General features: G+C 71.4%; 45 protein-coding genes and 1 riboswitch. Of the genes, 16 read left to right on the top strand and 29 right to left on the bottom strand.

The genetic code is table 11. From position 1 onward, the window contains the following. Positions 1–136: 136 nt before the first annotated feature. Complete coding sequence (locus ACFQ6X_RS15945; RefSeq protein WP_329208178.1) at positions 137–550, bottom strand: cobalamin B12-binding domain-containing protein; 414 nt, start codon at positions 548–550, stop codon at positions 137–139. 346 nt (positions 551–896) lie between these two features. On the opposite strand from ACFQ6X_RS15945, the gene ACFQ6X_RS15940 reads away from it, so the two are divergent. Together ACFQ6X_RS15940 and ACFQ6X_RS15935 are read left to right on the top strand one after the other, a co-directional pair. Then, entirely contained in the window at positions 897–1,883 is a 987-nt protein-coding gene (locus tag ACFQ6X_RS15940) for an esterase/lipase family protein (RefSeq protein WP_383181780.1), read from the top strand. A gap of 206 nt (positions 1,884–2,089) precedes the next feature. Further along, positions 2,090–3,796 (top strand): peptidoglycan DD-metalloendopeptidase family protein, encoded by a 1,707-nt coding sequence (locus ACFQ6X_RS15935; protein WP_383181777.1) that lies wholly within the window; start codon positions 2,090–2,092, stop codon positions 3,794–3,796. Here ACFQ6X_RS15935 and pcrA read toward each other — a convergent pair whose 3' ends face one another. Next, positions 3,797–6,235, bottom strand: a complete 2,439-nt coding sequence (gene pcrA, locus ACFQ6X_RS15930) for a DNA helicase PcrA (protein WP_329208182.1) — start codon at positions 6,233–6,235, stop codon at positions 3,797–3,799. 256 nt (positions 6,236–6,491) lie between these two features. After that, positions 6,492–6,652, top strand: a riboswitch (cyclic di-AMP (ydaO/yuaA leader). Between pcrA and ACFQ6X_RS15925 the strand changes: the two genes are divergently transcribed. Then, on the top strand, positions 6,651–7,802 hold the full coding sequence (locus tag ACFQ6X_RS15925; RefSeq protein ID WP_383181774.1) for an NlpC/P60 family protein: 1,152 nt from the start codon (positions 6,651–6,653) through the stop codon (positions 7,800–7,802). (Overlaps the previous riboswitch by 2 nt.) A 73-nt stretch (positions 7,803–7,875) precedes the next feature. On the opposite strand, the gene ACFQ6X_RS15920 is transcribed toward ACFQ6X_RS15925, so the two are convergent. Continuing rightward, a complete protein-coding gene (locus tag ACFQ6X_RS15920; protein ID WP_383181771.1) occupies positions 7,876–8,229 on the bottom strand; it encodes a hypothetical protein in 354 nt (117 codons plus the stop codon). Between the two features lie 354 nt (positions 8,230–8,583). On the opposite strand from ACFQ6X_RS15920, the gene ACFQ6X_RS15915 reads away from it, so the two are divergent. Together ACFQ6X_RS15915 and ACFQ6X_RS15910 are read left to right on the top strand one after the other, a co-directional pair. Beyond that, positions 8,584–9,654: an NlpC/P60 family protein gene (locus ACFQ6X_RS15915; protein ID WP_383181768.1), complete on the top strand. Its 1,071-nt coding sequence runs from the start codon at positions 8,584–8,586 to the stop codon at positions 9,652–9,654. Between the two features lie 47 nt (positions 9,655–9,701). Then, entirely contained in the window at positions 9,702–10,463 is a 762-nt protein-coding gene (locus ACFQ6X_RS15910; RefSeq protein WP_383181834.1) for a GNAT family N-acetyltransferase, read from the top strand. Positions 10,464–10,479: 16 nt separating this feature from the next. Here the strand turns inward: ACFQ6X_RS15910 and ACFQ6X_RS15905 are convergent, their stop codons facing one another. Together ACFQ6X_RS15905 and ACFQ6X_RS15900 are read right to left on the bottom strand one after the other, a co-directional pair. Beyond that, the gene (locus ACFQ6X_RS15905; RefSeq protein ID WP_073744370.1) at positions 10,480–11,175 is read right to left on the bottom strand and encodes a response regulator transcription factor; all 696 of its coding nucleotides are present in this window, start codon (positions 11,173–11,175) and stop codon (positions 10,480–10,482) included. Next, positions 11,172–12,458 (bottom strand): PspC domain-containing protein, encoded by a 1,287-nt coding sequence (locus tag ACFQ6X_RS15900; RefSeq protein WP_383181765.1) that lies wholly within the window; start codon positions 12,456–12,458, stop codon positions 11,172–11,174. Before ACFQ6X_RS15900 ends, ACFQ6X_RS15905 begins: the two co-directional genes overlap by 4 nt. A gap of 183 nt (positions 12,459–12,641) precedes the next feature. On the opposite strand from ACFQ6X_RS15900, the gene ACFQ6X_RS15895 reads away from it, so the two are divergent. After that, entirely contained in the window at positions 12,642–13,979 is a 1,338-nt protein-coding gene (locus ACFQ6X_RS15895) for a PspC domain-containing protein (RefSeq protein WP_383181762.1), read from the top strand. 156 nt (positions 13,980–14,135) lie between these two features. Here the strand turns inward: ACFQ6X_RS15895 and ACFQ6X_RS15890 are convergent, their stop codons facing one another. The 4 genes from ACFQ6X_RS15890 to guaA all read right to left on the bottom strand — a co-directional run bounded on the left by ACFQ6X_RS15890 (position 14,136) and on the right by guaA (position 18,645). Beyond that, the gene (locus tag ACFQ6X_RS15890; protein ID WP_383181759.1) at positions 14,136–14,645 is read right to left on the bottom strand and encodes a DoxX family protein; all 510 of its coding nucleotides are present in this window, start codon (positions 14,643–14,645) and stop codon (positions 14,136–14,138) included. A 76-nt stretch (positions 14,646–14,721) separates the two neighbouring features. After that, positions 14,722–15,990 carry a hypothetical protein gene (locus tag ACFQ6X_RS15885; RefSeq protein WP_383181756.1) on the bottom strand — a complete coding sequence of 423 codons (1,269 nt, stop codon included), beginning with the start codon at positions 15,988–15,990 and terminating at the stop codon, positions 14,722–14,724. 129 nt (positions 15,991–16,119) lie between these two features. After that, positions 16,120–16,875, bottom strand: a complete 756-nt coding sequence (locus ACFQ6X_RS15880) for an SAM-dependent methyltransferase (RefSeq protein ID WP_383181753.1) — start codon at positions 16,873–16,875, stop codon at positions 16,120–16,122. 183 nt (positions 16,876–17,058) lie between these two features. Beyond that, positions 17,059–18,645, bottom strand: coding sequence for a glutamine-hydrolyzing GMP synthase (gene guaA, locus ACFQ6X_RS15875; protein ID WP_383181750.1), 1,587 nt, complete (start codon positions 18,643–18,645; stop codon positions 17,059–17,061). Between the two features lie 314 nt (positions 18,646–18,959). Between guaA and ACFQ6X_RS15870 the strand changes: the two genes are divergently transcribed. Continuing rightward, positions 18,960–19,262, top strand: a complete 303-nt coding sequence (locus tag ACFQ6X_RS15870) for a chorismate mutase (protein WP_383181748.1) — start codon at positions 18,960–18,962, stop codon at positions 19,260–19,262. Positions 19,263–19,573: 311 nt separating this feature from the next. Here the strand turns inward: ACFQ6X_RS15870 and ACFQ6X_RS15865 are convergent, their stop codons facing one another. Continuing rightward, positions 19,574–21,307: a peptidase gene (locus ACFQ6X_RS15865; RefSeq protein ID WP_383181745.1), complete on the bottom strand. Its 1,734-nt coding sequence runs from the start codon at positions 21,305–21,307 to the stop codon at positions 19,574–19,576. Positions 21,308–21,605: 298 nt separating this feature from the next. Between ACFQ6X_RS15865 and ACFQ6X_RS15860 the strand changes: the two genes are divergently transcribed. Next, complete coding sequence (locus tag ACFQ6X_RS15860) at positions 21,606–22,595, top strand: LAETG motif-containing sortase-dependent surface protein (RefSeq protein WP_383181742.1); 990 nt, start codon at positions 21,606–21,608, stop codon at positions 22,593–22,595. An 84-nt stretch (positions 22,596–22,679) separates the two neighbouring features. Here ACFQ6X_RS15860 and ACFQ6X_RS15855 read toward each other — a convergent pair whose 3' ends face one another. From ACFQ6X_RS15855 to ACFQ6X_RS15830, 6 genes are all read right to left on the bottom strand, one after another. Next, entirely contained in the window at positions 22,680–24,518 is a 1,839-nt protein-coding gene (locus ACFQ6X_RS15855) for a GMC oxidoreductase (RefSeq protein WP_383181739.1), read from the bottom strand. Positions 24,519–24,568: 50 nt separating this feature from the next. After that, positions 24,569–26,206, bottom strand: coding sequence for a succinic semialdehyde dehydrogenase (locus ACFQ6X_RS15850; RefSeq protein WP_383181736.1), 1,638 nt, complete (start codon positions 26,204–26,206; stop codon positions 24,569–24,571). Positions 26,207–26,357: 151 nt separating this feature from the next. Beyond that, positions 26,358–28,043 carry a serine/threonine-protein kinase gene (locus ACFQ6X_RS15845; protein WP_383181733.1) on the bottom strand — a complete coding sequence of 562 codons (1,686 nt, stop codon included), beginning with the start codon at positions 28,041–28,043 and terminating at the stop codon, positions 26,358–26,360. 92 nt (positions 28,044–28,135) lie between these two features. Beyond that, positions 28,136–29,815 (bottom strand): protein kinase, encoded by a 1,680-nt coding sequence (locus ACFQ6X_RS15840; RefSeq protein ID WP_383181731.1) that lies wholly within the window; start codon positions 29,813–29,815, stop codon positions 28,136–28,138. 115 nt (positions 29,816–29,930) lie between these two features. Next, a complete protein-coding gene (locus ACFQ6X_RS15835; protein ID WP_383181728.1) occupies positions 29,931–32,681 on the bottom strand; it encodes a protein kinase in 2,751 nt (916 codons plus the stop codon). A 188-nt stretch (positions 32,682–32,869) separates the two neighbouring features. Beyond that, entirely contained in the window at positions 32,870–34,915 is a 2,046-nt protein-coding gene (locus ACFQ6X_RS15830) for a serine/threonine-protein kinase (protein WP_383181725.1), read from the bottom strand. A gap of 119 nt (positions 34,916–35,034) precedes the next feature. On the opposite strand from ACFQ6X_RS15830, the gene ACFQ6X_RS15825 reads away from it, so the two are divergent. Beyond that, the gene (locus ACFQ6X_RS15825) at positions 35,035–36,156 is read left to right on the top strand and encodes a serine hydrolase domain-containing protein (protein ID WP_383181722.1); all 1,122 of its coding nucleotides are present in this window, start codon (positions 35,035–35,037) and stop codon (positions 36,154–36,156) included. 16 nt (positions 36,157–36,172) lie between these two features. Here the strand turns inward: ACFQ6X_RS15825 and ACFQ6X_RS15820 are convergent, their stop codons facing one another. Further along, on the bottom strand, positions 36,173–37,879 hold the full coding sequence (locus ACFQ6X_RS15820) for a glycerol-3-phosphate dehydrogenase/oxidase (protein ID WP_383181720.1): 1,707 nt from the start codon (positions 37,877–37,879) through the stop codon (positions 36,173–36,175). A 248-nt stretch (positions 37,880–38,127) separates the two neighbouring features. Between ACFQ6X_RS15820 and ACFQ6X_RS15815 the strand changes: the two genes are divergently transcribed. Both ACFQ6X_RS15815 and ACFQ6X_RS15810 read left to right on the top strand, forming a co-directional pair. Then, on the top strand, positions 38,128–39,390 hold the full coding sequence (locus tag ACFQ6X_RS15815; protein WP_329208220.1) for a nucleotide sugar dehydrogenase: 1,263 nt from the start codon (positions 38,128–38,130) through the stop codon (positions 39,388–39,390). Positions 39,391–39,511: 121 nt separating this feature from the next. Beyond that, entirely contained in the window at positions 39,512–40,126 is a 615-nt protein-coding gene (locus tag ACFQ6X_RS15810) for a hypothetical protein (protein ID WP_383181717.1), read from the top strand. A gap of 76 nt (positions 40,127–40,202) precedes the next feature. Here ACFQ6X_RS15810 and ACFQ6X_RS15805 read toward each other — a convergent pair whose 3' ends face one another. From ACFQ6X_RS15805 to ACFQ6X_RS15790, 4 genes are all read right to left on the bottom strand, one after another. Further along, entirely contained in the window at positions 40,203–41,327 is a 1,125-nt protein-coding gene (locus ACFQ6X_RS15805) for a GuaB3 family IMP dehydrogenase-related protein (protein WP_329208224.1), read from the bottom strand. Between the two features lie 104 nt (positions 41,328–41,431). Further along, positions 41,432–42,937: an IMP dehydrogenase gene (guaB, locus tag ACFQ6X_RS15800; protein ID WP_383181714.1), complete on the bottom strand. Its 1,506-nt coding sequence runs from the start codon at positions 42,935–42,937 to the stop codon at positions 41,432–41,434. Between the two features lie 139 nt (positions 42,938–43,076). Further along, the gene (locus ACFQ6X_RS15795) at positions 43,077–43,652 is read right to left on the bottom strand and encodes a sigma-70 family RNA polymerase sigma factor (RefSeq protein ID WP_056796454.1); all 576 of its coding nucleotides are present in this window, start codon (positions 43,650–43,652) and stop codon (positions 43,077–43,079) included. A gap of 278 nt (positions 43,653–43,930) precedes the next feature. Next, positions 43,931–44,542 carry a response regulator transcription factor gene (locus ACFQ6X_RS15790; protein WP_003948568.1) on the bottom strand — a complete coding sequence of 204 codons (612 nt, stop codon included), beginning with the start codon at positions 44,540–44,542 and terminating at the stop codon, positions 43,931–43,933. 423 nt (positions 44,543–44,965) lie between these two features. Here ACFQ6X_RS15790 and ACFQ6X_RS15785 point away from each other — a divergent pair, with 423 nt between their 5' ends. After that, positions 44,966–45,295: a WhiB family transcriptional regulator gene (locus ACFQ6X_RS15785; RefSeq protein WP_329208227.1), complete on the top strand. Its 330-nt coding sequence runs from the start codon at positions 44,966–44,968 to the stop codon at positions 45,293–45,295. A gap of 112 nt (positions 45,296–45,407) precedes the next feature. On the opposite strand, the gene ACFQ6X_RS15780 is transcribed toward ACFQ6X_RS15785, so the two are convergent. Then, complete coding sequence (locus tag ACFQ6X_RS15780) at positions 45,408–46,298, bottom strand: LysR family transcriptional regulator (RefSeq protein ID WP_383181709.1); 891 nt, start codon at positions 46,296–46,298, stop codon at positions 45,408–45,410. 80 nt (positions 46,299–46,378) lie between these two features. On the opposite strand from ACFQ6X_RS15780, the gene ACFQ6X_RS15775 reads away from it, so the two are divergent. Both ACFQ6X_RS15775 and ACFQ6X_RS15770 read left to right on the top strand, forming a co-directional pair. Continuing rightward, a complete protein-coding gene (locus ACFQ6X_RS15775) occupies positions 46,379–47,047 on the top strand; it encodes an MOSC domain-containing protein (RefSeq protein WP_383181706.1) in 669 nt (222 codons plus the stop codon). 54 nt (positions 47,048–47,101) lie between these two features. After that, entirely contained in the window at positions 47,102–47,875 is a 774-nt protein-coding gene (locus ACFQ6X_RS15770) for an SDR family NAD(P)-dependent oxidoreductase (protein ID WP_383181703.1), read from the top strand. 102 nt (positions 47,876–47,977) lie between these two features. Here ACFQ6X_RS15770 and groL read toward each other — a convergent pair whose 3' ends face one another. From groL to ACFQ6X_RS15755, 3 genes are all read right to left on the bottom strand, one after another. Then, a complete protein-coding gene (groL, locus tag ACFQ6X_RS15765; RefSeq protein ID WP_383181700.1) occupies positions 47,978–49,600 on the bottom strand; it encodes a chaperonin GroEL in 1,623 nt (540 codons plus the stop codon). A gap of 98 nt (positions 49,601–49,698) precedes the next feature. Beyond that, complete coding sequence (gene groES / locus ACFQ6X_RS15760) at positions 49,699–50,007, bottom strand: co-chaperone GroES (protein ID WP_028439209.1); 309 nt, start codon at positions 50,005–50,007, stop codon at positions 49,699–49,701. A gap of 376 nt (positions 50,008–50,383) precedes the next feature. Next, the gene (locus ACFQ6X_RS15755; RefSeq protein WP_383181696.1) at positions 50,384–51,322 is read right to left on the bottom strand and encodes a polysaccharide deacetylase family protein; all 939 of its coding nucleotides are present in this window, start codon (positions 51,320–51,322) and stop codon (positions 50,384–50,386) included. A 198-nt stretch (positions 51,323–51,520) separates the two neighbouring features. On the opposite strand from ACFQ6X_RS15755, the gene ACFQ6X_RS15750 reads away from it, so the two are divergent. Beyond that, positions 51,521–52,684, top strand: coding sequence for a methyltransferase domain-containing protein (locus ACFQ6X_RS15750; RefSeq protein ID WP_383181832.1), 1,164 nt, complete (start codon positions 51,521–51,523; stop codon positions 52,682–52,684). On the opposite strand, the gene ACFQ6X_RS15745 is transcribed toward ACFQ6X_RS15750, so the two are convergent. Further along, positions 52,685–53,347 carry a hypothetical protein gene (locus ACFQ6X_RS15745; RefSeq protein ID WP_383181693.1) on the bottom strand — a complete coding sequence of 221 codons (663 nt, stop codon included), beginning with the start codon at positions 53,345–53,347 and terminating at the stop codon, positions 52,685–52,687. 180 nt (positions 53,348–53,527) lie between these two features. Here ACFQ6X_RS15745 and ACFQ6X_RS15740 point away from each other — a divergent pair, with 180 nt between their 5' ends. Beyond that, positions 53,528–55,375, top strand: a complete 1,848-nt coding sequence (locus ACFQ6X_RS15740) for a protein kinase (RefSeq protein WP_383181690.1) — start codon at positions 53,528–53,530, stop codon at positions 55,373–55,375. A 24-nt stretch (positions 55,376–55,399) separates the two neighbouring features. Here the strand turns inward: ACFQ6X_RS15740 and ACFQ6X_RS15735 are convergent, their stop codons facing one another. From ACFQ6X_RS15735 to ACFQ6X_RS15725, 3 genes are all read right to left on the bottom strand, one after another. After that, positions 55,400–55,672 (bottom strand): DUF1876 domain-containing protein, encoded by a 273-nt coding sequence (locus ACFQ6X_RS15735; RefSeq protein WP_329208240.1) that lies wholly within the window; start codon positions 55,670–55,672, stop codon positions 55,400–55,402. 88 nt (positions 55,673–55,760) lie between these two features. Then, a complete protein-coding gene (locus tag ACFQ6X_RS15730) occupies positions 55,761–56,225 on the bottom strand; it encodes a VOC family protein (RefSeq protein WP_383181687.1) in 465 nt (154 codons plus the stop codon). 69 nt (positions 56,226–56,294) lie between these two features. Beyond that, positions 56,295–57,536 carry an RNA polymerase sigma factor gene (locus tag ACFQ6X_RS15725; RefSeq protein ID WP_383181684.1) on the bottom strand — a complete coding sequence of 414 codons (1,242 nt, stop codon included), beginning with the start codon at positions 57,534–57,536 and terminating at the stop codon, positions 56,295–56,297. Between the last annotated feature and the right edge of the window lie 135 nt (positions 57,537–57,671).

The raw sequence follows: 57,671 nt of genomic DNA, 5'->3' as shown, positions 1-57,671 counted from the left end.
TCGGGCTCCCTGCTCCGGGCCCGGACACCCAGCTCGCGCTCCGGGCTCCGGCTGAGAGCCCGCTCAGCCGCGGCCCGGCTCCGGAAGAGGGCGTGCCCGGACCTCCGAGAGCCGGCACCGGGAGAAGACGGCCTGCTCAGGCCCCGGCGGGCTGGCGGACGTTTGCGTTCACCCAGGCGACGATCGAAGCCGTCGTCGCACCCGGCGTGAAGATCTCCGCCACGCCCTGCTCCTTCAGCGGCGCGATGTCCGCCTCGGGAATGATGCCGCCGCCGAACACCTTGATGTCCTCCGCCTCGCGCTCCTTCAACAGCACGATGACCTTCGCGAAGAGCGTGTTGTGCGCACCGGAGAGAATCGACAGCCCGATCGCGTCGGCATCCTCCTGGATCGCCGTGTCCACGATCTGCTCGGGGGTCTGGTGGAGCCCGGTATAGATGACCTCCATACCCGCATCCCGCAGCGCCCGCGCGATCACCTTGGCCCCGCGGTCGTGGCCGTCGAGGCCCGGCTTCGCCACCACCACTCGGATCGGACCGGTCACACCCATCACTGCCTCCACATGCGTCTCCCGTGCCTGAAGGGCCGGGGATGTGAACGAACGTTATCCACAGCATCCCGCACGGCGTCGTTTCGCGGTGGACGGGGAGGGGGAAATCACACATTGGGACATGTTCGCCAAGCGTCGCTCCCCGCATCACACGGCCCACCGCCGCGCAGGGACCGTCGTACAGGGGAGCCGCAACGAGGTCGTCGTACCACCGCGCCGTCAGCCGCACGGCACGGTGGTACGACCCCCGGCCGACCAGGGCCGTCGCCACCTCCGCAGCGACACCCCGTGAGGGCATATGGGGCAGGGAGCCGCCTCCCCCGCATGCCAGTGCAGGAGGTCGGCCATGAAGGTCCTGTCCTTCCTTCCCCTACTGCTGCGCCAGTCGTGTCTGTATCCGAGCCGGATGACATCGGCGCTGGTCAGAGCCACCGCGCTGGAGCTGGTGATCCTCGCGGGACACCTCCTCATCTACCCCACCGGCTTCACCCCCGAGCGCCGGCTCCCCACCGTCCCTCCCTGCCCGGGACACGAAGCAGACTCGGAAACCGACCCGGAGAACGGCCACGAACCCGGCCCCGAATCCGCCGGTGACCGGCAGAGCCCCGGTCACCCGGACAGCCCTGGTCACCCGGACACCCCCCACGCCACTCTTTCGGCGGCCGGAACCACCACCGCCCTCCCGGCCCGGCCCCTCGACCGGCCGCCCGTCGTCCTCCTGCACGGCTTCATCGACAACCGCTCGGTCTTCGTCCTCCTCCGCCGCTCCCTGGCCCGGCACGGCTGGCGCCATCTCGAGTCGCTGAACTACTCGCCCCTGACCTGCGACATCCGCACGGCGGCAGAGCTCCTGGACCGGCATGTCGAGGAGATCTGCGTACGCACGGGACACACCGAGGTCGACATCGTCGGGCACAGCCTGGGCGGCCTGATCGCGCGCTACTACGTACAGCGACTGGGCGGTGACCGGCGGGTACGCACCCTGGTCACCCTCGGCACGCCGCACAGCGGCACGGCCGCCGCCCCGCTGGCCGGTGCGCACCCGATCGTGCGCCAGATGCGCAGCGGCTCCCCCCTGATCGAGGAGCTGCGCCGGCCGGCTCCGGGCTGCCGGACCCGGTTCATCAGTTTCTGGAGCGAACTGGACCGGGTCATGCTCCCCGTCGAGACGGCCTGCGTCGACCACCCCGACCTCGACGCGCAGAACGTGCGCGTGACCGGAATCGGCCATCTCGCACTGCCGGTGCATCCCGCCGTCGCGGCCGCGATCCGTCAGGCGCTCGAGTCCGACGACGCCGTCATCGGCACCCAAGGGGCAGCTTCAGTCGCCTGACGAATAGAACAAACTTCGAACATAGGGCCAAGGCTGCTTCTTCAGTCCACCGAAAGGCGGCCGATTGCCCGTTTCCTGAGCGGACAGAACCTGCCGAAGATTGTCGTCGTCGCGTACCGCCGGGTACAGTCGCGGCCACTGCTCACCCTGGGTTCCCCCCACCGGACCCCGGAACAGGTCCTGCTGCCGAGGCGAGAGAGAAGTTGGTGAACGACCAGCACCCCCACGCCGGGTACGTCGGATACGACGGTCACTCCACCGGCAGCTTCGACACCGACCCGCTCTTCGGGACCCTCCCCGGTCATCACGACGGCAGTCACGAGACGTACGACGGCAGTTACACGGCTGCGTACGACAGCACCTACGGCGGCTACGGAAACGCGTATCCCGCAGAGCCGCAGAGCCACAGCGTCCCGTACGACCCCACCCAGTGGGACACCGGCGGACACCAGCAGGCTCAGCAGGCCCCGTACGACGCGTACGACGCGCAGGCCCATCCGGCGCAGCAGACGTACGACACCACCGCCACCTGGCTGCCCGACGGCGGGATCCCCCCGCAGGCCGGCGCCCCGGAGGCGACGGGCCAGTGGGACACCACCGGCTGGGACCACACGGGCCAGGCCGACCAGTGGGCAACGAGCGACACCGGCGCCTTCCCCACCACCACGTTCAGCGACACGTCCTACGCCACGGGCACCTACGCGGCCCCGGTCTTCGAGACCCCCGGCTACGGGACCGGCACCTACGAAACCGTCGACACCGGCGCGTACGACGCCACCGCCTGGAACACCGGCGCCACGCCCGAGAACACGGCGTACGCACCCGAACAGACGTCGTACCCCTCGTACGAACACCAGTCGGCGCCCTACGAGTCCTACGAGACGGCCGAGTTCAGCTCCCACGACGCCGGAACCGAGACCACGGAGTACGCCGAGACCGCGGACTACGCGGACACCCACGGATACGCCGACACCGCCGACTACGCGGAGACCGGCACCGACGGGGCCCCGGAAACCGACGAGCCCGACCCGGCCGCCGAGGCCACCCGCACCGCGCACCCCTCCGACTCCCACGCCGACTCCGACGCCGACACCGACATCCCCGCGGCCCGCACCTCCACCGCCCAGCGCCCCGTGGGCCGTTCGGCCCCGCGCGGCGGTGGCGGCAGCCGAGGCCGGCGCCGCACCCCTGCCAAGCGTTCCGCCCTCCTCACCGTCGCCGTCCCCTCCGCCTGCGTCATGAGCGTCGCCGGCATCGCCGCCGCCTCCGTGAGCGGTGTCGGTGGCGCCGACGAGCAGAGGGACGACACCACGACCGTGGCTGCCGCCGACCCGGGCAGCGTCAAGCCCGTCGCGGCCAACAACAAGCTGGACACCCAGCTCGCCAACCTCAGCGCCGACGCGGAGAACTTCGCGGACCGCGCCAGCCGCACCCAGGAGCGCATCGACCTGAAGGAGCGGCAGGCCGCCGAGAAGAAGAAGCGCGAGGAAGAAGCGGCCCGCCGCGAGGCCGCGCGCCCCAAGTTCGTCCTGCCGGTCAAGCAGCACGGACTCAGCGCGTACTACGGGCAGGCCGGAGTGAACTGGATGTCCGTCCACACGGGCATCGACTTCCCCGTCGCGTACGGCACTCCGGTGATGGCGGCGACCGACGGCACCGTGCGCACCCAGTGGAACAGCGCCTACGGGAACATGGCCATCGTCACCGCGGCCGACGGCACCGAGACCTGGTACTGCCACCTCAGCACCACGAAGATCCGGTCGGGCTCGGTCAAGGCCGGCGACGTCATCGCGTTCTCCGGGAACTCCGGCAACTCCACCGGCCCGCACCTGCACTTCGAGGTACGGCCCGGCGGCGGCTCGGCGATCGACCCGATGCCGTGGCTCCGCAGCCACGGCATCAACCCCAACTGATCAGAGCTTCTCGACCGGCGCGTACCGCAGGAGGAGCTTCTTCGGCCGCTCGTCGCCGAAGTCGACCGTCGCCTTCGCCTGGTCGCCGAACCCCTCGACCGCCGTCACCGTGCCCAGTCCGAACTGGTCGTGCGTGACGCGGTCCCCGACCACCAGGGTGACCACCGGCTTGTCCGAGGTGCGCCGGGTCGCGAAGCCCGAGGGCCCCGACTTGGAGCGCGACGAGGACAGCGACGACGTGATCCCCGACGTCGGTCCCGCCGGGGCCGCCATCGGCCCCTTGCGCTTCCAGTCCAGGTGCTGGTCCGGGATCTCCTCCAGGAACCGCGACGGCGGGTTGTACGAGGGCTGACCCCACGCACTGCGCATCGCGGCCCGGGTCAGGTACAGCCGCTCACGGGCACGCGTGATGCCCACATAGGCGAGCCGGCGCTCCTCCTCGAGCTCCTTGACCTGTCCCAGCGCGCGCATGTGCGGGAAGACGCCGTCCTCCATGCCGGTCAGGAACACCACCGGGAACTCGAGGCCCTTGGCGGTGTGCAGCGTCATCAGGGTGACGACACCGGAGCCGTCCTCGTCCTCGTCGGGGATCTGGTCGGCGTCGGCGACGAGCGCGACCTTCTCCAGGAACTCGGCGAGGGTGCCCGCGCCCTCCTCCTCCGCCCGCTCCTGCTCGAACTCGAGGGCGACGGCTGCGAGCTCCTGGAGGTTCTCGATGCGGGTCTCGTCCTGCGGGTCGGTGGACGCCTGCAGTTCGGCGAGATAGCCGGTCCGCTCCATGACGGCCTCCAGCACGACCGCCGGTCCGGCGCCGGACTCCACGATCGTGCGGAGCTCCTCCATCAGCGTGTTGAACCGCTTCACCGCGTTGGACGAGCGGGCCGCCATGCCGTACGCCTCGTCGACGCGGCGCAGCGCCTGCGGGAAGGAGATCTTCTCCCGCATCGACAGGGCGTCGATCATCGCCTCGGCACGGTCGCCGATACCCCGCTTCGGCACGTTGAGGATGCGGCGCAGAGGAACGGTGTCCTCGGGGTTGGAGAGGACCCGCAGGTAGGCCAGGACGTCCCTGACCTCCTTGCGCTCGTAGAAGCGCACTCCGCCGACGACCTTGTAGGGCAGCCCGACACGGATGAAGATCTCTTCGAAGACACGGGACTGGGCGTTCGTACGGTAGAAGACGGCGACGTCGCCCGCCTTCGCGTCCCCGGCGTCCGTCAGCCGGTCGATCTCGTCGGCGACGAACTGCGCCTCGTCGTGCTCGGTGTCGGCGACGTAGCCGGTGATCCGGGTGCCGGCGCCCGCGTTCGTCCACAGGTTCTTGGGGCGGCGGCTCTCGTTGCGCTCGATGACGGCGTTGGCCGCGGACAGGATCGTCTGCGTGGAGCGGTAGTTCTGCTCCAGCATGATCGTCTTCGCGTCCGGGTAGTCCTCCTCGAACTGGAGGATGTTGCGGATGGTCGCGCCGCGGAAGGCGTAGATCGACTGGTCCGCGTCACCGACGACGCACAGCTCGCCCGGAGCGTCGGCCTCGCCCGCCGGGCCCACCAGCTCGCGTACGAGGGTGTACTGCGCGTGGTTGGTGTCCTGGTACTCGTCGACCATCACGTGCCGGAAGCGGCGGCGGTAGTGCTCGGCGACATCGGGGAACGCCTGGAGCAGGTGCACCGTCGTCATGATGATGTCGTCGAAGTCCAGCGCGTTGGCCTCGCGCAGCCGCGCCTGGTAGAGCGCGTAGGCCTGCGCCAGCGTCTTCTCGAAGCCGTCCGCGGCCTGGCCCGCGAAGGTCTCCTCGTCGATCAGCTCGTTCTTCAGGTTCGAGACCTTCGCCGTGAACGACTTCGGCGGGTAGCGCTTCGGGTCGAGGTCCAGATCGCGGCAGACCAGCGCCATCAGCCGCTTGGAGTCGGCGGCGTCGTAGATCGAGAACGACGAGGTGAAGCCGAGGCGCTTCGACTCGCGGCGCAGGATCCGCACGCACGCGCTGTGGAAGGTCATGACCCACATGGCGTTGGCGCGCGGTCCGACGAGCTGCTCGACGCGCTCCTTCATCTCGCCCGCGGCCTTGTTGGTGAACGTGATCGCGAGGATCTGCCCCGGGTGCACCCCGCGCTCGGCCAGCAGGTGGGCGATCCGGTGCGTCAGCACCCGGGTCTTGCCCGAGCCGGCTCCGGCGACGATGAGCAGCGGGGAACCCGCGTGCACGACGGCGGCGCGCTGCTCGGTGTTCAGCCCGTCGAGCAGCGCGGCGGAGTCGACGACGGGGCGCGGGGCACCGTCGCGGTAGTAGGCCTCGCGCGGCGGCGGGGGACCGTCGAAGACGCCCCCGAAGAGGTCCTCCGGCACCGCTTCGGGTGCGTGGTCCTCGGGGGGTGGCGGGGGGCCCTCGTCCGCTTGCTGGAGGCCGGTCAGGAAACTGTCGTCAAAGAGGCTGCTCATCGCCTGACGAGTCTAGGCGGCCGCACCGACACCCCGGGGCCGCATTGCGTACGAGGGCCCGATCCGTGCGCGCACCGAGACGGATCACCCACAGTGCGTAGGGATTCGGAGGTACTTCCCGCCACGGGGCCGGTCAATCCAGAAAGGTCACGGAAATGTATCGGGCATATCGACCATCAACCTTCACAGGGGCACACGGGTTGGCTAGCGTGCTCCGACGGGTGACCGTTACCCCCTTGAGGCGAACCACGCCGCGCGGGCACCCTCGCCGAATCCGTCACTCCCGCACAGGAGTCCGGAACCGGGGACCCACACGCAGCACCGGGGTGAATCGGTCCGTCCCGCTGGACCGTAGGGCAGCCTTCCGTTCCGCCCGAACCCGACAGCTAACCCGGTAGGCGGTCCACGGAAGGAGATGCCGGCCTTGGCGTCGCATCGCAAACCGCGCACCCGTGTGCGCACCAGCTCCCCCGCCGTCGGTCTCACGACGGCGGCGCTCGCGTCCGTCACCCTGCTCTCCACACAGAGCGCGACGGCCGCCCCGGCGGAGCCCAAGCCCAGCATCGAGGAAGTGCAGAAGAAGGTAGACGATCTCTACCGCCAGGCGGGAACGGCGACCCAGGAGTACAACAAGGCGAAGGCGGCCTCCACCCAGCAGCGCTCCAAGGTCGACGCGCTCCTCGAGGCCGCGGCCAAGCGCGCCGACAAGCTGAACGAGACGCGCCGGGAACTGGGCAACTACGCGGCCGCGCAGTACCGCAGCGGAGCGATAGCCCCCACGGCCACGTTCTTCCTCGCGGACGACCCCCAGTCGTACTTCGACCAGGACCAGCTGATGGCCCGGATGACCAGCCAGCAGCAGAAGGCGGTCGCCGACTTCCGTACGCAGCAGAGCGAGGCGGCGACCAAGCGGGTCGAGGCGACGAAGAGCCTGCAGACGCTCACGGAATCGCAGACCACACTGCGCACCAGCAAGCAGCAGGTGCAGAACAAGCTGGCCGAGGCGCGCACCCTGCTGTCGGAGCTGACCGCCGAGGAGAAGGCGCGGCTCGCGGAGCTGGAGCGCAAGAAGGAGGCGGAGGCCAGGCGCAAGGCGGAGGAGCTCGCGCGCCAGCAGGCCGCCGCCGCGAAGGCGGAGGCGGACCGGGCGGCCGCGGAGGAGGCCTCGAAGGGGGAGGCGGACACCGGAACCGGCACGGGCTCCGACAGCAGCTACGCGTCGAAGGCGGACAAGGTCCTGGCCTTCGCACGGGACCAGATCGGCAAGCCGTACGTCTGGGGGGCGACGGGCCCGTCCTCGTACGACTGCTCCGGGCTGACGCAGGCCGCGTGGAAGGCGGCGGGCGTCGACCTGCCCCGCACCACCTGGGACCAGGTCGAGGTGGGCACCCGGGTGGCCACCGCCGATCTGAAGCCCGGGGACCTGGTCTTCTTCTACGACGACATCAGCCACGTCGGCATCTACAAGGGCGACGGGATGATGATCCACGCACCGAAGCCGGGCGCGAACGTGCGCGAGGAGTCGATCTACTACATGCCGATCTACGGCAGCGTGCGCCCGGCGTAACAGCACGGAGCGCACGAAGAAGGACGGAACCGCCTGCGGGCCCGGCATGCGCCGGGCCCGCAGGGCTGCCCGGTCAGGTCCAGATTGTGGCGATGAAGATGTTGGCGACCGTCAGCCCGCCGACCGCCATGAACGCGCCCTTGTCGACCTTCTCCTCATCGCGCTTCACATAGACGAGCGCCAGGATCACGACCAGGATCAGCAGCTTGATGCCGATCTTGACGTTGTTCACCGGCTGGTCGTCCGCCTGGTTGAGCCCGACCAGGGCGACACCCGTGACGAGCATCGTCAGCGCGCCGTGCAGCATCGCCGGCCCGAAGCGCGCGTTGCCCTCCCCCACGGCCTTCATCTGAGTGAGGAATCCGCCCAGCAGGGAGGCGATCCCGATGATGTGCAGGGCCACGAAGACATTGATGAGTACGTCCATGGCCGCAGCGTAGCCGCGGCCATATCACCACTCTTCGGCCAGGTACTACTTCCTTACGAGTTCGCTCTCGACCCGTGCGAATTGCCCGACTACAGCTGGTTTTTCCGGTCACTTGCAGAGATCGAAACGTCACATTGAGGCAATAGCTGTCATTACGACTCTTCACCGTGCCTCGGGTTTAGCGTCCCTCCCAGGTGACCGACTCTTCACCGCCGTCCCCGTACCGGGCGGCACCCCGGTCACCCCGCCAGGTTCCGGTGGCGGGCCACTCCCCCCTGTGGTGGCCCGGCACCGGTACCGGCGGGCCCGCCGGTACCCCCCGTCGGGCAGTCGAACGGAAGGACCCGCGCCCCCGTGGCCGCCCAACGCAAAGCCGCTCACCGCAAGCCCAAGCAGCGTCCGTTCACCGGGCCTGCTGCCCGCACCGCAGCCACTCTGGCCTTCGCCGGGGCGGCTACCGCGACCGCCTTCGAGGGCGCCGCCCAGGCCGAGCCCCAGCTCACCCCGGCCCAGGTGAAGTCCAAGGTCGACCGGCTGTACCACGACGCCGAGGTCGCCACCGAGCAGTACAACGGCGCGAAGGAGAAGGCGACCGCCACCGCCAAGTCCCTGGACGCCCTGCGCGACGAGGCCGCCCGCAGGACGGAGCGCCTCAACTCCGCGCGCAACGCCCTCGGCTCGTTCGCCGCCGCGCAGTACCGCAGCGGCGGCCTCGACCCCGCCGTCCAGCTGGCCCTCTCCTCCGACCCCGACCAGTACCTGGAGCGCGCCTCCTACCTGGACCGGGCCGGGGACCGGCAGGCCGGCGCGGTCAACGGCGTACGCAGGCAGCTCACCGAGGTCGCCCAACTGCGCGCCCGGGCCGACGAGGAGCTGGCCGCACTCGCGGACCGCCAGGCCGAGCTCAAGAAGCACCGGACCGCGGTCCGCACCAAACTGGCCGACGCCCGCAAGCTCCTGGCCACCCTCACGGCCGCCCAGCGCGCCGACTACGAGCGCTCCGCCGACGCCCAGCACGGCGGCAGCGGCGTCCGGGCCGACCGCAGCACCCCGCGCGGCTCCGTCAGCGCCCCCAACGCCCGTGCCGCGCAGGCCGTCGACTTCGCGTACGGGGCACTCGGCAAGCCGTACGTCTGGGGCGCCACCGGCCCGTCCTCCTTCGACTGCTCCGGCCTCACGCAGGCCGCCTGGCGCGCCGCGGGTGTCTCGCTGCCCCGCACCACCTACACGCAGATCAACGCGGGCAGCCGCGTCTCCCGCTCCGAACTGGCCCCGGGCGACCTGGTCTTCTTCTACTCGGGCGTCACCCATGTCGGGCTGTACATCGGCGGCGGACAGATGATCCACGCCCCGCGCCCCGGCGCGCCGGTCCGCATCGCGCCGATCAGCGAAATGCCTTTCGCGGGAGCGACCCGGGTGGCATAGGCTCCGCGCCGACCGGCCCAGCGAGAGAGAGAAGGCTCCCCGTGCCGATGGACACCGACGTCCAGAACTACGCGCGAACGCTCACCCTCCGCTCCCCCGACCACTACCGGGTGGGCCCCTTCACGGTGCGCCACAACCCGGGCTGGGAACTGAAGTACGCCAACTACGCCATCCCCGACCAGGGCGCCGAGCCCACCGCCGGGGACATCGACGACCTCGTCGTGGCATTCCGCGAGCGGAACCGGCTGCCGCGCCTGGAGTTCCTGCCCTCCTGGGCCCCAGCCGTCGAACCGGCCCTGCTGGCCGCCGGCTTCACCGTGGAGCTGCACGCCCCGGTACTGGCCTGTACCCCGGCGGGTCTCCTGCCGCCGAAGCCGGTGGACGGGCTCCGCGTGTCCGAACCCGTCACCGATGCGGAGTTCACCGCGGCCGCCGCGGTCCAGCACACGGGCTTCGGCGGCGAAGGCGGCCCCGACGAGGGCGAGATCGCCTGGCTGCGCGGTGCGGTGGCCGGCAACGGCGTCGCGGCGCTGGCCCTGCTCGGCGACGAGCCCGCCGGGGCGGGCGGCTGCTCGGTCCCCGTCGACGGCATCAGCGAACTGGCCGGCCTCGCCGTGGCCGACGCCTTCCGCCGCCGGGGCATCGGCGCCGCGCTCTCCGCCTGGCTGACCACGACGGCCTTCGAGCGCGGCTGCTCCACCGTCTGGCTGGAGCCGGGGAGCCCCGAGGTCGAGCGGATCTACGCGGGCATCGGCTACCGCAGGATCGGCGAGAAGACCAACATCTCGCTCACGGCGGAAGCCCCCTGACCGAGACCGGCCGGTCTCAGACCAGCCGCCGCGCCGTCGCCCACCGCGTCAGCTCGTGCCGGTTGGACAGCTGGAGCTTCCGCAGTACCGCCGAGACGTGCGACTCGACTGTCTTCACCGAGATGAACAGTTGCTTGGCGATCTCCTTGTACGCGTACCCGCGCGCGATCAGCCGGAGCACCTCGCGCTCGCGCTGCGTCAGCCGGTCCAGGTCCTCGTCCACCGGCGGCGCGTCCGTCGAGGCGAAGGCGTCGAGGACGAAGCCGGCCAGCCGCGGTGAGAACACCGCGTCGCCGTCCTGCACCCGGAAGACCGAGTCGACCAGGTCGGCGCCGGTGATGGTCTTGGTGACGTAGCCGCGGGCGCCGCCTCGGATGACTCCGATGACGTCCTCCGCGGCGTCCGAGACCGACAGTGCCAGGAAGCGCACCGGGTTCTCCACGGCACCCATCATCGGTGCGCAGCGCCGCAGCACCTCGACCCCGCCGCCGCCCGGAAGGTGGACGTCCAGGAGGACGACCTCGGGGCGGGTCGCGGTGATCACGGTGACTGCCTGGTCGACGTCAGCGGCCTCGCCGACGACCTCGACCCCGGTCTCCTCGGTGCGCCCGATCTCGGCCTGGACCCCGGTGCGGAACATCCGGTGGTCGTCGACGAGCACGACCCGTACCCGGCGCTCCGGGCCCCCGGCAGCTTCGGTGTTCTCGGTCATTGGCTCGCCCTTTCCATCTCCAGCTCGACTTCCGTGCCCCCGCCGGGCACCGAACGCAGTCGCGCCGTACCGCCGTTGCGCTGCATCCGGCCGATGATTGATTCTCGTACGCCCATCCTGTCGCCCGGGACGGAATCCAGGTCGAATCCCGGTCCCCGGTCCCGTACGGAGACGAAGACCGTGCGGCCCTCGACCTCCGCGAAGACCTGGACGGCGCCGCCCTCGCCACCGTACTTGGCGGCGTTGACCATTGCCTCGCGTGCGGCCTGCATCTGGGCCGCCAGCTTCTCGTCGAGCGGGCAGTCGCCGACGACGACGACCTCCAGCGGGACCCCGTGCTTGTCCTCGACCTCGGCGGCGGCACGCTTGACCGCCTCGGCGAGCGTCTCGGGTTCGTCGTCCTCGTCCTTGCCGGTGCCCTCCGGGTTGTACAGCCAGTTGCGCAGCTCGCGCTCCTGGGCGCGGGCGAGCCTGCGGACCTCGCCGCCGTCGTCCGCGTTGCGCTGGATCAGGGTGAGGGTGTGCAGGACGGAGTCGTGGACGTGGGCCGCGACCTCGGCGCGTTCCTGGGCCCGGATGCGCATCAGGCGTTCCTCGGAGAGGTCCTGCGTCATCCGCGCCAGATAGGGGCCCGCGAGCAGTGCGATGCCGGTCAGTACGGCTATGGCGGCGGTCAGCACGTTGCCGAGCTGGGCCGCCGAGCCGCGGACCACCATGAACACGGCGAGACCGAGCCCGACGAGGGCGACGCCCGCGAGGCCCCGGGCCAGGTGCAGCACCCGGCGGCGGCGGCCGACCTCGATCCAGCGGGCCCGGCGCGCGTTGTCGGCCTGGCGCCACACCAGGACGGAGCCCGCGCCGATCAGGAGCGTCGGCCAGATGTAGCGGTCGGCCTTGCTGCCCATGTCGACGTTGCCGACGAAGATCATGGCGCCGATGAGCAGCGCGACGAGGGCGAAGACCTGGCCCTTGTCGGGCTTGCGGAGTCTGCGCCGCCCGTCCGGGGCCGTCTCGAACACGGAACGCGACGCCTCGACCCCGCCGATGCCGAGCGGGACGACGATCCAGAAGACGGCGTACAGCAGGGCGCCGAGACCGTTCGCGAAGAACAGCCCGAGGAAGACGAATCTGACCCAGGCGACGGGCAGCCCCAGATGACCGGCGAGCCCGCGCGCGACGCCACCGAGCAGGCGCCCGTCGGCGCTGCGGTACAGCTTGCGCGCCGGCGGCTCCTCCGGATCCTGGGCGTGGGAGCTTGCGGCTCGGGTCGTGGCGGCTGGCATGGACCGATGGTCACACGGCCGGGCCGGTTGTGGCATCAGGGTCGGCCCCGGAGGCGACCCTGATGCCCGCACTTCCCGATCCCGCTCCGGGAAGCTCCCTGAGGGGTGCCCGGGAGCAATATCAGGGATCGGCCAGGGTCGTCGCGGGTCCCACGAGGGCGTACGGACCGTCACCATGGAGCCATGACCGTTCCCCAGGACGCCGCCCCCGGCGTCGCGCCGCCACCCGGGCCGAAACCGCAGCTGCGGCGCAGCCCGCGGCAGAAAGTGGTGGCCGGGGTGTGCGGCGGGCTCGGCCGGTACTGCGACGTGGACCCGGTGATCTTCCGGATCGTGCTCGGTGTCCTCGCGGTGACCGGCGGCATCGGGCTCATCTTCTACGGCTTCGCCTGGCTCCTGCTCCCCGTGGAGGGCGAGGAGGAGAACGAGGCGCGCAGGCTGCTGTCGGGCCGGGTCGAGGGTGCGTCACTGATAGCGCTGCTGCTGGCCCTGGTGGGCTGCGGGCTGCTCCTGTCGATGCTGCACAACGGCGGGATGCTGGCGTTCGCCGCGATGCTGTCGCTGGCCGTCATCGGCTTCTCCGTGTGGACACAGCACCGCAGGACGGCGGCGCCGGAGGATCCGCCGGGCGCGGCCGCTGCGCAGACGCCGGGAAGCGCGGCGCACACCGCCGGGCACGGGGCACCACCCGAGGTGAAGGCGCCGCCGACACCGGGCACCCCGTCGTGGTGGCGGGACCCGATCGTCAAGGACGGCACTTCGGGGCCGGTCGGTCCCGGCTATCTGTGGGGTCCGGCGGACGCGGTGCTCGACCCGGCCGACCGCGGCAGGCGCAGGGCGACCGCGGACGCGCCGTACCGCGCCCCCTACCGTCCGCCGGGGACCCGGGGCCCGCGGTCGATCGGCGGTCTCGTCTTCCTGCTGGCGCTGGTCGCGGGCGGTCTGGGAACGGGGCTGAGCTGGGAGACCCAGCCGCTGGGGACGAGCCTGCAGTTCGGGCTCGCCGCCGCGCTCGCGGTGTTCGGGCTCGGGCTGCTGGTCGCCTCGGTCCTCGGCCGGACCGGCTTCGGCACGATCATGCTGGCGATGGTGACGGCGGGGCTCCTGGCGGGTGCGGCGGCCCTCCCGAAGGACATCAGCACCGAATGGGTCCGTCAGCAGTGGCGTCCGGCCACGGTGGCGGCGGTCCAGCCACGGTACGAGCTGGGCACCGGGGTCGCGCGGCTCGACCTCTCGCGGATCGTCGTCCCCGAGGGCGATGTCCTGCGCACCGGTATCGGGGTGGGGGCGGGCCGTGCGCTCGTCGTCGTACCGAAGGGGATGACGGTGAAGTTGCACGCCGAGGCCGGCCTCGGGGACATCCAGCTGCCCTCCGAATCACGTGAGGACGTGGACGTCGCCCCGAGCAGGCAGACGAGGCAGACCCTCGGACCGGTCAAGGGCAGCAAGCCGGCCGGCACCCTCGAACTGAGCATGGAAGTCGGCATCGGACAGCTGGAGGTCACCCGTGCTGCGTCATGAGATCCGGCCCGGCCGCGCGGTGGCGGGCGTCGTCATGCTCGCCCTGGCCGGCGCCTACACGGCGGATGCGTCGGGGGCGTGGGCGGTCCCGTGGGTGTTCTTCTTCCCGGTGTTCTTCGGGGGCCTGTGGCTGGCCGCGACCGTGACGTGGGTGAGCTACCGGTTGCGTCGCCGCCGGGACGTGAGGAAGGCGTCGGCGGAGAACTCGGCCGCGCCCGCGAGCAGCAGCGGCAGCCAGGCCATGAGGTAGATCAGGTCGTTGCCGTAGTAGTACGGCTCGGTCTGCCAGCTCACGGTGAGCCACAGGCTCAGCGAGATCAGCGCACCGCCGAGGGCCGCGAGCCGGGCCCACAGCCCCACGAGGGTGCCGAGGCCGACGGCGAGCTCGCCGATCGCGATGGCGTAGCCGAAGCCTTCGGGGCTCTTCAGCGCCAGGTCGACGAGGGCCGGGATCGCGGAGGTGTCGCGCACCCCTTCCATCAGCTGTCCGATGGAACCGTCGCCGCTGGCCGACATGAAGGCGCTGTCGGTGAGCTTGTCGAGCCCCGCGTAGATGAAGGTGACCCCGAGGAAGATCCGCAGGGGCAGCAGCGCGTACTGCCTCGCCCGCTCCCGGAGGCTCCTCGGCTCGTCCAGACCGTATGAACCGCCGCCGTAGCCATGCATGACCGCTCCGCCTTCCGTTGGCCCGTCAACCAGACCATACGTACGCCGTGAACGGGCTGCTCACCAGGGTTGCGACTCAGTCCGTGACATCGATCGGGCAGGGGTTGGTCTCCACACCCGCCGCGGTGACGACCTGGACGTCCACGACGCCCGGTTCGACCTCCACCGGCACCGGCACGGTGAGCACCGTGTCGGACGGGTTGGCGAAGCCTCCTGCGACCGGGATCAGCGGCACATGGACGTGCACCCGGCCGATCCTGACGACCACGCGCGCGAGCCGGTCCGGGCTCCCCGACCCGGGCGGTACGAAGCCCGCGCCGCGGATCTCGATGTCGTCGCCGGTACGGATCGGGGCGTCCAGGTCTCCGGCTTCCCGGGCCCTCACGACCGACAGGATGACCGGCCGGCCGCCCTCCGCGTACTTCCCGGAGAAGTACGTCGCCGCGGAGACGGCCACCAGGATCGCCAGGCCCCACGGCAGGTCGGGCAGTTGCTCCGGGCGGCGGGCGAGGCGGACCGCGGCGAAGAGCACGGCGACGGCGCTGACGAGCACGTACTGCACATCGGTGAAGCTGCCGCGGCCGGAGTCGTCGGTGAGCAGATCGGCGGCCCGCGGCCGGTCGGCGCGCAGCTTCTGCAGCCGCTGCCCCAGGACGCGTACGGTCACCACCCGGCGTACGAGGACGGCGACGGCGCACACCAGCGCGAGCACGGTCAGCACTCCGGCGGAGCGCACCAGGTCCAGGCCCTCGATCAGCTCGTCGCGGTCGCCGTGGTCGGACGCGCCGGCCAGCTGGAGGGCGAGGACGAGCACGGCGAAGGCGGCGAGCAGCACCCAGGACGCGGCGACCGTGCGCGAGGTGGAGAGCCGGTTGTCCTCGCCGATCAGCGGGGCGAGGAGGCCGCCGCGGGACCGGTGGAGCCGGGCGGCGGCGGTCAGCAGGCCCGCGGTGACCAGTCCGGCGACCAGGCCGGCGGTGCGGGCGGTGGACCAGCCGGCGCCGATGGCGGTGACGGCCTCACCGATGACCAGCAGCGCGACCCCGCCCCAGACGGCGACCAGGGTGCGCTGCCAGACCACGTGGAGCCAGGCGTCACCGGCCTCGCGGCTGCGTTCGGCGACCGTGCGCGCGGACTGGGTCAGCTCGTCCGACACCCACTGCCGGGATGCCGACGCGGACTGCGCGACCCCGGCGGGCAGGCCCTTGCCGGCCGCCAGCTCATCGCGTTTGGCGAGGAAGGCCGCCACCGCGCGCCGGTGTCCCTCGCGTGCTCCGTGCGGGCAGTCGCCGCACGTACAGCCACCGCCGTGCGTGCTGCTCGTCCTCGCCTCGTCCAACGCCACGGGGAACGCCGCCCTTTCCTGCACCGGTACAACCAACTCGCCTGTGATTTCTGCGAATTGTGCCGTACAGGGCGGGCCCGTCCCGCATCGGGGCGGGCTGCGAGGACATGTCGTCCGCATGTACGAATGTCAGGTGCTGAGTACAAGGTACGCAAGGCCCAGCGTTCCGCGGTATCCGCCGTAGTAATCGGTGCGGCGGGCGTCGACGGCCGCGGTCACCTCCGCGTGCAGGGGATGCCCGGGGTTGGCCAGCGCCCACCGCTCGCCCCGTCCGATATTGGCGGTGGACTCGAAGAGGTCCCATTCACGCTGATCGGCGACGGTGACCTGCAACGGCCGCAGACCGGCGGCCTCCGCCTGCCGGACCAGGCCGAGGAGCGAGCCGAAGTCGCCCGGCTCGGCGCCCAGCCCCTCCAGTGCGGCCGCCGAGGGCTCCCGCTCCCAGAACCCGTCCCCGAACAGCACCCGTCCGCCCGGCCGCACGGCGGCCCGCAGCGCCTTGAGCGCCTCGGGGGTACCGCCGGGCCAGGCGTGCGAGGAGCCGATGCAGACGGCCAGGTCGTAACCGTCCCCCGGGTACTCGGCCGCGGACACCTCGTGGAACCGCACCCGGCCGGTGAGCCCCCGCTCTCCCGCCAGGCGCTGTCCGCGCGCCACGGCGTCCGGGTCGTTCTCGACGCCGTCCCCGGTGGCGCCGGGCGCCGCCGCCACGAGACGCATCAGCAACTCGCCCCAGCCACTGCCGAAGTCCGCGATCCGCGCCCCCGGGCCGGGGGCGCACGCGGCTATCAGCCGGGAGGCGTGCTCCTCGGACAGCGGGGTGTTCCAGGTGAGCCGGTCGTTTCCCGGAGCGGACATGAGGGCACGGACTTCGTCGGCAGACATAGGGGCGGATCCTGCCACGGCTGCGGCGTGCCCTGCCACCGGTTTCCGCCGGAAAACGGCGACGCCGCCGCCCCTCGGGGGCAGCGGCGTCGACGCGGGGTCCGGTCGGCCCGGATCATCCGGGTCGTCCGGGTCGTCCGGGTCGTCCGGGTCGTCCGGGTCGTCCGGGTCGTCCAGGTGGGACTACTCCCACTCGATCGTCCCCGGGGGCTTGCTCGTCACATCGAGGACGACACGGTTCACGTCGGCGACCTCGTTGGTGATGCGGGTGGAGATCTTCGCCAGCGTCTCGTACGGCAGACGCGACCAGTCGGCCGTCATGGCGTCCTCGGAGGACACCGGGCGCAGCACGATCGGGTGGCCGTAGGTGCGGCCGTCACCCTGGACGCCGACACTGCGGACGTCCGCGAGGAGGACCACCGGGCACTGCCAGATGTCGCGGTCCAGGCCGGCCGCGGTCAGCTCCTCGCGGGCGATGGCGTCGGCCTCGCGCAGCAGGTCGAGCCGCTCCTTGGTGACGTCGCCGACGATGCGGATCCCGAGGCCGGGGCCCGGGAACGGCTGCCGCTGGACGATCTCCTCCGGCAGGCCGAGCTCCTGGCCCACCATCCGGACCTCGTCCTTGAACAGCTGGCGCAGCGGCTCGACGAGCTGGAACTCGATGTCGTCGGGGAGGCCGCCCACGTTGTGGTGGGACTTGATGTTGGCGGTGCCGGTGCCGCCGCCGGACTCGACGACGTCCGGGTAGAGGGTGCCCTGCACGAGGAAGGCGACCTCGGGGCCGTCCTCCTGGAGGATCTCCAGCTGGGCCTGCTCGAAGACCCGGATGAACTCGCGGCCGATGATCTTCCGCTTCTGCTCCGGGTCGGACACACCGGCCAGGGCGTCGAGGAAGCGCTTCTCCGCGTCGACGACCTTCAGCTTCGCGCCGGTCGCGGCGACGAAGTCCTTCTCGACCTGCTCGGTCTCGCCCTTGCGCATCAGGCCGTGGTCCACGTACACGCACGTGAGCTGCGAGCCGATGGCCTTCTGCACGAGGGCCGCGGCGACCGCGGAGTCCACGCCGCCGGAGAGGCCGCAGATGGCGCGCTTGTCGCCGACCTGCTCGCGGATCAGGGCGATCTGCTCCTCGACGACGTTGGTGGTCGTCCAGGTCGGCTCGATGCCGGCGCCCCGGTAGAGGAAGTGCTCCAGGACCTGCTGGCCGAAGGTCGAGTGCATGACCTCCGGGTGGTACTGGACGCCGTACAGCTTCTTCTCGTCGTTCTCGAAGGCGGCGACCGGTACGACGTCCGTGGACGCGGTGACGGTGAAGCCCTCGGGGGCGGCGGAGCAGGCGTCGCCGTGCGACATCCACACCGACTGCTCCGTGGGCGTGCCCTCGAAGAGGGTGGAGCCGGCCTTGGAGACGGCGAGCTGGGTGCGGCCGTACTCGCGGGCGCCGTTGTCGTCGACCGTGCCGCCGAGCGTGGTGGCCATCAGCTGGAAGCCGTAGCACATGCCGAAGACCGGGACCCCGGCCTCGAACAGCGCACGGTCGAGGCTGGGCGCGCCCTCCGCGTACACCGAGGACGGACCGCCGGACAGGATGATCGCGCGGGGGTTCCTGGCCAGCATCTCGGCCACCGGCATCGTGGACGGGACGATCTCGCTGTAGACCCGGGCCTCACGGACGCGGCGGGCGATGAGCTGGGCGTACTGGGCGCCGAAGTCGACAACCAGAACCACGTCGGTGGTGGTGTCGGGGGCGGCGGGGGGCGCTGCTGGCACGGGGCGGCCTTCCGGCGGTGGAGAGGGGGTCGGTCCTCCCAATTCTACCGGCCGTGGGACCACGCCCTGCCGGGCTCCCGTCTCACCATCCGGGCCCGGCGTGGACCCGGCCCGCGGACGGGGTCCATACTTGCCCCCATGCGTCAGCACACGACCTTCGTCTTTACCTATGGCACCCGGCCCGCCGGCTGCCATGGTCGTGCTGCTTGAGCAACTGACAAGCAACGTTCCAGGCGCCCCGGGCCGACAGGCCCGGGGCGTTCTGGCGTTCCGGGCCTGTCGCTCCGGGGGGCCGCACCCCACCAGGAGTCACGATGAACACCACCGCACCCACGAAGACGGCCGCCGAGCGGACCGGCGCGCACACCGACGAGGCCGCCTCCCTGATCGGTGGCGCCCGGACCCGCATCGACGCCCTGGACGACCGGATCATCGGTCTCGTCCAGGAACGGATGGCCGTCTCCGCGGTCATCCAGGAGGCCCGGATCACCTCCGGGGGCCGCCGGGTGAACCTCTCCCGCGAGATGGACGTCCTCAGCCACTACAGCGACGCGCTGGGCAAGCCGGGGACGGCGCTCGCCATGACGCTGCTGGAGCTGTGCCGCGGCCGGGTGTGAGGCCGCCCGGGAAGGCTGTACGGCCGTATCTGCGTTCGGGCCCGGTCTCACCCGTACGGCGCGTGACCGGGCCCCGTGCCGCTTCGTTGGTCCGTGTGTCCGTGCCAGCCAGGGGCGGCAGCGGTAGGAAACCACGCGTGGCTCCGCCGGGATGTGTGACGTACTGCAGGTACGTCGTGGGACCACACCCCGGCGCGCGTGACCGGTCGGCAGGGGACAGCAGCCCGGTCACCCCAATTGCGGCCGGGCCCGGGGACGCCCGGGACCGGCCGCCCTCGGGCCGGCAGCCGTGCCGGTCCGGAAGGAAGACCCTAGCCCCGCTCGGCGCGGCGCCGGGACGTCGCGTACAGCACTCCGCCGGCGGCCAGGGCGACTGCTGCCGCTCCCGAAGCCATCAGCGCGACGGAACCGGTGGAGGCGAGACCGCCGCCGTCGTCCGCCGACGCGGCGCCGGACGTTCCGGTGGAACCCGAGGCCGACGAGGTGGACGAGCCGCCTGTCGTACCGGACGTGGAACCGGTCGTTCCGCCGGTGGTGCCCTCCGTGGAGCCGCCTGTCGCGGTGGCGCCGTCCGTCGTGCCGCCGGTGTCCTCGGAGCCGGAGTCCTCGCCGTTCAGAACCAGCTGCGCGGTGTTGTTGCCCGGGGCCGGGTCGAAGGGCAGGTCGGGGTTGCTGAGCCATGTGTTGCGGACGTCGACCTTGCCGGCAGACCCCGGGATCACCTCAGTGATCTTCAGGTCGAAGGGCAGTGCGATCTCGGCCCCGTCGCGGACGGTCATCGCGGTGTCGCAGACGTAGCGCGGCGCGCCGAGCTGCTCCTCGCGGTACTTGCCCGCGGCCGTCACTCCCTGGCAGGAGTCCGGCTTCCCGGTGACCTCGGCGCCCCGGGGGACGGTGAAGTCGACCGTGGCGACGGGCTCGCCGGAACGGATGTTGCCGATCCAGGCAGGTCCCTCGTTACGGAAGCCGATCCTGGCCGCGACGGTCTCACCCACGGAGCCCGCGCCCTTGTCGCCGGTCGCCACGAAGTCGGCGGTGTTCTCCGTGCGGAAGTCGGCTTCCTGCTGGTTGTCCCAGGGGTTGAGGTCTCCGCTGCGGGCGGAGGACGTGACCTTCTTCAGGGCCAGCTCCGGTCCGGTGCCCCGGGTGAACGTCGCGCCCGCGCGCTGCGCGGAGCGCTGTGCGGCGCTGTCCTCGTTGATGCGGTAGATGAAGGTGTCGTAGTACGCGCGCTCGGTCGCCTTGACGGACAGCGGGACCGCAAGCGTGTACGTGGCGCCCGGCTCGTAGGAGCCCTCGACCGAGCACAGTGCGGTGGACCAGGCGAAACCGTCCTGCGGCTCCTGTCCGGCCTCCCCGTTGTACTCGCAGTTGGCGTAGCGCTCGGGGAGCTCCAGGCCGCGCGAGTACATCAGGGTCAGCAGGACGCCGTCGGCGGCCGCCGTGCCCCGGTTGGCGAACGTGATCGGGGCCGGCTGCGCCTCACCCGGCTTGAGCTGCTGCTTGAAGGGGAGCTGCTTCATGACGAGGTCGGGGCCGCCGATCGTCACCTTCGTGGAGAACGGGACGAAGGTGACCCCGTCCGCCGAGCCGGTCACCTCGATGGTGCCCGACGCACCGTCCTTGCCGCCCTCGGCAGCGGTGAGGTCGAAGTCGGCGATGGTGCTGAGCCCCGCGTACACGCCGTGGTCGTGGCAGACGGCCGTGGCGCCGGTGATCTCGCAGTCCGCGCCGGTGTCCTCGGCGATGTCGATGTCGGCGACGCCCGCGATCCCGCTGAGGTCGAGGGTGTAGGTCACCTCTCCCTGGTAGCCCTCCTCGTCCTGGACCGGGTTGCTGACGGTGAAGCCGAGGGAGGTCTTCTGCGGCGACCCGGTCGCCGGGTACGGGTGCAGAGCCGTTTCGGCCGGACCGCCGAGCGTGAACGCGGGATCGGCGGCCTGCGCGGGTGCGCCGGCGGCGAGCGACCCGGCTGCGAGCAGCCCGGCGGCGGCGAGGCTGCCTGCGGTGCGGCGCAGCGCTGTTCTCGGGGAAAGGCGTGTCATCGCGGACCTCTGGGATGGGATCGACAGGTGCTGTGCAACTGCTGTGGGGCAGCACGAGTTCGACCGCGCAGCCGTACGAAGAGTTGCGCTGGACAAGATCACGGATTGGGCACGAGGGGCGCATGTGGCGAGCGCCACATAAAGATTCTGTGAGACGGGGGACAACCATCGGGCCGCATCGCAGGTCATGCATGGCGAACACCTGGTCTATTTCCGTGCCCCACAACGGCAGGCCCGTTCTCCTAATTCCTTTTCCGTACCGCAGTCCGCGCGGTACAACGGACTTGCTGAGGCCTTCATGAAGCTTCGCCGCACCCTGGCACTCGCTGCCGCCACCGCTGTCATCGCACCGGTCGTCGTGCTCTCCGCACCGGCCGCTTTCGCCACGGACACGACGCCGACCCCGAGCGCGACCGAGTCGGTGTCCACCGCGCCGTCCGAGACCGCGTCGGCCGGGACCACCGAGTCCGCTTCCCCGTCCGCGACGACGTCTCCCGACGCCACCGAGACGGCCACGACCTCCCCGAGCCCCTCCGTGTCGGAGACGACCTCGGCGACCCCGTCGGCCACCCCGACTCCGACCGCCTCGAAGACCGAGGACACGGAGGAGCCGGACGAGGACGGCTACTGCAACCCGCGCCCGCTGAAGCTCTCCATCAACGGTCTCGCCGGCAAGATCGCCCGGGGCAGCGGCTGGGACACCTTCAAGTTCAACGTCTACAACAACTCGAAGAAGACCGTGAAGAACGTGTGGTTCTTCGCGGGCGCGTCGTCCGACAAGGCCGGCGACCACCTCTTCACCACCAAGCAGGTCCACCTCCAGGCCCTCAACGAGGACACGGGCACGTGGGAGGACCTGAACGAGGAGGGCGTCTCGACCGGCTACGTCGGCGAGACCGACGAGATCAAGCCCGGGTACGAGGTCGACATATCCCTGCGCATCAAGGTGCAGGCGACTGCCCCGGTCGGCGCCGGCTTCAGCCTCGGCGGCGGGCTCGTCTTCGGCGAGGAAGAGGACCTGCCCTGCTTCACGGACGTCGCGTACAAGTTCCAGATCGTGAAGGCCGGTGACGAGGACGGCACGAAGCCCCAGGAGGGCGGCAAGGTTCCGGTCCCGTCCGAGAAGCCTGCCGACGCGGACGCCGGCCAGGTCACGGGCAGCCTCGCCGAGACCGGTTCCTCGTCCTCCACGCCGATGTTCGCCCTCGCGGGCGGCGCGGCCGTAGTGCTCGGTGCAGGCGCGATGTTCGTCGTGCGGCGCAGTAAGAACGGTGACGCCGCCGCGTAAGCGCGTCACCGGTCGAACGTGAGGGGCTGCACTCGGAGGGGGGTGCAGCCCCTTGGCGTTCCCGGACCGGCGCTTCGAAGGCGCTCAGGCCTCGGACGCGGTCGCCTTCGGCGGCACCACGGGAATCCCCAGGAACGGGAGCTTCAGCGCGCCGAACGCCTCCTCGGGCACCGCGGGCGCCTGCGGCTCGACCGCCGACAGCCGCGTGTACGCCTCGCCCTGTGCCGGCCGCGGGTCCGTCTCGCCCTTGTTGGGCCAGAAGGACATGGCGCGCTCGGCCTGCGCGGTGATGGTCAGCGACGGGTTGACGCCCAGGTTGGCGGAGACCGCAGAACCGTCGACGACCGAGATGCCCGGGTGTCCGTACACCCGGTGGTACGGGTCGATGACGCCCTCCTCGGCGCTCGCCCCGATCGCGCAGCCGCCCAGGAAGTGCGCGGTGAGCGGAGTGCCCATCAGCTCCCCGATGTTCGATCCGGGGAAGCCGTTGATCTCCTCGGCCAGCAGTGTGGCGCCCTGTGTCGCCTCGGCGATCTGCGTCGGGTTGGGCGCGCCGTGTCCCTGCCGGGCGGTGAGCAGGCCCTTTCCGATGCCGCCGGGCTTGCGGTACGCGGTCAGCGAGTTGTCCAGCGACTGCATGACGAGACCGATGATGGTCCGTTCCGACCAGCGCCGGTTGGAGAGCGAACGCGCCGCCAGCGTCGGGTGCTTGACCATGTTGCCGAGCCAGCCCAGCACCCGGTGGGTGCTGTAGGGGACCTGGAGGATGGTCAGCGCGCCCATCGCGTTGGAGCCCTTGCCGTAGCGGACCGGCTCGATGTGCGTGTTCTCGTCGGGGTGGATCGACGAGGTGATGGCGACACCCTTGCTGAAGTCGGCCTTCGCGATGCCGTGCTTCTTGCGGTAGCGGCGGTCGCTGGTCTGCGCGCCCACCAGGCCCTCGGAGTTGGTCCGGGTCAGCTCGCCGAGCTTCGACGAGAGCCGCGGCAGCAGCCCCTGGTCCTTCATGGTGTGCAGCAGCGTCTGCGTTCCGTACGTGCCGGCGGCGACGACGACCTTCCGGGCCCGCAGCACGGTGGGCTTCGCCTTCCTGCGGCGGTCCGTGGGGACGGTCGACACCCGGTAGCCGCCCTCCGGATCGTCCGTGACCGCGACGACGGACGTCATGGGGTGGATGACGGCACCGGCCTTCTCGGCGAGGTACAGGTAGTTCTCGTTGAGGGTGTTCTTCGCACCGTGGCGGCAGCCGGTCATGCACTCGCCGCACTCGGAACAGGCCTTGCGGGCGGGACCCGCGCCGCCGAAGTAGGGGTCGGCGACCTCTTCGCCGGGCTTCGCCTTCGACGTACCGTCGGCGTCCACGCCGTCGCCGAAGAAGACTCCGACGGGGGCGAAGTGGAAGCTGTCGCCGACGCCCATGGCCTCGGCGGCCGCCTTGAGGTGGACATCGGCCGGGGTCATGGTCGGATTGAGCCTGACCCCCAGCATCCGCTTCGCCTGGTCGTAGTACGGCGCCAGCTCGTCCTGCCAGTCGGTGATGCCGGCCCACTGGCGGTCCTCGAAGAACGGGGCGGGCGGCACGTACAGCGTGTTGGCGTAGTTGAGGGAACCGCCGCCGACGCCCGCGCCGGCCAGCACCATCACCTTGCCGAGCAGGTGCACGCGCTGGATGCCGAACAGCCCGAGGGCCGGGGCCCACAGGTAGTTCTTGATGTCCCAGGAGTTCTTGGGGAGGGTGGCCGGTGTGAAGCGGCGCCCCGCCTCCAGGACGCCGACCCGGTAGCCCTTCTCGCTCAGCCGCAGGGCCGAGACCGCGCCGCCGAAGCCCGATCCGACGACGAGCACGTCGTAGTCGTACGCGGCGTCGTCGTCCGGCCCGTCGGAGCGCGGGGTCTGATTCTGGGCAGCGCTGTCCTGGGACATGGCTCTCCTCGGTGCGGAAGGGAGGGAAGGGCAGGAGTGGGGCGCCCGCGTCAGCGCAGCCGGAAGGCCTTCATCGCCTTGAGGCCGAAGCTCATGAGGGCGGCGTACTTCTCGTCGTCCATGCCGAAGGACGGCGCGAGCGGCATCAGCCGCTGCTGGGCGACGGTCTGGGCCTCGGTGTACTTGAGGATCCCCTCCGAGCCGTGCCGTCGTCCGAGGCCGGAGTCCTTCATGCCGCCCATCGGGGACTGGGCACTGCCGTAGGCGGGTGCGTACCCCTCGTTGATGTTGACCGTGCCGGCCCGCAGCCGGGCGGCGATCCGGTGGCCGCGCCGGCCGTCCTTGGTCCAGACGCTGGCGTTGAGGCCGTACGACGTGGCGTTGGCGAGGGAGACCGCGTCGTCCTCGTCGGTGAAGCGGTAGACCGATACGACGGGGCCGAAGGTCTCCTGGGCGCAGACGGCCATCGGTTCCTGGACGTCGGCGAGGATGGTCGGCTCGTAGAAGAGCGGGCCGATGTCGGGGCGCGCGACGCCGCCCGCGACGAGCGTGGCGCCCTTCTCCACGGCTTCGGCGACGTGCTGGGTGACGGTCTCCAGCTGCCGCTCGCCGACCAGGGAGCCCATCTCGGCACCGTAGGCGAGGGAGTTGCCGAGCCGCATCGCCTTCGTACGGGCGGCGAAGCGCTCCAGGAAGGCGTCCGCGACGGCCTCGTGGACGTACAGCCGCTCGATGGAGATGCACAGCTGCCCCGCGGAGGAGAAGCAGGCACGGACGGCGCCCGCGGCGGCCTTCTCCACGTCCGCGTCCTCGAGGACCAGCATGGGGTTCTTTCCGCCGAGCTCCAGCGAGACCCCGACGAGCCGGGCCGCGGCGCCCTGGGCGACCTCGCGTCCGGTGCGGGTCGAGCCGGTGAAGGAGACGTAGTCGGCGCGGCTGACGACCTCGGGGCCGACGACGGGGCCCTCCCCGAGCACGACCTGGAACACCTCGGCGGGCAGTCCGGCCTCGATCAGCAGGTCACGGGCCCACAGAGCGGTCAGCGCGGTCTCCGTGTCGGGCTTCATCACGACGGCGTTGCCGGCGACGAAGGCCGGCAGCGCGTCGCCGACGGAGAGTTCGAGCGGGTAGTTCCAGGGAGCGATCTGGCCGATGACCCCGCGCGGCTGGCGCAGCTCGGTGACCTTCGTGAGGGTCGGGACGACGCCGGTGTGCCGCTTCGGCTTCAGGTAGGAGGTGGCCATGCGCCCGTAGTGGCGGGCCGAGACGGCGACGGCCAGCACCTCTTCGTGGGCGTGCAGCCGTGCCTTGCCGGTCTCCAGCTGGATGAGGTCGAGGACCTCGGCCTGGCGCTGGAGGACGAGGTCGTGGAAGCGGAGCAGTACCGCCGCCCTGGCACGGACGGACATCGCCGCCCAGGCCGGCTGGGCGGCGCGGGCCCGCTCGAAGGCGGTCGCCACGTCCTCGGGGGTGGACTCGGGCAGGTCGGCCAGCTTCTCCCCGGTGAAGGGGCTGTGGTTGGCCGTGCGGCCGGAGCCGACGACGCCGCGCGTCAGCTGGGCGATCACCTCGGGTGTGACCACGTCGGCGGCGGTGCGAACGCCTGCGGGGGCCGCTGCCACCGGGTTGGTGCCGACACGGGTGCCGGGGGCGGCGGAGGTGGTCGTGGAGGCCTGCGAGTCCGTCATGAGGGCGAGAGTATGTCCACCCGCCCACTTTGGGTACCCGTCGGTAACAGGTTTTCACAGACCCCACAACACCGCTGTCGCCGCACCCGGCGAACCAGCCAGTGATCACTGGCGAAATAACCGCTGATCAGGGGCTATCTTCCCGGCAGGCTCAGGAATCGTGAATCTTCAGCCGCTCGGCGACCTCGGTGTAAATCTTTTCCCCGTCCGTCGCCGCCTGACCGGCCGCGGGCATCTTGACCCGGACGTGCCAGTACGGATCGTCCGCCGTCCGCCCCGGGATCAGGAGCTCGTGGTAGCGGTAGCGCAGCGCGTCGTCCTCGGTCGAGGAGTACGGGGTGTACTCGGTGACCATGTCGTACGCCGTGCGGCCCTGGTGTTCGGTCTTCTTGAAGGAGACGGTGGCGTCCCTCATCTCCAGGGTGTTCGCCCCGCCCTTCTCGTAGTACGTCTTGCGGGCCTCCGGGTCGGCGCCCGCGGACTTCTCCGCCGCCGTGTCGTCCTTCTTGACCGCCTTGTGCCAGAAGTCGATCTCGAAGACCCCGCTCGGGTCCGCGTACCAGACGACGTCCCCGGTGTCCTCCTGGATGCGCTTGTAGTCCTCGGGCACGGCCACGTCCGCCGAGAGCACCTCGTTCTCCGGCCTGACCTGCCAGCCGCCCGGCAGCTCGTCCCCGCCGAACGGGTCGGCCAGCACCAGGACGAGCGCGAGAGCCACCGCCAGTACCACGGCGCCGAGCCCGGTCTGCGCCTTCCGGTTGCGGTGCAGCACCGGGGGCACCCACCGGCCGCCGCCGGACGCGCCGTTCCCGTACGGCTGGGTGAGCGCCCGGGAGACCGACGGGACCGACGCCACCGACTCCAGGGCGGATCGGATCTCGGCGGGTCCCGGCCGTGCCGCCGGGTCCTTGCGGAGCAGCTGCATGACGAGTGTGCCGAAGGCGCCCTTGCCCCGGGCCGGCATCTGCGGCTCCGCCGAGAGGATGGCCTGCAGGGTGGCCGGGGTGTGGGAGCGGCGGTACGGGGACATGCCCTCCACCGCCGCGTACAGCACGACACCCAGTGACCAGAGGTCGGACTCCGGGCCGGGCAGCTGTCCCAGCACCCGCTCCGGGGAGATGTACTCGGGCGACCCGACGAAGGCGCCGGTCTCGGTGAGCCGCTGCTCGCCCTCGACCTGCGCGATGCCGAAGTCGGTGAGGACGACCCGGTCGTCCCGCCCGAGCAGGACGTTGTCCGGCTTGACGTCGCGGTGGAGTACACCCGCACCGTGGGCGGCGTTCAGCGCGCCGAGGACGGCGAGGCCGATCCTGGCCGCCTCGCGCGGGTCGAGGGTCCCCTCCTGAAGACGGTCGCCGAGCGACTGGCCGCTGACCAGTTCCATGACGATCCACGGCTTGCCGTCCTCGACGACCACATCGTGCACGGTGACGACGCTGGGGTGCTCGATGCGGGCGGCGGCACGCGCCTCGCGCTGCATGCGCAGATAGACGACGGCCCGCTCGCGTTCCCCGAGGTGGTCCGGCACCCGCGGTTCCTTGACGGCCACGTCACGGTCCACGATGTCGTCGTGGGCCCGCCAGACCGTGCCCATGCCACCGTGCCCGAGGCGCCCGACGAGCCGGTAGCGGCCCCCGACGACCCGGTTCGGCGCACCCTCGGGAGCCCGCTCGGTGACGGTCGGGGTGGGCGCGGGCGCGCCGGGAGGTTCCGGGAAGGCGGACTGTTCGGGGAGACCCGGCTGTCCGCGTACGGGACCCGGCGGCTCCTGCGGAGCGTGCGGCGGCCGGAGCCCGTAGCTCGTGGGCTCGTTCGCCCGTCCCCCATCATTGGTCATGTCCTCATCCTGTAGGAAGCGCACAGGGTGTGACCACCGGGTCGGAACAGAGGGTGCAGAGCCGTGACAGTCGCCGCGGGGGTGACCGGTCGTCAGTCCGTGGACTCCGGGGGCTTCCAGCTGCGCAGCATCGTCTCGAAGCGGTCCCGGCTCTCGGCCCAGTCCTCCTCGGGCCCCGTCATGTAGATCGCGTACTCCGGGCCGCCCGTCTCACCGAAGTACATCTGGTCGATCCCGTGGCGCGGCCCCGGATGGTCCTTGGACTCGAGCCAGGTGAACTCCCAGAGGGAGCCCGGCCGGTCCCTGAAGGTGTTCGAGTGCAGGGTCAGCCGGTCGTAGCCCGGCAGCCGCTCGGAGAGGTCCTTCTCGATGCTCAGCATGTGCATGTACGAGTTGTCGAAGTCGGGCTTCGGATCGAGGCTGATCCGGATGCGGTGCGCCCCGTTGTCCGGGGTGTAGTCGATCTGGTTGCCGTCCGTCTGCCGCGTCCAGCCCTCGGGCACGGCGAGAGTGAAGCCCTCGGGGTCGTGGACCCGTGTCCAGCCGTCGGGTATGTCCTTCGGGCCGGGCTGCGCATCCTCGGACGGCGTCGACGGGCCGGGCGACGACGGACCGGCGGTTGTCCCGGTGCCGGAGCTGCCGTTCCCCTTCCTGCCTTCGTCGCCCGCGTACTTCATGGCCACCAGGCCCGCGGCCCCGCCGATCAGCGCGGCGACGGCGATGACCAGCAGCGCCGTACGCCACCTGCCCCGGCTGCGGCGGACCGCGGGCGCGGGGGTGTACGGCTGCGCGAGGACGTGCGGCTGCGCGGCCTCCGGCCCGGCCGGGGGCTGTGCGGGCTGCGCGAGACGGGCCGTCGACCCGTCAGGGACGAAGGCGCGCAAGTCGTCCTCGGACACCCGCTGGGTCGGCACGTACGCCTGCGCCGTGAGGGACTTGCGTCCCTCCATCGCCTCCAGCAGCATCCGTTCCGTCTCGGCGGCCGTCGGCCGGTCCGCGGGGTCCTTCCGCAGCAGTGCCGTGATCACGGGCGCCAGCGCCCCGCCGCGCTCCGGCGGGGGTGGTTCCTCCGTGACCACGGCCTGCATCGTGGAGATCGGGGACGTACGGCGGAACGGTGAGCGCCCTTCCACAGCGGTGTAGAGCGTGGCGCCCAGCGACCAGAGGTCGGAGGCCGGGCCGGGGTCGCCGCCGCGTACCCGTTCGGGCGCCAGGTAGTCGATGGAGCCCACCAGTTCACCGGTCCTGGTGATGGTGGAGTCGCCCTCGATCGCGGCGATCCCGAAGTCGGTCAGCAGCACCTGTCCGTCCCGGGCGAGCAGGACGTTGCCCGGCTTGACGTCCCGGTGCAGCACCCCGGCGCTGTGTGCGGCCCGCAGCGCGCTCAGTACGTGGAGACCGATCCTGGCCGCCTCGCGCGGCTCGAGCTCACCGGTCTCCTTCGTCGCGTCGGCGAGCGAGGGCCCGTCGACGTACTGCATGACGATCCAGGGGCGCTTGTCGTACTCGATGACGTCGTGGACCGTGACGACCCCGGGATGGGTGATGCGGGCGGCAGCGCGCGCTTCCTTCTGCGTGCGGGCGTGCAGCACGGCCCGGTCCGCCTCGGCGGCGTACAGCCCGGCGGTCAACTCCTTGACGGCGACGGTCCGGTGGAGCACCTCGTCATGGGCGCGCCACACCTTGCCCATACCGCCGCGGCCCAGGACGTCGCCGAGCCGGTACCGTCCCGCCAGTACGATTCCCGAGTCCGTGCCCTGCGCATGTTCCACGTGTGTCCCCGCCCCATTCCTTCGAATGACAGGTTACGGAGGGGAGGCAGCGCCACGGAACCTCGCACCGCGGCACGAGACCGCACTGTGATGCTTGTCGCGCTCTGCCGCGGGGTCAGGAACCCACGCGGTAGGAGGAGATGGCCTGCTCGTAGACGTCGGAGACCTTGTCGCGCTCGTTCGACGGGCCGATGACCTGGATGATGTGGTACCTGCCGCTCACGATCATGACGAGGTTGCGGACGTAGACCTCGCGGCCACCGCTCTCCTGCCAGGTGAACTGCCCCTCGGCCATGGCCTGCCGGCCCACATCGACCCGGCGCATGCCCGTGGACGTCGCCCAGCTGGACTCCCGGAAGGGCTGCAGCTCCGGTTCCCTGCTGCGCTGATAGTCCAGCGGATCACTGCCGTTGGCCTTGACGGTGTCGCGGCCGGGCACGATCAGCACGCTGAACCCGTCGCTGCCGTACCGGATCTGCCGGTCGGCGTTGGCCGGGCTGCGCTGCCAGTCCTTGGGCACACCGATCTCGAAGCCTTCGGCGTCCTTGCGCAGCGCATAGCCCGGAGCGAGCGCGACGGCCGAACGGCTGCTCTGCGGCTTCTCCGAGCCGGAGGACGCGGAGGGCGCCGACTCCCCGGCCGAGGCACTCGGTTCGGGTTCCGGCTCCGCGGGCGCAGCGGAGCCGGAGGGCTGTCCCTGCGACCCCGTGTCCGTACCGCCGTCGGACCCGGCCTTGGGCATGAACATCACGGCGTAGGCCACCGCGGCGGCCATCGCCAGCAGGATCAGGACCAGCAGCAGCCGTCCCAGCCGCCTCGGCGGCCTGCCACCGGGCCGCCGGCCGGGCTGCGGCTCGCGCAGCACCCTGGGGCCCTTGGGTTCGCGCGGTGGGCGCGGCGGCTTCTTCGCGTATTCCGGCTCGTGGACGGGCTGCTTCTCGTACCGCTGCGGCTTGCCCTGGCGGTGGCGGCCGTGCGCCGACCCGCGGCCCCGGCGCCTGCGCACCAGCTCACCCCGTCGGCGTACGACGGGGAGGCGGGTGGCGTCCGCCGGCGGCAGCGGCACGACGTCGTTGCCCGCCTCGGGCTCGGGCGCCGACCGCACGAGGGAGCGCAGCCAGCCGCGCAGCTCCTCGAAGTCGGGCCGCTCCGTGGGGTCCTGACGCAGCAGTGACTCGACGACGGGGCGGAGCGGGCCGCACTCCTCCGCGAAGGCGGGCGGCTCGCCGCAGACCATCTGGACGAGCTCGGCCGCGTTCTCCTCGGGGTACGGGGCGTGGCCCTGTACGGCGCGGTAGAGCAGGGCGCCCAGAGCCCACAGGTCGGTGGACGGGCCGATGGGCGGGGCCAGCTGCCAGTTGTCGTGGACGGGGCCCGCCTGCTCCGGCGCCCATCGCTCGGTGACGGCGCCGACGACGGCGATACGGGCCTGCCGGGCGCGTTCGGCTGCGAGGGGGGTGGCGGGGCCGCGGTAGGCGGGGGTGCTGCCGCCGCCCGCGACGACCTCGTCCCAGCCGCCAAAGGACGCCTGTGCGGCCACCGGCTGCGGCAGACGGTCCTGCCGGGCTGCGGGAACGGCGGGGCCGCTGCCCAGGCGCCGCGAGTCGGCGCGCAGCGCGTCCTCCCCGGATCCGCCCGAACCGCCTGCGGGAACCGGGCGGCCCGCGCCGGGTCCGTCGCCCCAGGTGCCGGCGAGGTGGACCCGCCGGGGACCGCCGGCGTAACCACCGGGACCCTCGTCGTCCTCGTCGTCCTCGTCGTCGTACGGGTCGTAGGTGTCGTCGGCCGCCCGGCCCCAGGTGCCGGCCGGCTGCGGAGGGCCGATGGCGGGAGGAACAGCCGTCTCCCCACCGCCTGCGCCCGCCTCGTCACGGCCGCGCTGCTGGTCCTCGTTGACCCGGGCCGCGGCGCGGGCGCCCGCCCGGTAGGCGGCGATGGCCCCGGCACGGGCGGCGCGCAGCTGCGCGGCGCTTCCGGCGCCGGGTTCCGCCACGGGCACGGCGGGACGGGCCGGCCGCGGGACGAGCTCCTGCCCGTGCCGGTCCGCGCCCAGGTCCGCTTCCCCGGCCGGCGGAGCCGCCGCCTCGATCTCCGCGGGGCCGCGCGAGGCCGGCACCCCGGCGGCGGACGGCCCTTCCGGGGAGGGCGGGGAGGGCGGAGCGAACTCGGAGGGCGGGGCGAACTGCTGGGGCGGGGCGAACTCGGAGGGCGGCTCGTACGGGCCGGTGGGGCCCGACTCGACCGCCGGTGCCCCGTAGGTGTTCTCGTCGTCGGGCTGCGGTGCGGGGACGTACCCGCACAGCGCCTCCTCGGCCGCGCCCGCGGCCAGCCCCGTCAGCACGACACGGCCGTCGTCGCAGACCAGTACCGTGCGCACGGTGATGTTGCGGTGGGTCCAGCCGTGGGCGTGCAGCACCCGCAGCGCCGTCAGCACATCGGAGCCGATCTCGGCGGCCCGGTACGGGTTGAGGGGCCGCTCGGCGAGAAGGGCCGCGAGCGGGCGCGCGGCGACCAGTTCACTCACTATCCAGAGGGAACCCGCCTCGGCGAACACGTCGAAGACCTGGTCCAGGCGCGGATGGTCGGGCACCTGGGCCGCCGCCTGGGCGGCCTCGATCGCCCTGCGGACCGCGGGGTCCGTGGAGCGCCGCACCGTACGCCCGGTGGCGCGCCTGGCCGCCGAGGGCAGCCCGTCGGCGTCGAGCACTTCCGCGTCCACGACCTCCGGCAACGGCACCTGCCGGACCAGGACTTCCTGCCCGCTGTACGTGTCGAACGCCCGGGTCTCGACCAGTTCGTACGCATCGGACGGGGGCAGCGGAAGGCGGTAGCGGTCGGCAAGTACCCGACCCGCATAGTCGTCCACGACGCCTCCCCAGAGCGCGCTGTCCCCCGGTCACGGAGACCGCATAATCAGTCAATTGCGGTCACTTGCTGTGCAATTGACCCATGATCCCGGCTGCGTACGGTCCACGGCCTCTCACGATACGTGGCAACGCGCGGCGGTGCGGCCGGGTCGGGGCAACCCGGCCGTTCCGTTCGGCGGCGGACCGGTCAGTCGGTGGGCTTGAACGTGGCGAACGCCGTCTCCCGCAGCGCGGTGCACTCCGCGCCGTCCCACTCGCTCTCCTTGCAGCTGATCATGATCGAGTAGCCGTGGGTGGCGTCGGCCTTGAACCCGCGGTTGAGCACCCGGACCCGCATGCCCTGCTGGGTACGCACGAACTCCCAGTCCGCGACGGTCGGGTAGCCGTTGAACTCGACCTTCTTTATGCCGATGTGCTTGTAGCCCTTGCTGAGGGCCTTGGTGGTGGCCACGGCCGCCGTCCAGGCAGCTGCCGCGTCGTCCTTCGGGGAGGCGTTGTAGTCGACCTGGACACGCGGGAAGCCGCCGTCGGCGTTGTAGATGCGGCCCGAGTTCCTTCCCGCTATGACGTCGCGCTTGAAGCTCTCGGGCATCGCCATGCTGAAGTGGAACTGCCGGTCGGTGACCTGCTTGAAGCCTGCGGGCACGGCGTCCGGGGCCGGTGCGCCGGTCTCCGGATCGGGCGACGGTTCGGCCGTCGCCTCGCCCTGCCCCTCCTTCTGGCCCTCGTCGTCCTTACCGCTGCCCTTGCCCTTGCCCGAGTCGGTGGCGCTGTCACCACCGGCGGCGGCACCGGCCGACGCGGCCTTGTCGCCGCCGCCGCCCGTGCCACTGCCCTTGTTGTCCTTGTCGCCGTCGCCCAGGGTGAGCGCGAGGACCGTGCCGAGGACGGCGAGCACGACGACACCGGCGATGACCGCCAGGGTGCGACGCGGCACGACGTCCGTGATCGAGGCACGGGCCGGTGCGGCGGACGGGCCTCCGGGGCGGTGCGGCGGTACGGCGGGCCCGGAGGCCGACGCCGTGGCGGTACCCCCCGCGGACGGAACGGACGGCGCCTGCGTGGGCGCCGGAGGAACAGCCGTGCCCGCGGCCGCTGCCGCCGCCGGAGCCTTCGCGTTCCGTACGGACCTCAGCGCACCGCGCAGCCGGTCCCGCGCACTCTCTCCCGGACCGCTCGCGGTCGTGGCCGCGTCACCGGCCGGGGGCGCCGTACCGGTGGAACCGCCCGACGCCGTGCCTGCTGCCGTGCCCGCTGCCGCCGCGGACGCCGCTGCCGCGCCGGACGCCTTCTTGCTTCCGCTCTTCGTGCCGACGATTCCGGGCAGCGCCATGACCTGCGTGGAATCGGCCGGCGGGGGCACCGGACGCTCCGGCTGCTCCGGAGCATTGATCACATCGGTGAGCAGGGCTCGCGCCCCGGCGTCGTCGAGCCGCTGCTCGGGGTCCCTGGCCAGCAGGCCGTAGATGACCTCCTCCAGCGGGCCCGCGTTCTTGGGCGGGTCGAGCGGTTCCGTCATCACCGCCGTGAGCGTGGCGATGGCCGAGCCCTTGTCGTACGGAGGGCAGCCCTCGACGCTCGCGTACAGCAGTCCGCCGAGCGACCACAGGTCGGCGGGCGGGCCGGGCTTGTGCCCGCGGGCACGCTCCGGCGAGATGTACGAGGGAGCACCGACGAGCATGCCCGTCGAGGTGACGGAAGGGTCGCCCTCGACCTGGGCGATGCCGAAGTCGGTGAGCACGACCCGGCCGTCGTCGGAGATCAGCACGTTGGACGGCTTCACATCGCGGTGCAGGATGCCCTCGCGATGCGCCGACCGCAGCACGTCGAGGATGGCCAGACCGACCTCCGCGGCGCGCCTCGGCGTCAGCGTCCCGTCCTCACGGATGGCCTCGGCGAGCGACTTGCCCTCGATGAGCTCCATGACGATCCACGGCCGGTCGTCCTCGTCGACCACGTCGTAGACGGTCACGGCACTGTTGTTGCGAATCCTTGCGATCGCCTTCGCCTCACGCAGGGTGCGCGTGATCAGACGGCGCTTCTCGTCGTCGTCGATGGCCGAGGGGAACCGCAGTTCCTTGACCGCGACCGTGCGGCCCAGCGTCTCGTCGGCAGCACGCCAGACCGTGCCCATGCCGCCCCGGCCGAGCACCGCCCCGAGCCGGTACCGCCCCGCGAGAAGACGTCCGTCCTTGTCCCCTTGGGGCTCCCGTGACTGCTCCGCCTCCGACATGCGTCCCCTCTGCGATCAACCCGCCCTGGCAGAGCGTTCATTGTCCCTCACCCCGGGACCGGCCATGGTGCCGGGTCCTTGGTCAGCCATGATGTGGCCGGAGGAAGGAGCCCCCTGCCATGCCGACACTCAGGGAGATACTCGCCGCCCCGGTGGTGCTGACCCTGCTCGCCCTGGGAACGTCGAGCCTGCCCAGCGAACCACACCTCACGCCCGCATCCTCCTACCTTCCCCGGCTCGTCGTCGAGGGCGACGCCCCCGCGGTGGCCTTTCTGTCCCGTCGCGACTCCCCCGCGCCACGGGACACCTACCGCTCCGCCGGACCCGGAATCCGGCCCGGCGACCGCTTCCGGGCAGGCAGCGTCACGAAGACGTTCGTCGCGACGGTGGTCCTCCAACTCGCCGGGGAAGGCGCGCTGCAGCTGTCGGACACCGTGGACACGCATCTGCCGGGCCTGATACGCGGGCACGGCAACGACGGACGCCGCATCACCCTGCGCGCCCTGCTGACCCACACCAGCGGTCTCTACGACTACACCGAGGCGCTGCCCGCCACCGACCCCGCCGTCACCGGCGCGGCCGGTCCGTCCGCGCAGCCCCTCACACCGGGCAACGCGGTCCGCACCGCCCTGACCCGCCCCCCGGTGTCGGCGCCCGGCACGTACGCGTACTCCAACACCAATTACGTGCTGCTCGGCCTGGTCGTTCAGCGCGTCACCGGGCACCCGTACTCCACCGAGATACAGCGCCGCGTCCTCACCCCCCTGCGGCTGACCGGCACCTCGTTCCCCGGGGCCCGGGGAACCCTCCCCTCCCCGCACTCCCGCGGCTACCACCGCTCCCCCGGTGACGGCACGCTGCGCGATGTCACCCGGGCCGGCCCGCGGACGGCGGGCGCGGCCGGGGAGATGGTCTCCACGCTCGCCGACCTGACCCGCTTCCACGCGGCCCTGCTGGGCGGCCGCCTGCTGCCGCCCGCCCAGCTGGCCACGCTGCTCAACACCCGTACGGCACACGGCGTGTACGCCATGGGCATCTATCCGCAGAAGCTCTCGTGCGGCACCACCGTCTGGGGGCACAACGGGCACATCACCGGAAGCTACGTACGGGCCGCCGCGACGCGCGACGGCCGGCACGTCTTCGTCTTCCGGGCGAACACGGACATGCTGTCCGATCCGGACCTCGAACCTGCCCTGCTGGAGGCCGAGTTCTGCCGGGTCCGGACCGGCGGCCCCGCGTGACCCCGACAAGGGGGTCCTAGATCGGGACGATGTCCGGCGCCCCCAGCCGAGCCGCGTCCGCGGTCAGGTCGTCCGGCTGGCGCTGCGACTCCCGTTCCGCTTCCACCCGCTTGCGGTAGTGCTCCACCTCCCGCTCGACCTGGTCCGTGTCCCAGCCCAGCACCGGCGCCATCAGGTCCGCGCACTCGCGCGCACAGCGGGTGCCCCGGTCGAACGTCTCGATGGAGATCCGGGTGCGCCGCGTCAGTACGTCGTCGAGGTGGCGGGCGCCCTCGTGCGAGGCGGCGTAGACGACCTCGGCCCGCAGGTAGTCCTCGGCGCCGGCCAGCGGTTCCCCCAGCGACGCGTCGTCCGCGACCAGGTCGAGCAGTTCCTCGGCCATCGAGCCGTAGCGGTTGAGCAGGTGTTCCACCCGGGCGACATGGAGGCCGGTCCGGGCGGCGATCCTCGCCCGCGCGTTCCACAGGGCCCGGTAGCCCTCGGCTCCCAGCAGCGGGATGTCCTCCGTGACGCATTCGGCGACCCGCTGGTCCAGCCCGTGCACCGCCTCGTCCACCGCGTCCTTCGCCATCACCCGGTAGGTCGTGTACTTGCCTCCTGCGACGACGACGAGCCCCGGCACCGGGTGCGCCACCGTGTGCTCGCGCGACAGCTTGCTCGTCGCATCGGACTCACCGGCCAGCAGGGGCCGCAGCCCCGCATAGACACCCTGGACGTCGTCCCTGGTCAAAGGGGTGTTCAGGACGGAATTGACGTGTTCGAGCAGATAGTCGATGTCGGCGCTGGACGCGGCCGGGTGCGCCTTGTCCAGGTCCCAGTCGGTGTCCGTCGTGCCGATGATCCAGTGCCGCCCCCACGGGATCACGAACAGCACGGACTTCTCGGTCCGCAGGATCAGCCCGGTCGAGGAGTGGATGCGGTCCTTGGGTACGACCAGATGGATGCCCTTCGACGCCCGGACGTGGAACTGTCCGCGCTCACCGATGAGCGCCTGGGTGTCGTCCGTCCACACACCGGTCGCGTTGACCACCTGTTTGGCCCTGACCTCGTACTCCCCGCCGCCCTCGACGTCCTGCACCCGGGCGCCGACCACCCGCTCGCCCTCGCGGAGGAAGCCGATCACCCGCGCCCTGTTCGCCACGTGCGACCCGTAGCCCGCGGCGGTGCGCACGAGCGTCGCCACGAAGCGGGCGTCGTCCATCTGGGCGTCGTAGTACTGCAGGGCGCCGACGAGAGCGTCCTTCTTCAGGGCGGGCGCGACCCGCAGGGCACGACGGCGCGAGAGATGCCGGTGCACGGGCAGGCCCCTGCCGTGCCCGGAGGACACCGACATCGCGTCGTAGAGCGCGACGCCCGAGCCGGCGTACAGCCGCTCCCACCCCTTGTGCTGCAACGGATAGAGGAACGGAACGGGCTTCACCAGGTGCGGGGCCAGCCGCTCCAGGAGCAGACCGCGCTCCTTCAGCGCCTCCCGTACGAGCGCGAAGTCCAGCATCTCCAGATAACGCAGCCCGCCGTGGATCAGCTTGCTCGACCTGCTGGAGGTCCCGGACGCCCAGTCGCGCGCTTCGACGAGCCCGGTCGAGAGTCCTCTGGTGGCCGCGTCCAGCACGGTCCCGGCGCCGACCACGCCCGCTCCCACGACCAGTACGTCCAGTTCGCGCTCGGCCATCGCGGCGAGCGCCGCGGTGCGCTCCGCGGGTCCCAGTGTCGCTGTCCTCACTGCTGCCTCCCGGTAGATCGGGGTGGTCCGGCACGGGAGCGGGGACCGGCCGCCAGGCCGGGCACCCGTGCCCACCACTCGATTCTGTCCGCGGTCCACGACTTCAGCCACCGCCTGTGGACAACACCCGGTCGACGAGAGTCACAGAATGCGACATATAGGTCATATTTACGCCTAGTCTGACATTGCGCTGTCCCCAGCAGTTGCACTTTCTGTCTTCTTGGTCTTAGGGAAGGACGGCCCTCGACATGCCCGCCGACCTCGCTGTCATCGGACTCGGTCACCTAGGCCTGCCCCTCGCCCAAGCAGCCGTCGCCGCCGGGATCCACACCGTCGGCTACGACACCGATCCCCGCCCCTACGCCGAACTCTCCGCGGGCCGTACACCGGTCGAGGGATCCCTCAGCGCCTCCGACATCCGGCGGATGCTCTCGGGTGGATTCCGGCCCACCGCCGACCCGGCCGAGCTGGGCCGGGTCCGTACCGCCGCGATCTGCGCCCCCACACCGCTGGGTCCCGACCGCACCCTCGACCTCGGCGCCGTGACCGACGCGGCCCGCGCCCTCGCCGCCCGGCTGCGCCCGCACACCACCGTGCTGCTGGAATCGGCCGTGCCCCCCGGGACCACCGAGAACGTCGTGCGGCCGCTCCTGGAGGAGGGATCGGGCCTGCGCGCCGGACGCGATTTCCACCTGGCACACTCCCCCGGCCGTCTCGACCCCGGCAACCGGACCCATGTCTTCGCCAACACCCCCAAGGTCATCGGCGGCCTCACCCCCGCCTGCACGGAGTCCGCCGCCGCCTTCTACGGACGGCTCACCGACAAGGTCGTCCGGGCCCGCGGGCCGCGCGAGGCCGAGATGACGAAGGTCCTCGAGACCAACTTCCGGCACGTCAACATCGCCCTGGTCAACGAGATGGCGGTGCTCTGCCACGATCTCGGAGTCGACCTCTGGGACGTCATCCGGTGCGCCGAGACGAAGCCCTTCGGCTTCCAGCCGTTCCGCCCCGGCCCCGGCGTCGGCGGCCACGGCGCCCCCGTGGACCCCGGCTACCTCCCGTACAACAGCCGCACCCCGGGCCACCCGCTGCGCATGGTCTCGCTCGCCCAGGAGATCAACGACCGGATGCCGAGTTACGTGATCCAGCGCTGCGCCACCCTGCTGAACGAGCACGGCAAGTCCGTCCGGGGCGCGCGGGTGCTGCTGCTCGGCGTCACGTACAAGCCGGACCTCGCCGACCAGGAGGCCTCCCCCGCCCGGGAGATCGCGACCCGGCTGATGGACATGGGTGCCCAGATCGGCTACCACGACCCGCACGTCCTGGACTGGCGCGTGCGCGAACTGCCTGTTCCGCGCGCCGACTCGCTGTACGAGGCCGCCGCGGGCGCCGATCTGACGGTGCTGCTCCAGCACCACCGCACGTACGACCTCCAGGGCCTCGCCGTGAAGGCCCAACTCCTCCTGGACACCCGGGGAGCCACCCCGGCAGGAGCCGCACACCGGCTCTAGGAAATGGTCCACCGGCCAGTCCCCGCAAAGGATTCCGGTGGGCCATGTCGGTGCGGACTGCTAGCCTGCGGCGTCACATCTCGCACAGTCGTGCGCATCCGTCCCAGGGGGAACAACCATCATGAGCCAGCCCGTGCAGCCGCCGAACCCGCCGCAGCAGCCCTACGGCGGCCAGCCTGCCGACGGCAACCCGTACGCGGCGCAGCAGCAGCCCGGCGCCCCGACCGGCAACCCGTACGCGGGCCAGCAGCCCGGGGCCCCGACCGGCAACCCGTTCGGGGGCCAGCAGCCCGGCCAGTTCGGCGGCGGCGCCCCGTTCGCTCCCGTCGCGCCGCTCCGCAACAACGTCGGCCTCGGCGTGCTGGCCGCCCTCGGCACCGCGATCGTCGCCGCGATCCTCTACGGCGTGATCGCCGGCGCCATCGAGCGCGAGGTCGGTTACGCGGCTGTCGGTGTCGGCTTCCTCGTCGGCTTCGCGGCGAGCAAGGTCGGCGGGTCCAACCCGGGTGTCCTCGTCTCCAGCGCGGCCTTCTCCCTCGGCGGCGTCTTCCTCGGCCAGCTCATCGGGATGTCCGTGGTCCTGGCGGACGCTCTCGGCGTGGGCTTCTCCGAGGTCTTCTTCGAGCACTTCAGCGATGTGCTGGACATCTGGAAGGAGGAGGCCGACTTCATGACGTACCTCTTCCTCGCCCTGGGTCCGGTCGCCGCCTTCGGTGGCGCCAGGAAGGCCGGCTGACCAGCGGCACGGCATACGGGAGGGCCCGGACCACCGAGGTGGTCCGGGCCCTCCCGTATGCGTACCCGAAGGGGCGTCAGCGGCGGTGCTGCGAGTCCGCCACCGTCACCTCGACGCGCTGGAACTCCTTGAGGTCGCTGTAGCCCGTGGTGGCCATCGCCCGGCGCAGCGCGCCGAAGATGTTCATCGAGCCGTCGGGGTTGTGCGAGGGTCCGGTCAGGACCTCCTCCGTCGTGCCGACGGAGCCCAGGTCGACCAGCTTGCCGCGCGGCACGTCCTCGTGGACGGCCTCCATGCCCCAGTGCCGGCCGCGGCCGGGCGCGTCCGTCGCACGGGCCAGCGGGGAGCCCATCATCACGGCGTCCGCACCGCAGGCGATCGCCTTGGGCAGGTCGCCGGACCAGCCGACACCGCCGTCGGCGATCACGTGCACGTACCGGCCGCCGGACTCGTCCATGTAGTCGCGGCGGGCCCCGGCCACGTCGGCGACCGCGGTCGCCATCGGGACCTGGATGCCGAAGACGTTGCGCGTGGTGTGCGCGGCGCCGCCGCCGAAGCCGACGAGGACACCGGCCGCGCCGGTGCGCATCAGGTGCAGGGCCGCGGTGTACGTGGCACAGCCGCCGACGATCACCGGGACGTCCAGCTCGTAGATGAACTGCTTCAGGTTGAGCGGCTCGGCCGCGCCGGAGACGTGCTCGGCGGAGACCGTCGTACCGCGGATGACGAAGATGTCCACGCCCGCGTCGACCACGGCCTTGGAGAACTGCGCGGTGCGCTGCGGCGAGAGCGCCGCAGCGGTGACGACACCGGAGTCGCGCACCTCCTTGATGCGCTGCCCGATCAGCTCCTCCTGGATGGGGGCGGAGTAGATCTCCTGGAGCCGCGGGGTGGCGGTCTCCACGGGCATCTCGGCGATCTCGTCGAGGAGCGGCTGCGGGTCGGCGTGCCGGGTCCACAGCCCCTCGAGGTTGAGGACGCCGAGGCCGCCCAGCTCACCGATGCGGATGGCGGTCTGCGGGGAGACCACCGAGTCCATGGGAGCGGCCAGGAAGGGCAGCTCGAAGCGGTAGGCGTCGATCTGCCAGGCGATCGAGACCTCCTTCGGGTCACGGGTACGACGGCTCGGTACGACAGCGATGTCGTCGAACGCGTATGCACGCCGGCCGCGCTTGCCGCGCCCGATCTCGATCTCAGTCACGATGGTGTGGCCTTTCCTCTACGTCTGCGCTGACCAGTATCCCCGACACACACATGAGGGGCGGTTCCGGGAACCCCGGACCGCCCCTCACCTGCGCTGATGCGTTACTTCCTGCTGTAGTTCGGCGCTTCGACCGTCATCTGGATGTCGTGCGGGTGGCTCTCCTTGAGACCCGCCGAGGTGATCCGTACGAAACGGCCGTTCGCCTGGAGCTCCGGGACCGTCCGGCCGCCGACGTAGAACATCGACTGGCGCAGACCACCGGTGAGCTGGTGGACGACCGCGGACAGCGGGCCGCGGTAGGGGACCTGGCCCTCGATGCCCTCGGGAACCAGCTTCTCGTCGGAGGCGACGCCCTCCTGGAAGTAGCGGTCCTTGGAGTACGAGCGCTGGTCGCCCCGCGTCTGCATCGCGGCGAGTGAACCCATGCCGCGGTACGACTTGAACTGCTTGCCGTTGATGAACATCAGCTCGCCCGGGGACTCCTCGCAGCCCGCGAGCAGCGAGCCCAGCATCACGGTGTCCGCGCCGGCGACCAGGGCCTTGGCGATGTCGCCGGAGTACTGCAGGCCGCCGTCGCCGATGACCGGGACGCCGGCCGCCTTGGCGGCGAGCGAGGCCTCGTAGATCGCGGTGACCTGCGGGACGCCGATACCGGCGACCACACGCGTGGTGCAGATCGAGCCGGGTCCGACGCCGACCTTGATGCCGTCGACTCCCGCGTCGATCAGTGCCTGGGCGCCGTCACGGGTGGCGATGTTGCCGCCGATGACGTCGACCCCGCTCGCGTTCGACTTGATCTTGGCGACCATGTCGCCGACGAGACGGGAGTGGCCGTGCGCGGTGTCCACGACGATGAAGTCGACACCGGCCTCGGCGAGCGCCTGCGCCCGCTCGAAGGCGTCGCCCGCGACACCGACGGCGGCGCCGACGAGCAGCCGGCCCCCCTTGTCCTTCGCGGCGTTCGGGTACTTCTCGGCCTTGACGAAGTCCTTGACGGTGATGAGGCCCTTGAGGACCCCGGCGTCGTCGACCAGCGGAAGCTTCTCGATCTTGTGGCGGCGGAGCAGCTCCATGGCGTCCACGCCGGAGATGCCCACCTTGCCCGTGACCAGCGGCATCGGCGTCATGACCTCGCGCACCTGGCGCGAGCGGTCCGGCTCGAAGGCCATGTCCCGGTTGGTGACGATGCCGAGCAGCCTGCCCGCCGCGTCGGTGACCGGCACGCCGCTGATGCGGAACTTGGCGCACAGGGCGTTGGCCTCGTGCAGTGTCGCGTCCGGGTGCACCGTGATCGGGTCGGTGACCATGCCGGACTCGGAGCGCTTCACCAGGTCGACCTGGTTGGCCTGGTCGGCGATGGAGAGATTGCGGTGCAGAACACCCGCGCCGCCCTGCCGGGCCATGGCGATCGCCATGCGTGCCTCGGTGACCTTGTCCATCGCTGCGGAGAGCAGCGGGATGTTCACCCGCACGTTCTTCGAGATGTGCGAGGAGGTATCGATCTGATCGGGCGCCATGTCGGACGCGCCGGGCAGCAGCAGCACGTCGTCGTATGTCAGCCCGAGCGTCGCGAATTTCTCGGGCACTCCGTCGACGTTTGCAGTCATGACACCTTCCCCAAATGGCCTTGATCGGTGCGGATGTCCATGCTAACGGGCTCGCGGGGTGTCTCATTCCACGATCAAGATCACCTGGCGGTTTCGTGGCTTCGTACAGAACGGCAGGTGCCGTCCCGTCCCGCCTCGACTACTGCCCCGCGAGTGCCCTCAGCCTGCTCAGCGCACGGTGCTGGGCGACCCGCACCGCACCCGGGGACATCCCCAGCATCTGTCCGGTCTCCTCCGCGGTCAGTCCGACCGCGACCCGCAGGACCAGCAGCTCGCGCTGGTTCTCCGGGAGGTTGGCGAGAAGCTTCTTCGCCCAGGCGGCATCGCTGCTGAGCAGCGCACGCTCCTCCGGGCCGAGCGAGTCGTCGGGCCGCTCCGGCATCTCGTCGGAGGGCACGGCCGTCGATCCGGGGTGCCGCATCGCGGCACGCTGGAGGTCGGCGACCTTGTGGCCCGCGATGGCGAAGACGAAGGCTTCGAAGGGTCTGCCGGTGTCCTTGTACCGCGGCAGCGCCATCAGCACTGCGACACACACCTCCTGCGCCAGGTCCTCCACGAAGTGGCGAGCATCACCGGGCAGCCGGTTCAGCCGGGACCTGCAGTACCGCAGGGCGAGGGGGTGGACATGGGCCAGCAGATCGTGAGTGGCCTGTGCGTCGCCGTCGACGGCACGGTGCACCAGAGCACCGATCACCGTCGTCTCGTCGTCGCGCATCGGACCATGGTGCCCTGACGCCTTCCGATCCGCGGCATCGCGTCCTGAGTTGTGCACCGAAGCGTTATGAGCGGGTGCGCCGGATGTCATGTCCTGCGCCCTCCCCTTCCGCTCGACCGAATCGTTCCCGAGGAACTCCACATCTCAAGGATGCGTCATCGGCCGGGAAGCGTCACGCACCGCTGGTGGGGAGGGCCCGGCCGCAGGTCCGCCGCCACCGTCGTCCCGTCCGCGGGTGGGCGGACGGGATCGTCACGGCTACCGGCCGCGCCGCGGCATCAGCGGACCAGACCCCAGCGGAAGCCGAGCGCCACGGCGTGGGCACGGTCCGAGGCGCCGAGCTTCTTGAACAGCCGCCTGGCGTGGGTCTTCACGGTGTCCTCGGAGAGGAACAGCTCACGGCCGATCTCCGCGTTGGAGCGGCCGTGGCTCATGCCTTCGAGCACCTGGATCTCCCGCGCGGTGAGCGTGGGCGCGGCGCCCATCTCGGCGGACCGCAGCCGGCGCGGGGCGAGCCGCCACGTCGGATCGGCCAGCGCCTGGGTCACCGTCGCCCGCAGCTCGGCGCGCGAGGCGTCCTTGTGCAGATAGCCGCGGGCCCCGGCGGCGACCGCGAGAGCCACCCCGTCCAGGTCCTCGGCGACGGTCAGCATGATGATCCTGGCCCCGGGGTCCGCCGAGAGCAGCCGCCGGACCGTCTCCACACCCCCCAGACCGGGCATGCGTACGTCCATCAGAATCAAATCCGAACGGTCGGCTCCCCAGCGGCGGAGGACTTCCTCGCCGTTGGCCGCCGTCGTCACACGCTCGACGCCGGGCACGGTCGCAACCGCGCGACGGAGCGCTTCTCGGGCAAGCGGGGAGTCGTCGCAGACGAGGACGGATGTCATGACCGTCCTCCGCAGCTGATGCGCGTCACCTTGAGCCTCCAGGCTGATACAAGTCGTCACCTGTGCGGTTGACCCCCTCGGACATCTGCCCGAGCTCGTTGTCCGTCAACCGCCTCTGCCTTCCCAACGATGGTCACTCGAAAGAGTTACGGGTCGAAGGAACCGGTTCGGCACTCTAAGTGAGGGGCCGCGCACGGAGGAGAACGGCGCGGGATCATTCACCCGTCAACCGATCCCTCACTCCTCAGCATGCCCCATTTAGCGGGTTTTCTTCCCTTTTGCTGGCGTCTGTGGCTAGATTCGCAATCAGTCATATTTACATCTACTAACACCGTAGATGTACGGTCGGGACTCCGGTCACCGACGATCCATGACGGTCGAGGATGCCGTTTCCGACTCAGCAAGGTTTCGAGGGGACACGCAATGGCAGATTTCTCCCGCCTTCCCGGACCCAACGCAGATCTGTGGGACTGGCAGTTGCTGGCCGCCTGCCGTGGGGTCGACAGCTCACTGTTCTTCCACCCCGAAGGAGAACGCGGGGCGGCACGGAGCGCCCGCGAGACCTCGGCGAAAGAGGTCTGCATGCGCTGCCCGGTCCGCGCCGAGTGCGCGGCGCACGCCCTGGCGGTACGGGAGCCCTACGGCGTATGGGGCGGCCTGACCGAGGACGAGCGCGAGGAGCTCATGGGCCGCGCCCGCAACCGTCTGATCTCGGCCCACTCGGTCGCCACCCAGGGCCCCGGACACACCTGACACCCTCTACGGACCGGTCGGCGCAGAAACGTTTCTTCTCATCTGGCGCACCCCGCCGGACGCGGCGCACTTCGGCAGGCGCCGACCCGCTCAGCACAGGGGCGAGCCCTTTTCAGCGCGCGGCCGCCAGGGACAGCTGATCCAGGGTGGCCGCCACCGCCGGGACCCGGGCCAGGTCGGGCAGGGTCAGCGCGACGATCTCCCGCTCCACGGCGGGCTCCACCATGACGGTGCGGGCCCCCTTGGGGCGTACCGACTCGATCGCGAGCTCCGGCAGGACCGCGACGCCCAGCCCCGCCCCGACCAGGCCGATCACCGCCGGGTAGTCGTCCGTCGCGAAATCGATCCGGGGGGTGAATCCGGACGCCTCGCAGACCTCCACCAGCTGCCGTCGGCAGCGCGGGCAGCCCGCGATCCACGGCTCGTCGGCCAGCTCGCCGATGCCCACCGATTCGGCCCCCGCCAGCCGGTGCCCCTCGGGCACCAGGCCGATCAGCCGGTCCGCGAGCAGCGGGCGGACCACCAGGTCGTCCCACTCACCGCCGGGCACCCCGTAGCGGAACGCCAGCGCGATGTCGCAGTCCCCGTCGCGCAGCATCTCCACCGACCTCGGCGGCTCCGCCTCGACGAGCGAGACGCGGGTGCCGGGGTGCGCGGCGCGCAGGGCCGCGAGGGCGCCCGGCACGAGCGTGGAGCTCCCGCTCGGGAACGAGACGAGCCGGACCCGGCCGGCCCGCAGGCCGGCGATCGCGGCCACCTCCTCCTCCGCCGCGGTCAGGCCCGCGAGGATGCCGGACGCGTGGCGCACCAGCGCCTCACCGGCCTGGGTGAGCCTCATCTCGCGCCCCGTACGGATCAGCAGCGGGGTGCCCGCCGAGGACTCCAGGGCCTTCATCTGCTGGCTGACGGCGGGCTGGGTGCAGCCCAGGTCGCGCGCGGCGGCGGAGAACGAACCGGTGGTGGCCACGGCGCGCAGGACACGGAGATGACGGGCTTCGATCACCCCTCAACCATAAGCGAGTCTTGAGGGATCAGCCGATTTATCATGAACATCTTTGAGGGCCGAGTGGTTAGCGTGTACGCATGAAGCTGCTGACTGTGAATCTGGGACGCCCCAAGGCCTCCGAGCACACCCAGGGCCCCGACGGGCTCACGGGGATCGACAAGCGCCCGGCCGAAGGCCCCGTACAGGTCTGCGACCCCGGCCCCAGGGGCACCGGCGGAAGCGGTCTGGCCGGTGACACGGTCTGCGATCTGCGGTTCCACGGCGGCTCCGACCAGGCGGTGTACGCCTTCGCCCGCGAGGAGCTCGACACCTGGGAGAAGGAGCTGGGCCGCACCCTTCCCAACGGCACGTTCGGCGAGAACCTGACGACCCTCGGCCTGCCGGTGAGCACCGCCAGGATCGGGGAGCGCTGGCGGGTCGGCGGCGAGCTGCTGCTGGAGGTGACCTCGGGCCGCATTCCGTGCCGTACGTTCGCGGGTCACCTGGGCGAGAAGGGCTGGATCGGCCGGTTCACGCGTGAGGCGGCCACCGGCGCGTACCTGCGCGTGATCGAGCCGGGGACGATCCGTGCCGGGGACCCGGTCGCGATCGTGCACCGCCCGGACCACGAGGTCACCGCCGCCCTGCAGTTCCGTGCGGTCACGACCGAACGGGAGCTGCTGCCGCAGCTGTTGGCCGCCGGGGAGGCACTGCACCCGGAGGCGCTGCGCCAGGCGCGGGAGTACGTGGCGAAGCACGGGTCGTGACCATCCCCCGGGCGGATGAACGGCCCGCGGTCACCGGGCACTAACGTGCCGCGTATGACGACTGCACTGATTACGGGCGCGACGGCGGGGATCGGGGCCGCCTTCGCACGGCGGCTCGCGGGTGACGGGCACAATCTGGTGCTGGTGGCGCGTGACACCGAACGGCTGCGGGTCCAGGCCACGGAGCTGCACGACCGGCACGGCATCGAGGCCGAGGTCCTGAGGGCCGACCTGTCCACGGACTCGGGGATCGAGGCGGTCGAGGCGCGCCTGGGAGACCGTCAGAACTCCGTGGACCTGCTGGTCAACAACGCCGGGTTCGGCAACAAGGGCCGCTATCTGGACGTTCCCATGGCGGACGAGCTGACCATGCTGAAGGTGCACTGCGAGGCCGTGCTGCGGCTGACCTCGGCAGCGGCCGCCGGGATGCGGGAGCGCGGGCGCGGCGGGGTGGTCAACGTGGCCTCCGTGGCGGCCTTCCTGCCCCGTGGCACGTACGGGGCGTCGAAGGCATGGGTCGTGCAGTTCACCCAGGGCGCGGCCAAGGACCTCGCGGGGTCCGGGGTGCGGCTGATGGCCCTGTGCCCCGGCTTCGTACGGACGGAGTTCCACGAGCGGGCCGGCATGGGGACGGGCAACATCCCGGACTGGATGTGGCTCGACGCGGACAAGCTGGTCGCGGCGGCCCTGGCCGATCTGGCCCGGGGCAGGACGGTGTCGATTCCCGACCCGCGGTACAAGGCGCTGATGGGCCTGGTGAAGGTGGCGCCCCGGGGGCTGCTGGGCGGGGTGACGTCCCGCGCGGGCCGCACGTACGGCCCCAAGTAGCGGGCAGCCGGGAGAAGTTCCCGGGCCTGTCGACCGCACGACGACCGAGGCCCGGTGCCCCCGCGACGGGGGTACCGGGCCTCGGCGGCGTACTGGGTCGTACTAGTGGGAGTGTCCGTGGCCGTGACCGGCGTCGGACTCTTCCTCGGCCGGCTTCTCGACGACCAGGGTCTCGGTCGTGAGCAGCAGCGACGCGATGGACGCGGCGTTCTCCAGGGCGGAGCGGGTGACCTTGACCGGGTCGATGACGCCGGCCTTCACCAGGTCGCCGTACTCGCCGGTCGCGGCGTTGAAGCCCTGGCCCTTGTCGAGCTCGGCGACCTTCGCGGTGATGACGTAGCCCTCGAGGCCCGCGTTCTCCGCGATCCAGCGCAGCGGCTCGACGGCGGCGCGGCGCACGACCGCGACACCCGTGGCCTCGTCGCCGGTCTTGCCGAGGTTGCCCTCGAGGACCTTGACGGCGTGGACCAGAGCGGAGCCACCACCGGAGACGATGCCCTCCTCGACCGCGGCGCGGGTCGCGGAGATGGCGTCCTCCAGACGGTGCTTCTTCTCCTTGAGCTCCACCTCGGTGGCAGCACCGACACGGATCACGCACACGCCGCCGGCCAGCTTCGCGAGGCGCTCCTGGAGCTTCTCGCGGTCCCAGTCGGAGTCCGTGGACTCGATCTCGGCCTTGATCTGGTTGACGCGGCCCTTGACGTCGGCGGACTCGCCGCCGCCGTCGACGATGGTCGTGTCGTCCTTGGAGACGGTGACGCGGCGGGCGGTGCCCAGCACGTCCAGACCGGCCTGGTCGAGCTTGAGGCCGACCTCCTCGGCGATGACGGTCGCACCGGTGAGGGTGGCGATGTCGCCGAGCATGGCCTTGCGGCGGTCACCGAAGCCCGGGGCCTTCACCGCGACGGCGTTGAAGGTGCCACGGATCTTGTTGACGACGAGGGTGGAGAGCGCCTCGCCCTCGACGTCCTCGGCGATGATCAGCAGCGGCTTGGAGCCACCCGCCTGGATGACCTTCTCCAGCAGGGGGAGCAGGTCCTGGATGGAGCCGATCTTGCCCTGGTGGATCAGGATGTACGGGTCGTCGAGGACGGCCTCCATACGCTCCTGGTCGGTCACCATGTACGGGGACAGGTAGCCCTTGTCGAAGGCCATGCCCTCGGTGAACTCGAGGTCCAGACCGAAGGTGTTGGACTCCTCGACGGTGATGACACCGTCCTTGCCGACCTTGTCCATCGCGTCCGCGATGAGCTCGCCGACCTGTGCGTCCTGCGCGGAGAGCGCGGCGACGGCGGCGATGTCGGACTTGTCGTCGATCGGACGGGCGGTCGCGAGGAGCTCCTCGGACACGGCCTTGACCGCGGCGTCGATGCCCTTCTTCAGGGCTGCCGGGGACGCGCCCGCGGCGACGTTGCGCAGACCCTCGCGGACGAGTGCCTGGGCCAGAACGGTGGCGGTGGTGGTGCCGTCACCGGCCACGTCGTTGGTCTTGGTCGCCACCTCCTTCACCAGCTGGGCACCGAGGTTCTCGTACGGGTCGTCGAGCTCGACCTCGCGCGCGATGGTGACACCGTCGTTGGTGATGGTGGGAGCGCCGAACTTCTTGTCGATGACGACGTTGCGGCCCTTGGGGCCGATCGTCACCTTGACCGTGTCGGCAAGCTTGTTGACGCCGCGCTCAAGGGCGCGACGGGCGTCCTCGTCGAACTTCAGAATCTTCGCCATGGGCTGTACTTCCCTCTCGAACGAACTGCGCCCCTCGCCGCCCGGCTAGGTATTTCGCAGGGGGCCAGGGGCGCAGAACACAAGCAAACGTGGGTGAATTACTTCTCGATGATCGCGAGCACGTCGCGAGCCGAGAGGACGAGGTACTCCTCGCCGTTGTACTTCACCTCGGTGCCGCCGTACTTGCTGTACAGAACGACGTCGCCGGTCTTGACGTCGAGCGGAAGGCGCTCGCCGTTCTCGAAGCGGCCCGGGCCCACGGCCAGGACGACGCCCTCCTGGGGCTTCTCCTTGGCGGTGTCCGGAATGACCAGGCCAGAAGCCGTGGTCTGCTCGGCGTCGAGCGGCTGGACCACAATGCGGTCCTCGAGCGGCTTGATCGCAACCTTGGAGCTGGTGGTCGACACGATCCGGTCTCCCCCTTCGGAGATCTCACGGGGTTTAACAGTCTGTGGGTGGCGACCAGGTCGATCCGTCGTCGCGGGTGCCGGACCTGCCCTGTCGCGCAGTGGTGCTGGCACTCTCCAGTGGGGAGTGCCAGACCTGAGACTATGACCGCGATTAGCACTCGGTCAAGCGGAGTGCCAATTCACCACCCGCGCGTGGCGGGCCGACCGGGCCCCCGGACCGCACGGGGGCCGGTACCGACCGGGATTCCGTACGGGCACCGTACGGACAACGCGGGGGCGCGCCGCGGCGTTCCGTACCTCCCGGACGGCTTGCGCGGAGAGCGGCGGCGGCGCGCACGCGCCGCTCCGGAGGCACGCGCGGGACCGGAACCTCTCAGACGTAGTCCTCCAGCCTGGCCACGGCGTACCCCTTGTCGGTGATCGTCTTCATGACCTGGCGGACCATGTCCGCCATGGACCCCTTCCAGTCCGCGCGGCCGCGGAAGTGGGTGAGGATGATGTCGCCGGGGTGCAGGTCCCGGTCCCACTCCCGCCATTCCATGTGGTCGGGGAAGGCCTCCGCGTTCCACAGGGGCACGGCCCGGACTCCGCAGGACTTGGCGATGCGCAGGGTGTCGCGGTTGTAGTTGCCGTACGGCGGCCGGAAGAGGGTCGGCCGCTTCCCGAAGTACTTCTCGATCTTGTCCTGTTCGCCGCAGATCTCCCGTCGCTGGTCGGCCTTCGAGAGCCCCGGCAGATAGCGGTGGTTCAGCGTGTGGTTGCTGAGGGTGACGCCGCGCGCCTGCATCTCCTTGAAGTAGCCGTAGTTGTCGCTCACCACGTAGTCGCTGAGGAAGGCGCTGTACGGGATCTTCAGCTCCGTCATCATGCGCAGCAGTTCGGGGTCCTTCTCCGCACCGTCGTCCATCGTCAGGAAGACGATCCGTTCCTTGGTGGGAACGGTGGTGAAGACCGGCGGCAGCTCTTCCCCGCCCTCGACCTCGAAACCCTCACGGGTGGTGATGCGCGGCTTCACGGCGGGCGGCGCCGGGGCGGTCAGCGGGACCTTGGCCAGCCCCCACTTCTTCGCGGCGGCCGCGCGGGCGGCCTGCTCCCGCTTCAGCCGCTCGGCACGGGTGTCGGCCGCGGGCGCCGGCCCCGCCTGGGCGCCCGCGCCGGGCTGCCCCGCGACCGGTTTCCCCTGCGCGGCCCCGCCCCCGGACTCCGCCGCGCACCCGGAGGCGACCGCCGCGGCCAGCAGGGCGACCAGAGCGGCACAGACCGTTCTGTGACGCTTTGTGATGTGCTTTTCGTTTTGTCGTACTAGCTGCATGGCGCCGCATCCTGCCAGCCGGTCACGTGCCGCCTCCCGCGACACCTCCACCGGAGCCGCCGCGTCCCCCGGCTGGCTCACAATGGACTCGTGAACGCCGCCCTCTCCCCCGACGATCCCGCCGGTCCCGCCGGTCCCGCAGGCCCCACCGATCCCGCAGGTCCGGATCCCGCAGATCCGCTCGCTGCCTTCGCCGCTCTGCGCAGCCCCGAGGGCACGGCGCTCCTGGACGAACTGCGCGACTACGACCCCGCCGGGGAGCTGGCCACGGCCACCCGGCTGCGCCGCTCCCACCCGGCCGGTCTGGTGTCGGCCGCGCTGGGTCAGGCGCGGCTGCGGCAGCGGGCCGCGGCGAAGTTCGGTGCCGAGGACGCGTACCGGATGTTCTTCACCCCGAACGGAGTGGAACAGGCCACCCGGACCTCCGTCGCCACCTACCGCGCCACGCGGTTCGCCGGCCTCGGCGGCGTGCGGAGCGTCGCCGACCTGTGCTGCGGGATCGGGGGCGACGCGATCGCCCTCGCCCGGGCGGGCATCTCGGTCCTGGCCGTGGACCGCGACCCGCTGACCGCCGAGGTCGCCCGCGCCAACGCCGAGGCGCTCGGCCTCGACGGCCTCATCGAGGTGCGGTGCGCCGACGTCACGGAGATCGACACCTCTCCGTACGACGCGGTCTTCGTCGACCCGGCCCGGCGCGGCGGACGCGGCAGGATCTTCGACCCCGAGGCCTACTCACCGCCGCTCTCCTGGGCGACCGCGGCAGCGCTGAAGGCCCCGCGCGCCGCGCTGAAGATCGCCCCCGGTGTCCCGCACGAGGCGATCGGACCGCAGGCGGAAGCCGAGTGGATCTCGGACGGCGGCGATGTGAAGGAGGCCGTGCTGTGGTTCGGCGAGGGCTTCACCCCGGGTGCCTTCCGGGCCACCCTGCTGCCCTCCCGCGCGACCCTGGTGGCCGCCGCCCCGCTCCCCGCACCGCCCGTCGGCCCCGTCGGCCGCTTTCTGTACGAGCCCGACGGCGCCGTCATCCGCGCCCATCTGGTCGCCGACATCGTGGAGCGGTGCGGTGGCAGGCTGGTCGACGAGACCATCGCGTACGTCACGAGCGATCAGCCGTACGACTCCGACTACACGGCCGCGTACGAGATCACCGACCGGCTGCCCTTCAACATGAAGAAGCTGAAGGCGCTGCTGCGGGAGCGAAAGGTCGGCGTCCTGACCGTCAAGAAGCGCGGATCGGCGGTCGAACCCGAGGAGCTGCGCCGGAAGATGAAGCTCCAGGGGCCGCATTCGGCCACTGTGTTCCTCACCCGGGTGGCCGGCGCCCCGACGATGCTGATCGGGCACCCGGTGAAGCAGCCCTGATCAGTGGCGGGCGCCGCCGTCCACCCGGACCAGCCGCGCGGCCGGCGCCCCGATCAGCACCCGCACCACCCAACGGCGGTGGGCGAACGCCTTGACGAGGCCGATCAGCCCGGTCAGCCAGGCGACGAGCCCGAGCCCCATCAGGAACGCCACCATGCCGTACGTCTCCTGGCCCGCCCTGGCCGTGGCCGGGACGATCACGCAGGTGTACAGGCCGACCGCGCACAGCAGGTACGACGTCAGCATCCAGACGAGTCCGGCCGCCGGCCTGCGCAGCGGCACGTCCCCCACCGGGTCCCGGTCGAGCCCGCCCCATTCCGCCAGGAGCCGGCGCACCCGACGGTCCCTGCGCACACCGAGAACGACGAAGACGGCCGAGGGGACCAGCAGGCAGGCGCCGACGACGATGCAGACGAGGCCCATGAACGCGCTGATGACGTCGTAGGACTCCTCGAAGGTGAGCATCGCGGTGCCGACGAACGACCAGCCGAGCGCGGCAAGTCCCGCCCACAGCAACAGCATTCCGAGCCGGCCGGGCCCGATGTGCATCCTGACGAGCTCGCCGAGGACCAGCGCCCTGTCCCGCAGCAGGGCGTCACGGTCGGGCCAGGAACGCATCTCCACGGGCGGCGGAGGAGGCGGCAGCGGGGAACGGGGTGGCATGAACAAGACACTACCCAGCCGGTGAACGGGCCCGTGACCCGCTCCGCACCGACTCCCGCGGCGGGAAACGGAATCGCGACGGCCGACGCGCAACCGGCCGGACCCGCCCGGCCGTCCCAGGTTCCGGATACAGTACGGCTCGTTTCGAGTCCAACCAGGCCGGCCGGGGGCAGCAGCACGATGAGTCATCAACACCAGGAAAGCGACGGGGTCTTCCAGCCGCTGGACGACAGCGATCCGCGGACCGTGGCCGGCTACCGGCTCACCGCGAAGCTCGGTTCCGGCGGGATGGGCAAGGTCTACCTTTCGTACACGCCGGGCGGACGGCCCGTCGCGATCAAGGTGATCCGGCCGGACTTCAGCGAGGACGCGGAGTTCCGCCGGCGGTTCCAGCAGGAGGTTCAGGCCGCCCAGCGCGTGCAGGGCCTGTACACCGCGCCGGTCATCGACAGTGACACCGACGGCGGACAGCCCTGGCTCGCCACCGCGTACGTGCCCGGCCCGTCCCTCGCGGCGGCCGTCGGCGAGCACGGGCCGCTGCCCGTGCCTGCCGTGCTGCTGCTGGTCGCCGGGATCGCCGAGGCGCTCCACGTCATCCACGGGGCGGGCATCGTCCACCGGGACCTGAAGCCGTCCAATGTGCTCCTCGCCGCGGACGGGCCCCGCGTCATCGACTTCGGCATCGCCCGCGCCGCCGACGCCACCTCGCTGACGGGCAGCGGTGTCACGATCGGGACCCCGGCCTTCATGTCGCCCGAGCAGGCCTCGGGCCGGCAGGTGACCGCGGCGACCGACCTCTTCGCGCTCGGGCTGGTCGCGGCCTACGCGGCCACGGGCTCCCCCGCCTTCGGTGAGGGCGCCTCGCACGGTGTGCTGTACCGGATCGTGCACGAGGAGCCGGAACTGACCTCGGTCCCCGAGCAGTTGAAGGAGCTCGTCACCCGGTGTCTGGCCAAGGCGCCGGAGGACAGGCCGTCGGTCACCGAGGTGATCGAGATGTGCCGTACCGCCAACAGTGAGACGCAGTTGCGCCGTCCGGAGGACTGGCTGCCGCGCGCGGTCGCCGCCGACATCAGCGGCCGGACCGCCGCACCCGCCCCCGACCGGACCCCGCCGCCCCCGACCGTGGCGCCCACCGCCCCGGCAACGGCTCCCGCGCCGCACCCGCCGACCGCCCAGGTGACGCCGCAGCTCCCGACCGTCACGGCGGCCCCGGCGCCCGGCGCGTACGGCTACCCGACGCCCCCGCCGACCGCGGGGCACCAGCAGCAGCCGGTACCGGGATACGGCTACCCCGTCCCCACCCAGCAGCAGCACGCGCAGCAGCCCGGCGGCTACGGCTACCCGACCGGGCCCCACACGTATCCGACGGCGCAGGTGCCGCCCGCCGGACCCGTCCGTCCCAAGAAGCGCACCGGAAAGCTCGTCGCGATCGGGCTGGCCGTCGCGCTGCTCGTCGGCCTCGGCGGTGGCCTCGCCGCCTACAACCTGCTCGACGGCAACGGCAGCGAGGACAAGGGGAAGCAGACCCAGGCGGACGGCAAGGAGAAGGCCCCCGCGGCGAACACCTCGTCGGGCGCCCCGTCCGAGGGCTCCGGGGAACCGTCGGACGACGGCGGGGACGACTCCGCGCCGCTGCCCGACCCCGAGCCGGTCGTCTACAAGGGCATCGACCTCACCGGCGGCTACCACCTCAACTTCGCCGATGCCACGGACAGTCCGCTCGACGGGTCCGACGGCGACTTCGCCTACAGCTCCATCAGCAGCGTGGTCCGCACCAGCGATTCCATGATCCTCTTGAACCCCGGCCAGCAGGGCAGCCTCGACACCTGCCGGTCGGAGACCCGTTACTCCACCGATCTCGACGTGGCCCGGCTCGTGAGGGGCACCCAGATCTGTGTCCGCACCGATACCGGCCACCTCGGACTCGTCGTCGTCCGCGCCCTCCCCTCGGAGACGGCGGCCAGCAACTACATGACGCTGGACGTCACGGTGTGGCGCAACGCCCTGAAGGTAGACGAGTCCTGACCCGGCCCGGAGCCGGTGAGGGGATCAGGTCAGCGGGTACGACGTCCTGCCGGACGCCTCGTCGATCTCGTCGTGTGCCTTGGTGAGCAGCTTCATCGCCAGTTCGTTGAGCGCACGGGCACCCGCGATCTCCTCGCCGACTCTCGGCTGCTCCGCGTCGGAGGGGTGGCGGCTGGCGTAGCCGTGGGCCCGCACCTCGGTGCCGTCGCTGAGACGTACGAGAGCGGCGGCGCGGGTGCGGTGGGTGTCCTCTTCGAATTCCAGCTCGATATGCCACCCGACAGTGGTCTCCATCATGGCGGGTCACCTCCCGAAGTCCCTGCTTCCAGGGTGCGCCCGTTTCCCCGGCCGCGCACGGCGTGCGGCACGTCCGGCCGGAGGGGGCTCAGGCGTCCCGCAGCGCCTGGACATCCAGCTTGCGCATGCCGAGCATCGCCTTCATCACCCGCTCCGCCCGGTCCTTGTCGGGGTCGGCGAGCAACTCCGGCAGGGCGCGCGGGACGATCTGCCAGGACAGCCCGTACTTGTCCTTGAGCCACCCGCACACGCTCTCCTCGCCGCCCTCGGTGAGCCTGTCCCAGAACCGGTCCACCTCCTCCTGCGTCTCGCAGTCGACGGAGAGCGAGACGGCCTCGTTGAAGTGGAACATCGGGCCTCCGTTGAGGCCGATGTACTCCTGGCCCGCGAGCCGGAAGTCGACGGTCATGACCTTGCCCGCCTCCCCCGGTGACGCCTCGGTGTAGTGGGTGATGTCCACGACGGCGGAGTCACCGCCGAAGACCGAGACGTAGAAGTTCGCCGCCTCCTCCGCCTGGTCGTCGAACCACAGACAGGGCTTGATCTTCTGCATGGTCTTCTCCTTGCCGCGTGGAGCCGCTCGGGAACGCTGTGCAAGGTAGACCGCGCCGGCTCCGGAAACTCATCGGGACACGCCCTCCGCCCGTGCCAGCAGCATCGACCGCTCCCGGGCGTTGCGGGTCAGTTCGGCCGCCCGCAGGAAAGCGGCCCGCGCCTCCTCCGTACGCCCCAGCCGCCGCAGCAGATCGCCGCGCACGCTGGGCAGCAGGTGGTACGAGGCGAGCGCCGGGTCCTGCGCGAGCGCGTCGGCCAGGGCCAGTCCGGCCGCCGGTCCCTCGGCCATGGAGACGGCGACCGCACGGTTCAGCTCCACCACCGGGGACGGGGCGACCTTCACCAGATGGCCGTACAGGGTGGCGATGGTCGCCCAGTCCGTGTCCGCGTACCGCACCGCGCGGGCGTGACAGGCGGCGATCGCACCCTGCAGGGCGTACGGCCCCGGGGCGCCGCCCGTGGCGTGCGCCCGCTCCAGGGACGCGAATCCGCGCCGGATCAGCAGCTGGTCCCAGCGGGAGCGGTTCTGGTCGGCGAGCAGGACGGGCGCGCCGTCCGCGCCGGTCCTGGCCCTGGTCCGCGAGGCCTGGAGCTCGAGCAGCGCCGCCAGCCCGTGGACCTCGGGTTCCCGGTCCATCAGCCCGGCCAGCAGCCGGGCCAGGCGCAGCGCGTCCTCGCACAGTGCGGGGCGCAGCCAGTCGTCGCCCGTGGTCGCCGCGTACCCCTCGTTGAAGATCAGGTAGATGACGTCCAGCACGGAGCCGAGACGGGCGGCGCGCTCGGGGCCGTAGGGCACCTCGAAGGGGACGCCCGCCCGGCCCAGGGTCCGCTTCGCGCGGACGATGCGCTGGGCGACGGCCGTCTCGGTGGCCAGGAAGGCGCGGGCGATCTCCTCGGTGCTCAGGCCGCCGAGCAGCCGCAGGGTGAGGGCGATGCGTGCCTCGGTGGACAGGACCGGGTGGCAGGACGTGAAGATCAGCCGGAGCAGGTCGTCGTCGATGCCGTCCGGGTCGGCGGTATCGGGCGCCGGTACGTCCTCCAGGGCCCGCCCGGCCTCCGCGAGCTTGCGCGCGTAGGTCTCCTTGCGGCGTACGAGGTCGATCGCCCGGTGCTTCGCGGTTGCCATGAGCCAGGCGCCGGGCCGGTCGGGGACACCTGTCCGCGGCCACTGCTCCAGCGCGGCGACCAGCGCGTCCTGCGCGAGCTCCTCGGCGATGCCCACGTCCCGCACGATGCGTACGGTTCCGGCGATGATCCGCGCCGACTCGATCCGGTACACGGCCTCGACGGCACTGCTCGCTTCTGTCACGGCCACCCATCAGAGCAGCCGGGGGCGGGGGGGGGCCCGGCCCCCCCCCCCCCCCCCCCCCCCCCCCGCCCCCCGCCCGCCCGCCCCCCCCCCCCCAGCGCCCAGAACCCGGGGAACGGGGGGACCCGCCCCGAA

Source organism: Streptomyces sp. NPDC056452 (assembly GCF_042796085.1).
GTDB lineage: Bacteria > Actinomycetota > Actinomycetes > Streptomycetales > Streptomycetaceae > Streptomyces.
This window is presented reverse-complemented; position numbering and strand designations above follow the sequence as displayed.

What these genes read in the sequence shown, in the direction of transcription:
- ACFQ6X_RS15945 (WP_329208178.1), bottom strand. Translation starts at nt 550, where the DNA reads ATGGGTGTGACCGGTCCGATCCGAGTGGTGGTGGCGAAGCCGGGCCTC.
- ACFQ6X_RS15940 (WP_383181780.1), top strand. Translation starts at nt 897, where the DNA reads ATGAAGGTCCTGTCCTTCCTTCCCCTACTGCTGCGCCAGTCGTGTCTG.
- pcrA (WP_329208182.1), bottom strand. Translation starts at nt 6,235, where the DNA reads ATGAGCAGCCTCTTTGACGACAGTTTCCTGACCGGCCTCCAGCAAGCG.
- ACFQ6X_RS15925 (WP_383181774.1), top strand. Translation starts at nt 6,651, where the DNA reads ATGCCGGCCTTGGCGTCGCATCGCAAACCGCGCACCCGTGTGCGCACC.
- ACFQ6X_RS15920 (WP_383181771.1), bottom strand. Translation starts at nt 8,229, where the DNA reads ATGGACGTACTCATCAATGTCTTCGTGGCCCTGCACATCATCGGGATC.
- ACFQ6X_RS15910 (WP_383181834.1), top strand. Translation starts at nt 9,702, where the DNA reads ATGGACACCGACGTCCAGAACTACGCGCGAACGCTCACCCTCCGCTCC.
- ACFQ6X_RS15905 (WP_073744370.1), bottom strand. Translation starts at nt 11,175, where the DNA reads ATGACCGAGAACACCGAAGCTGCCGGGGGCCCGGAGCGCCGGGTACGG.
- ACFQ6X_RS15900 (WP_383181765.1), bottom strand. Translation starts at nt 12,458, where the DNA reads ATGCCAGCCGCCACGACCCGAGCCGCAAGCTCCCACGCCCAGGATCCG.
- ACFQ6X_RS15895 (WP_383181762.1), top strand. Translation starts at nt 12,642, where the DNA reads ATGACCGTTCCCCAGGACGCCGCCCCCGGCGTCGCGCCGCCACCCGGG.
- ACFQ6X_RS15890 (WP_383181759.1), bottom strand. Translation starts at nt 14,645, where the DNA reads ATGCATGGCTACGGCGGCGGTTCATACGGTCTGGACGAGCCGAGGAGC.
- ACFQ6X_RS15880 (WP_383181753.1), bottom strand. Translation starts at nt 16,875, where the DNA reads ATGTCTGCCGACGAAGTCCGTGCCCTCATGTCCGCTCCGGGAAACGAC.
- ACFQ6X_RS15870 (WP_383181748.1), top strand. Translation starts at nt 18,960, where the DNA reads ATGAACACCACCGCACCCACGAAGACGGCCGCCGAGCGGACCGGCGCG.
- ACFQ6X_RS15865 (WP_383181745.1), bottom strand. Translation starts at nt 21,307, where the DNA reads ATGACACGCCTTTCCCCGAGAACAGCGCTGCGCCGCACCGCAGGCAGC.
- ACFQ6X_RS15860 (WP_383181742.1), top strand. Translation starts at nt 21,606, where the DNA reads ATGAAGCTTCGCCGCACCCTGGCACTCGCTGCCGCCACCGCTGTCATC.
- ACFQ6X_RS15855 (WP_383181739.1), bottom strand. Translation starts at nt 24,518, where the DNA reads ATGTCCCAGGACAGCGCTGCCCAGAATCAGACCCCGCGCTCCGACGGG.
- ACFQ6X_RS15850 (WP_383181736.1), bottom strand. Translation starts at nt 26,206, where the DNA reads ATGACGGACTCGCAGGCCTCCACGACCACCTCCGCCGCCCCCGGCACC.
- ACFQ6X_RS15845 (WP_383181733.1), bottom strand. Translation starts at nt 28,043, where the DNA reads ATGACCAATGATGGGGGACGGGCGAACGAGCCCACGAGCTACGGGCTC.
- ACFQ6X_RS15830 (WP_383181725.1), bottom strand. Translation starts at nt 34,915, where the DNA reads ATGTCGGAGGCGGAGCAGTCACGGGAGCCCCAAGGGGACAAGGACGGA.
- ACFQ6X_RS15825 (WP_383181722.1), top strand. Translation starts at nt 35,035, where the DNA reads ATGCCGACACTCAGGGAGATACTCGCCGCCCCGGTGGTGCTGACCCTG.
- ACFQ6X_RS15815 (WP_329208220.1), top strand. Translation starts at nt 38,128, where the DNA reads ATGCCCGCCGACCTCGCTGTCATCGGACTCGGTCACCTAGGCCTGCCC.
- ACFQ6X_RS15810 (WP_383181717.1), top strand. Translation starts at nt 39,512, where the DNA reads ATGAGCCAGCCCGTGCAGCCGCCGAACCCGCCGCAGCAGCCCTACGGC.
- guaB (WP_383181714.1), bottom strand. Translation starts at nt 42,937, where the DNA reads ATGACTGCAAACGTCGACGGAGTGCCCGAGAAATTCGCGACGCTCGGG.
- ACFQ6X_RS15795 (WP_056796454.1), bottom strand. Translation starts at nt 43,652, where the DNA reads ATGCGCGACGACGAGACGACGGTGATCGGTGCTCTGGTGCACCGTGCC.
- ACFQ6X_RS15790 (WP_003948568.1), bottom strand. Translation starts at nt 44,542, where the DNA reads ATGACATCCGTCCTCGTCTGCGACGACTCCCCGCTTGCCCGAGAAGCG.
- ACFQ6X_RS15785 (WP_329208227.1), top strand. Translation starts at nt 44,966, where the DNA reads ATGGCAGATTTCTCCCGCCTTCCCGGACCCAACGCAGATCTGTGGGAC.
- ACFQ6X_RS15775 (WP_383181706.1), top strand. Translation starts at nt 46,379, where the DNA reads ATGAAGCTGCTGACTGTGAATCTGGGACGCCCCAAGGCCTCCGAGCAC.
- ACFQ6X_RS15770 (WP_383181703.1), top strand. Translation starts at nt 47,102, where the DNA reads ATGACGACTGCACTGATTACGGGCGCGACGGCGGGGATCGGGGCCGCC.
- groL (WP_383181700.1), bottom strand. Translation starts at nt 49,600, where the DNA reads ATGGCGAAGATTCTGAAGTTCGACGAGGACGCCCGTCGCGCCCTTGAG.
- ACFQ6X_RS15755 (WP_383181696.1), bottom strand. Translation starts at nt 51,322, where the DNA reads ATGCAGCTAGTACGACAAAACGAAAAGCACATCACAAAGCGTCACAGA.
- ACFQ6X_RS15745 (WP_383181693.1), bottom strand. Translation starts at nt 53,347, where the DNA reads ATGCCACCCCGTTCCCCGCTGCCGCCTCCTCCGCCGCCCGTGGAGATG.
- ACFQ6X_RS15740 (WP_383181690.1), top strand. Translation starts at nt 53,528, where the DNA reads ATGAGTCATCAACACCAGGAAAGCGACGGGGTCTTCCAGCCGCTGGAC.
- ACFQ6X_RS15735 (WP_329208240.1), bottom strand. Translation starts at nt 55,672, where the DNA reads ATGATGGAGACCACTGTCGGGTGGCATATCGAGCTGGAATTCGAAGAG.
- ACFQ6X_RS15730 (WP_383181687.1), bottom strand. Translation starts at nt 56,225, where the DNA reads ATGCAGAAGATCAAGCCCTGTCTGTGGTTCGACGACCAGGCGGAGGAG.